Below are 57120 nucleotides of genomic sequence, written 5' to 3'. Positions count from 1 at the left end.
CAATTATGGCAGTTTCGTTGGCGTCGATCTGGTTGAAGGCCGCAATGTCGGCAGCGGACAGGAACGGCGACACCGCCGCGATATTGACGTTGAAGTTGCCAGTGACCGGCGTCGCTGCCAGTTCGTTGGCGACCCGGTTGTTGACGAATGCCAATTCCATATAGGCGGTGACATTGTCGTTGATCTCATAGTCGCCATAGGCGCCCAGCAACCAACGTTCCTGTGGCACCTGCAAATAGTTGTCGGGCGCGAAATTGAACGTATCCGGACCAGTGACGAAGTTGCGCGACGAGCTGGTCGAGCTGTCGAAGGTTGCACCCAGCGCCGAGCCATAGGTCGTACCTGCGCCGCGGTTGAGGGTGACTGCGCCCAGGCCATTGCCTGCCGCAATAGCAACCGTGCCGGGGACTGCGAAGCGGCCGGCGGGCGTGGTCGCGGAGCCACCAGTGCGGGTCAGTACACCTGCGCCATCCTGCGCCGTAAAGCGCGAGAAGCTGCGAGCGCCCTGAAGGATGGACTTGCGCTTATAATATTCGCCATAGGCTGTGATATGGCCACGACCATCGGCGAAATCGGTACCGATCGCGATATTCGTGTCCCAACGGCCGCCATCACCTTCTTCGGTGATCGAATATTGGCTGCCGACTTCAATGCCGGTCAGGTTGTTGCGCAGGCGGAAGTTCACGACGCCGGCAATTGCGTCCGAACCGTAAACTGCCGATGCGCCGCCGGTCACGACGTCCACGCCTTCGATCAGGAACTGCGGAATGGTGTTCAGATCGACGACCTGCGTGGTATCGAAGAACATCCAGCGGCGGCCATTGACCAGCACCAGGTTGCGGTTCGTGCCCAGACCGCGCAGGTTGAGCGTCGCGACGCCGCCACCGGGGTTGTTGGAGAAGGACGACGTGCCGGGTAGAACCTGGGGCAGCGTATTCAGAACCTGTTCGACGTTGACCGCGCCCGACAGCTTGAATTCTTCGGCAGACACCACGGCCAGCGGCGCGCCGGTATCAAGGTCAGGGCGCGCGATGCGCGAACCGGTGACGACGATGGCTTCGCCGGCGCTGTTGTCAGCCACCTGCGCATGACCAAGAGTCGACATCAGCGATGCGCCAAGCATCGCGGACGCCGCACCGCAGCGCAGCAGCGCCATTTTTGAGATTGTCTTCAAGTTTCCAGTCCCTTGCTCTGGAGTTTGGCAGATGGCCTGCCACGTTAGTGGCCAATATGAAGGAATATGGTGCCCGACAGCGTCCCCCCATATGGATCGCAGGAAAGTGCGCGGGCTTCAGGGCGCTGTAAAGCGGGTGAGAAGGGGCAAGGCTGCTTTTGAACCCGGCTGTATCATAAATGCAACAAGCCTCACACCGGCATTTTGCTGCAATATTGCAAGATTATTACGATGATTTGCAAAGGCTTGTAGCAATCGTACATCAATTGGGATGTGGATTGACCGATTGTGGCTCCTGCGTCGCAAATGGTCGGGCCGCCGCCATGTTCACGATCACAGGCATAATCATGGGAATGTCATTCTTTGCCGGTGCATGGTAGCAAACGACAGGTTTTTAGGAAGGACAACGACTATGCGGGCCAAGCACGGCTGGATTCTGGCGATGCTCTTGTGCTTAGTTTTGGCGCCAATGGTGCAAGCCGCACCTCGGCAGCAGCCGCGGCCGGAAATCTTCACCAACCTTCTTCAATGCAGGTCGATTTCGGACAATGCGGCGCGTCTTGCCTGTTTCGATCAGCAAGTCGGCGCAATGGATGCTGCGGCCCAGCGCGACGAGGTCGTCGTTCTCGACAAGAGCGAACTTAACAAAACGCGCAAGACGCTCTTTGGTTTTTCATTTCCAAAATTGCCGTTTCTGGGGGGCGGGGACGATGATGGCGGTAGCGCCCAGCAGGATGGCGTCAGCCATGTTGATGCCCTGATCACATCTGTGCGCAGCCTGGGCTATGGCAAATGGCAGATCGGGCTGGACGACGGCGCCCAGTGGATGACGACCGAGGTCGTCACGGGACGCGATCCCAAAGTCGGTCTCAAGATCGAGATAAAACGCGCCGCGATGGGTAGTTTCCTGGGCAAGGTGGAGGGCGGTCGTGCCGTCCGGATGAAGCGGGTGAGCTAAAGCTTACAGTCCGTTCGGCATCGGCCCGGCGATCAGCATCGGGTCGATCCGCGCCTCGTTCCACTTCATGCCCCAGTGCAGATGCGGTCCGGTCGCGCGTCCCGTTGCGCCGATCGCGCCGATCCGTTGCCCCTGGGCCACATGATCGCCGAGCTTCACGTCGATCCGCGACAGATGAAGGAAGGCGCTGTTGAGGCCATGACCATGGTCGATCATCAACAAATGCCCCTCCAGCGTGAAGGGCTTGTCCGTCGCTGCCAAGATGACCACCCCGTCGGCGGGGGCCACCACCGGCAGGCCGGTCGTGCCGGCCACATCGACGCCGCCATGATAGGCGCCCGGCGTCCCCTGATAGATGCGCTGCGATCCGAACTGGCCGGAAATCCGGCCGACCCGCGGCCAGATGAAGCTCTGTCGCCAACCCTGCGCATCGGTCACCGTCGCGCGCGCGGCGGCAATCGCCGCCAGTTCAGGCTTGCGCAGCGTCAGAAAGGCCTCACTGCTTTTGGTCGGGTGCATCGGCGCGTCGATCCGCTCGATCCGCCAGTCACGGGACGCGACGGTCAGCGGGCGATCGATTGTCCGCCCATCCGGCAAGCGTGCAGTCAGGCGCGCAGTCGGCCCGGCATCGCGGTCGAACGCGATCAGGAAGCGCCCGTCGGCGTCCACCGGCACCAGCTGATCGTCCAGTTGCAACGCCACCGTCCCCGCTGGCGCGATACCGGTCAGCATCCCGCCCTGCGTCGCCGTGCCGGTCAGCTGGAAATCGGCGCGGTTCGCCATGGACGCTGCGCGGGTGACGGGCTGCGCGACGGCCGAGCCAGCACAAGCCAGCAGTAGCGCCAGGCCGATCCCCTTCATCGCGCGCCGCGCGCCTGCAACTCCGCCTGCACCGACGCATCGGCGCTGGCATAGGGTTCCTGCCGCGCGATGCTCCAGTAGCGCAGATCCTCCAGCGCGATCTTCCGCCCGGTCACGGCGCAGACGACATGGTCGCCCGCCTGCAACACGCGAAAACTGTAGGGCATATAATGGAGCCGGGCGATCCGGTCCCGATTGGACATCAACATCGGTTCAGGCCTCTTTGCCCGCGATCAGGAAAACAGATCCTGCTGCGGCGTTTCGTCGATCGCACGCACCTTTCGCGCGGGCCGGGATGGGGAAGATATAGCGACCAGCGTGGCCTTCTCAAGCGGGGGCGGCGCATCGCCGATGGCGGCGTCCACCGTGCCGTCCTTGAAATGCAGCGTCACATGCCCTGCCGCCTGCGCCGCCGCGACCGACTGCACCAGTCGCCCCTGCGCCATCACGCGCGTATAGCCCTTTTGCAGCGGCCGGTCGGGATCGAGCGAACCGAAATGGCGCGACACCCGGTCGAAAGCAACGGTGCGTTCCGACAGGGCGCGTTGCAGATAGTCGGGGCGCAGCTTCAACCGGTCGAGCCGCTCGCCTGCACGCATCACATGCTGGCGCAACAGCGCGGGCCGCAGCGCGCCGCCCGCCTGACCCAGATGCCCGCGCGCCTCGGCGAGCCGGTGGCGCAATCCGCTCACCAATCCATCGGACAGCTGGTCCAGCCGCTGCCGTTGGGGGCTGAGCAGCATATCGGGCGTGGGCATCAGCCGCGCCTGCATCTCCAGTCGTTCGCGCGCCTGCCCCGCGCCGCGCCGCACGGCCCGTCCGGCGCGCAGACCCATCTCGCTCAACCCCGCCAGCAATTCGGCCCGTACCGGCACCGCCATTTCGGCAGCGGCCGTGGGCGTCGGTGCGCGCCGGTCGGCGGCGTAATCGCACAGGGTCGTGTCCGTCTCATGCCCCACCGCCGATATGATCGGTATGGTGCAGTCGGCGACCGCGCGCACCACGATCTCCTCGTTGAAGCTCCACAGATCCTCGATCGACCCGCCCCCGCGCGCCACGATCACCAGGTCGGGCCGGGGCACGGAGCCGCTCCCGTCCATGGCGGAAAAGCCCCGCACCGCGCGCGCGACCTGTTCGGCCGCGCCCTGACCCTGCACCAGAACCGGCCAGACCAGCACGTTGGTCGGGCAGCGATCGGCCAGACGATGCAATATGTCCCGGATCACCGCGCCGGTCGGCGACGTCACGACCCCGATCGTGCGTGGCAGGAAGGGCAGGGGCTTCTTCCGCTCCACCGCGAACAGCCCTTCGCCCGCCAATTTGGCTTTCAGTTTCTCCAGCAGCGCCATCAGCGCGCCTTCGCCGGCCAGTTCCATCTTCTCGATGACGATCTGATATTTGGACCGCCCCGGATAGGTGGTCAGCTTGCCGGTCGCGATCACCTCCACCCCGTCCTGCGGGGCAAAGGCCAGCCGCTGCGCGCCGCCTTTCCACATCACCCCGTCCAGCACGGCGTTCTCGTCCTTCAGCGCCAGATAGAGATGGCCCGACGCCGCCCGCTTGAAGCCCGAAATCTCGCCGCGCAACCGGACATGGCCGAACCGGTCCTCGACCGTGCGCTTGAGCAGGCCCGACAATTCGCTGATGGACAGCGGCGGCGCGTTGTCCCCCAGGCGTTCCTCCGCTAACAGGCGGCCCGAACTGTCATAGGCATCAAATTCCGGGGACATGGGCGACATGAACATCCTTCTGCTGGGCGGCGGCGGCCGCGAACATGCGCTGGCGTGGAAGCTGGCGCAATCGCCTGCGCTCAAGGCCCTCTATGCCGCGCCGGGCAATCCGGGGATAGCCCAGCATGCGCAATTGGTCGACCTCGACGCCACGGATCATCGCACCGTGCTGGATTTCTGCACCCGCCATTCGATCGGGCTGGTGGTGATCGGGCCGGAAGCGCCGCTGGTCGATGGCCTCGCCGACAATCTGCGCACCATGGGCGTGCCGGTCTTCGGCCCCAGCAAGAAGGCCGCGCAGCTGGAAGGGTCGAAGGGTTTTACCAAGGATCTGTGCCAGCGCGCGAACATCCCCACCGCCGCCTATGTGCGCGTCACCAGCAAGGATGGCGCGCTCGCCGCGCTCGACGATTTCGCGCTGCCGGTCGTCATCAAGGCTGATGGCTTGGCCGCAGGGAAAGGCGTCATCATCGCGCAAACCCGTGAGGAAGCAATCGAGGCGCTCGACACCATGTTTTCCGGCGCGTTCGGCGCGGCGGGCGAGGAAGTGGTGCTGGAGGAATTCATGACCGGCGAGGAAGCGAGCTTCTTCGCACTGACCGACGGCGTCGCCATCCTGCCCTTCGGCTCGGCCCAAGATCATAAGCGCGTCGGCGATGGCGACACCGGTCCCAACACCGGCGGCATGGGCGCCTATAGCCCCGCCCGCGTGCTGACGCCCGAACTGGAGGCACAGGTGATCGAAACGATCATCCGGCCGACCGTCGAAACCATGGCAGCCGAAGGCATGCCCTATTCGGGCGTCCTCTATGCCGGCCTGATGCTGACCGCCGAAGGCCCCAAGCTGATCGAATATAATGCCCGCTTCGGCGATCCGGAATGCCAGGTGCTGATGACCCGTTTCGACGGCGATCTGGTCGACCTGCTGCTTGCCGTCGCGCAAGGCAGCCTTGCCGATCAGGGGCCGGTGGAACTGGCGGATCGTACGGCGCTCACCATCGTCATGGCGGCGAACGGCTATCCTGGCACACCGGACAAGGGCGGCGCGATCGGCGGCATCGCCGCGGCGGAGCAGGGCGGGGCCAAGATTTTTCATGCCGGAACCGCGGAAAAAGACGGCGTTCTGGTCGCCCATGGCGGGCGCGTCCTCAATGTCACGGCCACCGGCGATACGGTCGGCGCGGCGCAGGCGGCCGCCTATGCCGCGGTGGATGCCATCGACTTCCCGACCGGTTTCTGCCGCCGCGACATCGGCTGGCGCGAAGTTGCGCGCGAGGAGCAATAGCGCGCGGCTCTTGCAGCGCGCCGGAAACCATCCTTAAATAGCGTCAGGATAGTGAAGGGGAGACTGGGCGATGCAGGAATTTTTCATGGACTATGGCTTGTGGCTGCTGGTCGGGTTGCTGGTGGTCATCGCGCTCGTCTTCCTGTTGTCGGGCAAGCGCAAGGCCGATGAGCCGATAGAACCGTCCGTCGCGCCCACGCCCGTTCAGCCTGCGCCTATCGAGCCGGTCCCCGCGCCGACGCCCTTCGTCGATCCGATCATTGCCGCGCCCGTAACGCCAGCCCCGATCGTGGTGGAGCCGGTCGCGCCTGTAGCCCCGCCCGCGCCCATCCCTCAGCCCGCCCCCATCGCGCCGGAACCCGAGCCGATGCCTGCGCCCGCCACCGCCGCGTCTCCCGCCCCCGCCACAGACGAAAGCGACGACCTGCTGCGCCTCAAAGGGGTCGGTCCCAAGCTGAAGGCGCTTCTGACCGATCTGGGCGTCACCCGCTTCGCCCAGATCGCCGACTGGAGCGACGCAGACATCGCGGCGATCGATACCAGGCTCGGCACGTTCAAGGGCCGCCCGGTGCGCGACCAGTGGGTCGATCAGGCGAAATATCTGGCCGCTGGCGACATTGCCGGCTTCGAAGCGAAATATGGCAAGCTATAGACGCTGACGCGCGTCAGGCCGGTTGCACACCCGCGTCCGGTATCGGCGCCATGCCGTTCTCGCGCCGCGCCGGTGCGCTGCCCAGCAGGCGGCGGATCGAGGCGCGGGGCGCGAACAGGTGGCTGGCTGCCATCAGAATGGCGACTGACAGCGCCAGGGTTGCCGCCATATTGGCTCCGATCGCCAACAATATGTCCATCACCAGCGGATGCCATAGATAGAAGAACAGGCTGTCCCGCCCGATCCGATTGAGCGGCGCGAACGACAGGCGCAGCGCAGCCAATCGCGGCAGCAACGCGATCAGGCCCAAGCACATCATCAGCCGCGCCGGGACAAGGGCCGGGGTGTTGCCACTACCCCGCAATCCCGACCACCAGAGCAGGCCCAGCGCCATCACCAGCATGGCGATGCCCAGATGGCGGGTCGGCAGTCCCTTTTCCGCCATCAGCGCGCCGAAGAAGAAATAGACCGGATAGCGTAGATAGCGGCTGTCGGGGGATAACAGGGTAGCGCCGATCGGCGCATGATCCAGGCCGAACCCATACATGATCGCCAGGCTGAACGGCGTGCCGATCGCCAGCAGCAGCAACGGCGAAAAAGGGAGCAGCCGGGCAGAGACGATCAGGCAGAAAAGGACGGGAATATACCAGAGATGATAGGGCGGTTGCAGCAACAGCTGCAACGGCGTGGTCCAGGACAGCGGCCAACCAGTGATCACCACATAGACGATCAGCGCCACCAGCCAGGGCAGCAGCATCCGCTCGCCATAGTGGCCCAGCAGCACAGCCATTCGCTCGTGCCGGGTACGGGCGATATTGAGCAGATAGCCCGATATGCCGATCATCAGGGGCATGCGGAAACCCGCGCCGATCCACAGCAATGGATGCTGTTGCCCGGCAATCTCCATGGCGTGACCCACCATCACCAGCAGGATCAGAACCCCCTTGATGAGGTCGATCGACGGATTTTTACCCATATGCAAACCCCTGGACCTATGGTGACGTAAATCCATGGTGCTTGCAGACCCTTAAAAAAAATTGGTGAATGGCTGGTATATCGGGTCAGAATGGATATTTTCCGACCCTAAAGCCGCCCTCACGCCCATCCTTGAAAGGCCGCTCCCATGCGCAGCATCGATGCATCACCCCTGGCCAAGCTGCTCGTGGCGCTGCTCGTCTTCGCGGTCATCATCGTGGGCTGGCGCGTCTATGGCCGGTATCGCGAATCGCAGGCAGTGTTGCCCGAAAGCGGCATGGCCACGGGCGATTGCGCGCTTTGGTTCGTGGGCAGTTCCTCGATCCATCGCTGGATCAGCCTGCAACGGGACATGGCCCCCTGGAAGACCGAAAATCGCGGTATCAATGGCGCGGTGCTGACCGACATCCTGCCACGCTTCGCGAATATCAAGGCTAGGGAGGGGCGGCCGCGCGCACTCATCCTCTATGTCGGCGAAAATGATATCGCCGGTGGCGTTCCGGTGCGCACGGTGATGCGCCAGTTGGCCGGCCTGTTCGACCTGCGCGATCGTCTGCTGCCCGACGTGCCGGTGCTGCTGCTGTCGGCCAAGCCCAGCCCGGGCCGCGCATCCTTTATGGGCGAGCAGCGCCTGTTCAATGCCGCCGCCCGGAATTTCCTGCCCCATATGCGCGCGGCCTATTATGGCGACATCACGACGCCGCTGATGGTCGATGGCAAGCTGGGCGACAATTACCAGCCTGACGGCGTGCACATGAATGCGCGCGGCTATCGCATCTGGGCGGATGTCGTGCGCCAGCGGCTGGTCGACATATTGCCGCCCGACGTGACGCGACGCTGCGCGCCCTAAGCGGTGCTCATCCGATTGCGTCCACCAGCGCGCGCGGCACGCGCAGCAGCGATCCGTGGCGCGCGCCTGCGGGCATGGTCAATCGATCGCTGACATCCTGCCACGCCGCCATGTCGCGCGTCATCGCCGCGCCCCATCGCCCTTCCTTGTAGACGTCATAATAGCAGATGAGCGCATCCCCGATCCGCGTCGTCATCGGCCCCTCGACCCAGGCGGGCGAGAAGGACGGCGACAGTGGGCCGAAAGGCCCGGTGGGGCTGTCCGCTTTGGCGACCTGTAACCATTTACGCGGCGGCGCGACCGTCTCGTCCTTCACGATCAGATAGAGACCCCCATCGGGGCCATCGGCAAAGCTGCCGTCGATGACGCTGAAACCAGGATCGTACAGCGGCTCGGCCTTGGAGAAGTGCTTGAAATCAGCTGTCTCGCACCGCCACAGCCGGTGATTATAGCCGGATTCCGACGCGCCCGCCGTTTCGGTGAAGCGTCCCTCCACTGTGCTCGACCAGACAATGACATAGCGCCCAGTGCGCGGGTCGCGGATCGCTTCGGGCGCCCAGCAATTGCGCGTGCCGGGTACGTCCCGCATCACCGGGATCGCCTGTTGCGCCGACCAGTGAATCAGGTCGGCGCTGGTCGCATGGCCGATCGTCACCCCTTCCCAGGCAGTGGTCCACAACAGATGATAGACTTGTCCGTCATGAAAGAGGAACGGATCGCGCAGCAGCGCTTTCTCGCCCACCGACGGCACCAGCACGCTGCGCCCGCCCGCCAGCGTGCGAAATGCAAAGCCGTCCTCGCTGACCGCCAGCTTCAGGCCATCCGCTTCGCCCGCCTTGCCGGTGGTGAAATAGGCGAAGACCAGCACATCGTCCGACTGCCCCGTCTGTCCCGTCGTACAGGCCGCCAGCGTCAGCGCGCCAAGCCCCAGCACAAAATCCCGCCGTCTCATCATCGATAGGCCTTCGCCATCTCGCCATAGAGGTCGAGCAGCGGATTGGCGACATAGTCGCCGCCATGGCCCATTGGCCCTGCGGCTTGCGGCTTGGGCGCGGGTTGCTGCCCCGCCAGGCCGCCCGGTGCCTCTGCGCTGTTCAACCCCTGCGAAATCAGGTCCGGCTTGGCCCCTTCACCGGCATTATGGCCGTTCCGGTCGAAAACCGCCTCCTGATGGCGCGTCGGTTCCCAGATGAACGCGCCCCAGCCATGTTTGCCCGGCATGGCATGGACCAGATCGTTGATATAGCGTTTGCGGCTGGAATATTCGGCGACCAGCAGCCCCTTGTCGGGATAGCGCTTCACGAATTGCGCAAAGCTCGTCGCCCAGTCGCCCTGCGCACGTTGCTGGTAGCAGGAAAAGCCGATGACGTCGAAATCCACCTTCCGCGCGATCAGCGCGTCGGTCCATTCGCGCACGATCGGCCAATGGCGGCCCAGATGATTGTGCAGCTGTATCTGCACATCGGGTTCGGCCCGTCGCGCGCCTGCGATCCCGGCGCGCAGCAATTGCGCGAAACCATCGAAGCCGCCGACCGCGCCCACCCTGGCATGATTGGCGTCGGTGACGGGATTGCCGGTGGACGTGGACAGCTTCACCCGGCCATGGGGCCACAGCATGCCGAACGTGGTTTCGTTGCCGATCACCGCCATATCGACCGGCGCGCCGCCCGCCCGCATCGCGACCAGCGTATCGTGCGTATGCGCCTCGACCGCCTTGGCGAGTGCGGGAAGATCATAGCCCGTCCAAGCGGCCGGGACGCCCTGATGCTCCGGATCGGCCCAGCTGTCGCTATAATGAAAGCTCAGCACCAGATAGAGACCCGCGTCGCGAATTCGCTTGCCGAGTTTGATCGTCTGGTCGAGGCCCGCCCAGGCCTTGTCCGGCTCGCGCCTGGCATAGCCCTTGGCCGGATCGACGAAGATACGGAGCCGGATCGCGTTGAACCCGGCGTCGCGCAGCAACAGGATCGGGTCTTTCTGCACATCGCCCACGAAATAGCGCGCGCCCGCCGCCTCATCCTCGGGAATCCAGCTGATGTCCGCGCCGATCAGATAGGGTCCCGGCCGCGCGCCGCTTTTTTTCGGCGCGGCGAGCGTAGGGCAGGCCAGACCCGTCATGGCAAAGCCGACCGTGGTCAGCGCGGCGCGCCGGGTGAATGCGGTCATCGATCCTCCTCTTCCTGTGGGTTGGGGGGAGGGTTAGTCCCTCTCTGGATTGCCCGTCCGAACCGAGTCCTTGATCGCTTGGGCGTCGCCTAGCGCGCGAGCCACCCGCCATCCACCGCGAGGGTATGGCCGTGGATATAGCCTGCCGCGCTCGACGACAGGAACACCGCCGCCCCGCCGATGTCCGACGCCTCGCCCCAGCGGCCCGCCGGGATGCGCTCCTGGATCTGGCGGTTGCGCGTCTCGTCGGCCTGTAGCGCGGCGGTGTTGTTCGTCGCGATATAGCCCGGCGCGATCGCGTTGACGTTCACGCCCTTGGCCGCCCACTCGTTCGCCAGCAGCTTGGTAAGCCCCGCGACCCCGCTCTTGGACGCGGTGTAGCTGGGCACGCGAATGCCGCCCTGGAAGGACAGCAGGGACGCGATGTTGACGATCTTGCCACTGCCTTGCGCGATCATGTGCCGCCCCGCCGCCTGGCAGAGGAAGAACAGGACCTTGAGGTTGGTGTCGATCACCGCGTCCCAGTCCGCCTCGGTAAAGTCCACGCTGTCGGCGCGGCGGATGATCCCGGCATTGTTGACCAATATGTCGAGGCCGCCTAGCGCCGCGACCGTCTCGTCCACCACCTGTTGCACGGGTGCGATGCTGGACAGGTCGGCCGACACGATCACCGCCTGGCGGCCCAGCGCGCGGACCTTCTCCACCGTCTCCTGCGCCGGCGTGCGGCCCACCGCCGCGATATCCGCGCCCGCAGCGGCCAGCGACAGCGCGATCGCCTGACCGATGCCAGTATTGGCCCCGGTGACGATCGCCACCTTGCCCGTCAAATCGAAGACATTCATCCCATCGTCACCTTCTGCCGCACTTATGCCAGCTGACAGATATCCAGCACGTTCATGTCGGTATAATCCTGGTTCTCGCCCGCCATCGCCCAGATGAAGGCATAGGCCTTGGTCCCCGACCCCATATGGATCGACCAGGGCGGGGAGATCACCGCTTCCTCATTGGCCATGACGATGTGGCGCATCGCATCGCCCTCGCCCATATAGTGGAAGACGCGGTCGGCCGGGCCGTCCAGCTCGAAATAGAAATAGATCTCGCTGCGGCGTTCGTGGATGTGCGGGGGCATGGTGTTCCACACCGAACCGGGCTTGAGCACGGTCAGGCCCATGACCAGCTGCGCGCTGTCGCAGATGCCGGGAATGACCAGCTGGAAGATGGTCCGCTCGTTCGATTCCTCCAGGCTGCCACGCTCCAGCGCATTGGCGTCGGCGATGCCCAGCTTACGGGTCGTGAACGCCTTGTGCGCCGGGCAGGAGGCGAGATAGTAGCGCGCACCGGCGCCCGCGAAAGTCACGTCCGCCGCGCCCATGGTGACGTAGAGGCAATCCTTGTTGCCCAGCGTGAAGACCTCGCCATCGACGGTCACGGTGCCTTCGACACCGCTCACATTGACGATCGCCAGTTCGCGCCGCTCAAGAAAGGGATGGCCCGCCGCCGACGCGGGTTCGCTCTGCGCGGGCAGCTTCACGGGCGCATCGACCACCGCCACGCCGCCGATCACGAAGCGTTCGGCATGGGTATAGTTCAGCACGCACTCGCCATCGCGGAACAGCCCGCCGATCAGATAGCGATCCCGCAATTCCTCGTTCGATACGCACTCCATCATATCCGGATGCGTCGCGTAATAGGTCTTGTCGAACATGCAGGTCTCCTTGGAAGGCTTAGCCTGCTTATAGCGTTCGGTGTCGGGAAAGTAAGTATTTATTCCCTTAATGTGGAATGATGGTCCGACATGCGGTCATTTCTGACGCAGCAGGATTACATGCAGGAAGCGCGGACCATGCGCACCGCGGACATAGGTGCCCTCGATATCGGTCGTACCCGACACACCGGTGATCCAATAATGGGCGCGAGGCTGCGCACCGGCCAGCGGCGCCTCTTCCAGATAAGCGAAGATGTCCCTGACCGACAACAGCACGATGTGATGCAGCGCCAGGAAATTGGGCAGCATCGGCGCGGTCGGCGACGTTTCGAAGATCAGCGATCCGGTCTCGGCAATGCCCTTGCGCGCCATCGCCAGGGCCGCGCTTTCGTCCGGCGCGGCATCGTCGTGCAGGGTAAAACCGCCCCAATCACAGTCTGAAAGCCGGGGGTCGGGCGGCAGGCACAGGCTGCGCGGCGCGCCCTGTTCGTCCAGATAGCGGGCGACGGCGGCGGGTAAATCGGCGATGTCGCCGATCGCATCATGGCTGGCGTTGACGCTGGGCAGCGCCAACCGCGCCAGAAACTCGGCCTCCAGCGCGCTTTCATCCACGACCGGACGCTCGGGTGCGACCAGCATCGCGTCGGCCGCCGCCTTGTCCGGCATCGCGCCTTTCAGCTTGGCGAGGATCGTATCCCGGGCGCTCATTTGCGCTGCGCCTTGCGATACTGTGCCATGAAAGTCTGTGGCGCAGGCTTGGGCATGTCGCGATGGCGGGTCCAACCCCCGGCCAATGGCAGCGCGCCGATCCAGCCCCTTTTCCCCAGCATCTGCATCGCCCGCACGGCAAAGCCCGTCCCCAGCCGATAGAGGCGTGGACGGGTCGCGACCCACGCCCATATCCCCAGGCCCCAGCGCATCGATGTCGGCTCCAGCCCCTCACGCCAGCTTTTCTCGCGCCAGCCCTTCAGCAGCGTGGGCAGCGGAATACGCACCGGGCATACTTCCTGGCATTTGCCGTTCAACGTGCAGGCATGCGCCAGGTCACGGCTCTGTGGCAATCCGTCCAACACCGGCGTCAGTACCGCGCCCATCGGTCCCGGATAGGTGCCGCCATAGGCATGGCCGCCGATCTGGCGAAACACGACGCAATGGTTCATGCACGCGCCGCAGCGGATGCAGCGCAACATTTCCGCCAGTCCCTCTTCGCGCATCTTCGTGCGGCCATTGTCGACCAGCACGATGTGCATCTCCTCCGGTCCGTCGCGGTCGCCCGCACGCTTCGGCCCGGTATAGAAGGTCGTATATTGCGTCAGCGCCGCCCCGGTCGCCGACCGCGCCAGCATGCGCAGCATGTGGATCGCATGCGGCATGGACGGCACGATCTTCTCGATCCCCGCCGTCACGATATGGACGCGCGGCGGCACCAGCGACAATTCGGCATTGCCTTCATTGGTCACGGTACAGACCGCGCCGGTATCCGCGATCAGGAAATTCGCGCCCGATATGCCGACATCCGCGCCCAGCATCTGCGTTCGCAGCTCCCGCCGCGCGCTTTCGGCCATGGCGGCGATCGTCTCTTCCTGATGGGGTAAACGATGCTTCGCCTTGAACAGCGCCGACACCTGCTCGCGTGTCTTGTGCATGGCGGGCCAGATGATGTGCGACGGGCGCTCGTCGGCCAGCTGGATGATATGTTCGGCTAGGTCCGTTTCGACCCGCCCGATTCCCGCCTCCGCCAGCGCATGGGGCAGCCCGATCTCCTCGCCCAGCATCGATTTCGACCGCGCGACGCTCCTGGCGCCCGTCGCCTTGCAGATGTCGATGACGATCCGGCACGCTTCGTCGGCGGTGCTGGCCCAGTGGACCTTGGCCCCCGCTGCGATCGCCTGCGCCTCGAACTGCTCCAAATAGGCGCCCAGATGCGCGATCACATGATCCTTGATCGCAGCAGCGCGCGTCCGCGCGGCCTCGAAATTCGGGAAAGCGGCGACAGCGATACCGCGCTTGGCCTCCGCCGTCCCCGCCGTCCGCTCGACCGCGATCTTCAATATCGGGTCGGCCAGCGCCGCATCGGCGCGTTCCTTGAAACTGGCGGTAAAAGCGCTCATCCCTCTTCCCCGATCGCCGGGCCATCGCCCATGCCCGCGATCAGTTCGATCGCATGATAGGCGCGCACCTTGCTGCCCTTGCGATGCAGCTTGCCCGCCATGTTCATCAGGCACCCCAGATCGCCCGCCAGCAACAGATCCGCCCCGGTCGCATCGATCGCATCGGCCTTCTCACCGACGATGGCGTTGGAGATGGCGGGATATTTGACGCAGAATGTCCCGCCGAACCCGCAACATGTCTCCTCGCCTTCCATCGGTGTGAAACGCAGCCCGTCGATGCCCCTGAGCAACCGGCGCGGCTGCGCCTTGATCCCCAGTTCGCGCAGGCCCGAACAGCTGTCATGATAGGTCGCCTTGGCCTCGACGGTCACGCCCTGCGGCTTCCAGCCCCGGACCTGATCCAGATAGGCCATGATTTCCCAGGTCTTGTCCGCCACCGCCTGCGCGCGCGGCAGCCACGCCGCATCGCCCGCGAAAATCTCGGGATAATGGCAACGGATCGTTCCCGCGCACGACCCTGAAGGTACCACCACAGCGTCATAAGGCTCCAGCGCCGCGATCGTCTGCTTCGCCAGCGCCACCGCATGCGCCCGGTCGCCGCTGTTCAGCGCCGGCTGGCCGCAACAGGTCTGCCCTTCTGGCACGACCACGTCGCATCCCGCCGCCTCCAGCGCGCGGATCGCGGCGAACCCGATGCGCGGGCGCATCAGATCGACCAGGCAGGTCACGAACAGCGCCACTTCCTGGGTCACAGGCCGTGACGCCGGGCAAAGGACAGGAAGAGGTCGGGCCATGGCGCGGGCGCGGCCGGCGGCGCGGACAGGCCAAAGCCATGATTGCCGTTTTCGAACAGATGGCATTCGACGGGTATTTTTTTCGCCCGCAACGCGGCCAGCATCGCTAGGCTGTTTTCCGGCGGCACAGCGACATCGTTCAGCGCATGGGCCAGGAATATGGGCGGCGTCTGCGCGCTGACATCCTGATCCAGCGAATAGGCGCGCAACCGTTCCGCCGTGGGGTTCGCGCCCAGCAACTGCATGCGCGACCCGGCATGGACGAACGGCCCCTCCATCTGGATCACCGGATACATATAGGCGGCGATCGCGGCCTTGATCGGTTCGCGGTCGCTCGCATCCACCGGGGCATAGCTTTCCTGCGGCGTCCGGCTGGTCAGCCAGGCGGCCAGGTGCCCGCCCGCCGAAAAACCCATGACGCCGACACGCTCCGCATCGAATTTTTCGCGCTTGCCCAGCGCCTGGACGATGCGCAGCGCGCGCTGCGCATCCTGCAACGGCGCTTCGGCCCCTGCCGTCCATCCGTCGGCGGGCAGGCGATAGACCAGCGCAAAGCAGGTATAGCCAGCCTGCGCGAAGCGCCGCGCGATCGCATAGCCCTCCTTGCCGATCGCGACGCGGGTATAGCCGCCGCCGGGGATCAGCAACATCGCCGCGCCATTGGGCTTAACACCCAGCGTTTCGGGGCGCAGCAGGGTCAGCGTCGGCGTCGTTACATGGGAAAAGGCGGTGTCGTCCGATTGGCTGTCGGGCTGGCGCAGCGTTTCCTGCTCTTGCACCGTAACGCGCTCACCGCCCGGCGCCTTGCCCGGCCAGATCGGAAACCGCTCGAAGCCGGATGGCAGCGGAAATGTCTGCGTGACGGCCCGAGTGCCGGTCTTCGCCCCCGTCTGCGCCAGGGCAGGGGACGTCAGCGCCGCGCCCGCAAGAGTGCCGGCCAGCAACGTGCGGCGATCGATCGGGGTCATTGGCAATCCGTCCTTCCAAGCGGCGTCGTGCGGGTCAGCGCCGGGCGCTGCGACAGCACCTTGGCCGAAACGGGCAGGTTCAACGCCTTCAACCCGTCCGCCACCAGATCGGCCACCTGGCGTCCGCCGATTTCGCTGAAATGGGTGTCGTCCGTCACGCCTTTGGGAAAAGCGGCGACATGATCTTCGACCCGATAATGGAGATAATAGGCCTTGGCCGCTTCTGGCCCTGCCCGGTCGAGCCAGACGCGCGACCGGGCTTCCAGGTCGATGAGCGGCACATGCAGATCGGTCGCCAACGTCCGCATCACGCCGGAATAGGCAGGATAATCAGCCACCGCCTTGCCATGTACGCCAAAGTTGCGCCGCGCGACCGGCGTCACCAGCACCGGCACGCCGCCCGCCGTCCGCACGTCCCAGATGAAGCGCATCAGATTGTCGCGATAGTCGGTCGCGGCGGGTGCCCAGCGTTCCAGCTTGTTTCGCGCCTGGTCGTTATGGCCGAACTGGATCAGCACCGTGTCGCCCGGCATCACCTCCGCCATCAACCGCGCCCAACGGCCTTCCGCCAGGAAGGTGCGGGTCGATCGGCCGCCCATCGCATGGTTGCTGACCCGCACGTCGGGGGCCAGCCCGCATGACAGCATCTGTCCCCATCCGACTTGCGGGTAGCGATCGGCCTTGTAGGTCGCCGCCGTCGAATCGCTGGCGATCAGGATCGTATCGCCTGGCCGCGTGGCCTGGGCGACTTGTGTGGCGAACAGAGCGGCAAAAACTGCTACAATGGCCAATGCGGTTCTCATGGGCATATTCCCGTTTTTCACGCTGTCCTCTCTCCGTTCGCTGAGCCTGTCGAAGCTCATTTCTTCTGAAAAACATCTTGCTGACAGAAGCAGGCCGACGGGAAGAGGTCGAGCGCGTCGGTGCTTACTGCAAATTCACATACATGCCGCCATCTACCAACAGCGCCGCGCCGGTCACATAGGCGGCCATGTCCGACGCCAGAAACACGATCGGCCCGGCCAGATCTTCCGGCTGGCCCAGCCGCCCCAACGGCGTGCGCGCTTCCATATATTCGCGCTTCTCGACATCGGCCAGATCGTCCTTGTTGATCTCGGTCAGGATCGTGCCGGGCAGCACGCTGTTGCACCGAATGCCATGCTTGCCCAGCGCGATCGCGGTGGACTGCATCAGCGAATGCACGCCCGCCTTGGTCGGGGTGTAATGCGTCTGATACTCGCCGCCCACCAAGGCGGAGATGGAGGATACCGCGACGATCGATCCACCATGGCCCTGTTTCACCATCTGCTGCGCGGCGGCCTGCACCATGAAATAGGCGCCATGCAGGTTCACCTTGAACGTCCGCTCCACCACATCGACCGGCATGTCCAGAAAAGCGTGGAACGGACAGATGCCCGCATTGCTCACCATCACATCGACCTTGCCGAAGGCCTCGACCGCTTTGGCCACGAAATCCTGCGCGGTCTGCGGGTCGGCGACGTCGCCCTTCACCGCGATGGCGCGTTGGCCCAGCGCCTCGATCTCCGCCACGCAGCTGGCGGCGGGACCATCGCTGTTGGCGTAATTGATGGCGACATCGGCGCCATGCTGGGCCGCGCCGATGGCGGCGGCGCGGCCGATGCCGGTCGATGCGCCGGTGACGAGGACGATCTTGCCTTCAAGCAGCTTCATGCGAATGGGTCCTTGGATTAGCGCCGCGCGGGGCGGCGGGGTGGTTTGACGCCGGGGGTCCAGCCCAGGTCGGCGCTGACTTTCTGTGCAGCGGCGCGCACATCGTCGCTCAGCGCCGCCATCCGCTCATCGTCCATATATTGGGCGGCGCTCGAAAGGCTGATCGCAGCGACGATCGCGCCGGACGCATCGCGGATCGGGGCCGCGACGCAGCGAATCTGGTCTTCATTCTCCTCCAGGTCGAAGGCGCGCCCTGCCGCGACATAGCCGCGCATGCGCGTCAGCCAGGCGTCCGGATCGGCATCATGGGTGCCGGTCGTCCGTTCGCTTTCCAGCAAGCGGGTCCAGCTCGATTCGGCATCATCGATCAGCAACGCCTTGCCAAGGCCGGTGGATGTCAGCGGATGGCGGTCGCCGATCCGGCTGCTGATCTCCACCCGCCTGCGCCCGGGAATCTTGTCCAGATACAGCGCCTGATCCCCGTCCAATCGCCCCAGATGGACCACATCCTCGCTCGCGGCGGCCAGCGCCTCCAGATGCGGCCGGGCGATCTGCACCACGTCGGTCTGGCTTTGCGCCAGAAAGCCCAGCTGCAACAGCTTCGGCCCCAATTGATAGCCCTCGCGCGGCAGAAAGGTCAGGAAACCCCGCTCCACCATCGCATTGGCCAACCGGTGGGTGGTCGACCGGGTCAGCCCCATGCGTGTCGACAGGTCGGCCAGCTTGATCGGTCCGTCGATCACCTGGTCGAGCAGGTCCAGGCCACGCTGCAAGGTCTGCGACCCCGAAGCCTTGGACGGCTCCGTTTTCGACTTTTCCTCTCGCACGCCTGATTCTGGGTTTGACGTTTTCTGTCTCATCTAATAACACTCTATCCCACAAAATGAGAAAAACAAGGGCGAAGGAGAGGGTGGGCTGAGTGTTTCGATCACGCCACCATCTGCACTGCCCGAACTTTATCGGCATTTTGGCCATATATTGCAGGTTTCTGCCGTCCGATCCTGTGGGGCGACGGCTTGGGTTCAGGGAGTGAGTGCGTGCCGATCGTGACCTTGCCGAAGATCAAACATGTTCGGGCTTTCACCGTGCGTGGTGGCGGTGCCGACTATCATGACCAGGGCGCGGGCCACTGGATCGACGACCATATCGCGACCCCGATGTCGAAATATCCCGAATATCGCCAGTCGCGGCAGAGCTTCGGCATCAACGTGCTGGGCACGCTGGTCGTGGAAATCGAAGCGGAGGACGGCACCGTCGGCTTCGCGGTGACGACCGGCGGCGAACCGGCCGCCTATATCGTGGAAAAGCATCTCGCCCGCTTCCTCGAAGGGCGCGCGCCCACGGACTATGAAAAAATCTGGGACCAGATGTATTTCTCGACCCAATATTATGGCCGCAAGGGCCTGGTCGTGAACGCGATTTCCGGCGTCGATCTTGCGCTGTGGGACTTGCTGGGCAAGTTGCGGCAGGAACCGGTCTATCATCTGCTGGGCGGCGCGGTGCGCGACGAACTGCAATTCTACGCGACTGGCGCGCGGCCCGACAAGGCGAAGGAATTCGGCTTCATCGGCGGCAAGATGGCGCTGCATCATGGCCCGGCCGAAGGCGTCGAGGGCCTGAAGAAGAATATCGCCGAACTGGCCGACATGCGGTCCAAGGTGGGTGAGGATTTCTGGCTGATGTGGGACTGCTGGATGGCGCTTGACGTCGACTATGCGACCCGCCTCGCCATCGCCGCCCACGAACTCGGCCTCAAATGGATCGAGGAGGCAATCAGTCCCGACGATTATTGGGGCTATCAACAGCTCAAGCGCAACGTGCCCAAGGGCATGCTGGTCACCACCGGCGAGCATGAAGCGACCCGCTGGGGCTTCCGCATGCTGCTGGAAATGGATTGCTGCGACATCATCCAGCCCGATGTCGGCTGGTGCGGCGGCGTGACCGAACTGCTCAAGATCAGCGCGCTGGCCGACGCCCATGGCAAGATGGTCGTGCCGCATGGCTCGTCCGTCTACAGCTATCATTTCGTCATCACCCGCCACAATTCGCCCTTCGCCGAATTCCTGATGATGCATCCGGGGCCGACGGAGGTGGTGCCGATGTTCCATCCCCAGCTGCTGGGCGAACCGGTCCCCGAAAATGGCCGCATGAAGGTGACCGCGCTCGACAAGCCCGGCTTCGGCGTGGACCTCAACCCTGACATCGCGATGCACCGTCCCTATACCCACTGATCGTTTGAAGAGAGACTGACCCATGAAATTCGTTCGTTTCGGCCAGCGTGGCCAGGAAAAGCCCGGCGTCATCGACAGCGACGGCAACATCCGCGACCTGTCGGCCGTGGTGCCTGAACTGACCGTCGCCACCCTCGCCACCGCGCAGGCGGCCGATATCGCCTCGCTCCCGGTCGTCGAAGGCGAACCGCGCTACGGCGTGCCGGTCAAGGGCATCGGCAAGATTGTCGCGATCGGCCTCAACTATGAGGATCATGCGATCGAATCGAACCTGCCGATCCCGACCGAGCCGATGATGTTCATGAAGGCGCTGTCGTCGCTGAACGGTCCCAATGACGAAGTCGTGCTGCCGAAGAATTCGACCCATGGCGACTGGGAAGTCGAACTGGGCGTCATCATCGGGCAAACCTGCCGCTTCGTTTCCGAAGAAGAGGCGTTGTCGAAGGTCGCAGGCTACACCCTGGTCAACGACGTGTCGGAACGCTTCAACCAGAAGCAGCGCGGCACCCAGTGGTCCAAGGGCAAGGGCCACGACACATTCTGCCCGGTCGGCCCCTGGCTGGTGACGCCGGACGAAGTCGGCGACGTGCAGAATCTCGACATGTATCTCGACGTGAACGGCCAGCGGATGCAGACCGGCAACACGAAGACGATGATCTTCAACGTCGCCCAGCTCATCTCCTATGTCAGCGAATATATCACCCTCTATCCGGGCGACCTCATGATCACCGGCACGCCCCCGGGCGTGGGCGAAGGCAAGAAGCCGACTGCCGTTTATCTCAAGGCCGGTGACGTCATGGAACTGGGCATAGAAAAGCTTGGGCAGCAGAAGCAGGCCGTGTCGGAATGGCGTCACCTCGGCGACGTGGTGCTCGGATGAGCGTCTACGCGGGCCGTTTTGCGGGCCGAAACGCGATCATCACCGGCGGCGCGTCGGGCCTGGGCAAGCAGGTCGCCGCGCGCATCGTCGCCGAAGGCGGCCAGGTCGCGCTGTGGGATCTCAATCCCGATGCGCTCGCCGCCACCCGCGATGAAATCGGCGCGGCCCATGTGGTCGCGCTCGACGTCAGCGATCATGCCGCCGTCGCCGCTGCCGCCAAGGAAACCGCCGCCGCTCTGGGCAAGGTCGATATCCTGATCTGCTCGGCCGGGATCACCGGCGCGACCGCGACCGTGTGGGATTACCCCGTCGACAGCTTCCAGCGGGTGATCGACATCAACTTGAATGGCCTTTTCTACTGCAACCGCGAAGTTGTGCCTTTCCTGCTCGAAAACGGCTATGGCCGGATCGTCAACCTGGCCTCCGTCGCGGGCAAGGAGGGCAATCCCAACGCATCGGCCTATTCGGCGAGCAAGGCAGGCGTCATCGGCTTCACCAAGAGCCTTGGCAAGGAACTGGCGGGCAAGGGCGTCATCGCCAACGCGCTGACCCCCGCCACCTTCGAAAGCCCGATCCTGGCCCAGCTGCCCCAGAGCCAGGTCGATTACATGCGTTCGAAAATCCCGATGGGCCGCCTCGGCCTGATCGAGGAATCGGCCGCGATGGTCTGCTTCATGGCGAGCGAGGAGTGCAGCTTCACCACCGCGTCGACCTTCGACACGTCGGGTGGCCGCACCACCTTCTAAAAACAAAGTCGCGCGGCGCGACCGGCCACCCAAGAGTCCGGCGCGCCGCTTGTAAAGCGAGCTTCAAACAACGACCGTTCGGGCTGAGCCTGTCGAAGCCCTGTTCTTTTGTTCAACACGTGAAGCCCTTCGACAGGCTCAGGGCGAACGGGGATCAGAGTCATCCCGATTGAACGGCTGTCGTTGCGGACCAAGGAAGAGGAAGCATGATCCCCTTTGTCGATGCCCATATCCATCTGTGGGATCTCAACCATATCCGCTACGACTGGCTGAGCGCGCCCTTCTCCGAAGATGGCCCGAACGGCAGCGTCGAACCGATCGCCCATGACTATGGCGTCGCCCAATATCGCGCTGACTTGGCCCGCTGGAACGTCGTCGGTGCAGTCCATGTCGACGCAGGTGCAGCGGCGGACAGCGCCTTGCGCGAAACCCAGTGGCTAGACGGCCTCGCGCAAGTCGAAGGCCTGCCGACCGGCCTCGTCGCCTTTGCAGCCCTCAACGATCCCGATGTCGATGCCCTGCTGGCCGCGCAGGCCGCGCATCCCCGCGTCAAGGGCATCCGCCACATCGTCAACTGGCATCCCGACCCGCAGCGCACCTATGGCCCCACCGACCTGACAGCAGATCTCCAATGGCAGGCGGGCTATGCGCTGCTCGCCAACCATGGCCTGTCGTTCGACCTGCAATGCTATCCGGGCCAGATGCCGGGCCTTGTTCCCCTGATCGAACGCCATCCCGACATCCCCGTCATCATCAACCATATGGGCATGCCGGTCCTGACCGACGCGGACGGTCTTGGGGATTGGCGCGCCGGCATGAAGGCGCTTGCCGCGCTGCCCCATGTTGCGGTCAAGCTGTCGGGCATGGGGTTCATCCGCCGCGACTGGACACAGGAAACAATCGCACCGCTGGTCCGCGAAACGATCGACCTGTTCGGGGTCGGGCGCTGCGCCTTTGCCAGCGACACGCCCACCGACAAGCTGTTCGGCCCGATCGACCGTTACATGGAAGCCTATCACGCCATCGTCGCGGACTTCCCTGAAAGCGACCGCCGCGCGCTCTTCGGTGGCAACGCCAACCGCCTCTATCGTCTGGGACTCGACCTATGATCGGAAATCCACTGCTCGGCGTCCTCTTCCACTGGCTGGGCGGTCTCGCTTCGGCCAGCTTCTACGTCCCCTATCGCGGGGTGAAGCGCTGGAACTGGGAAATCTTCTGGCTGACCGGGGGCATCTTCTCCTGGGTGATCGCCCCCTGGTTCTTCGCCTCGATCCAGACCAACGACCTGATGGGCGTGATGCGCCAGGTGCCCGGTTCCGTCGTCGGCTGGTGCGTCTTCTTCGGCTTCCTCTGGGGGTTCGGCGGCCTCACCTACGGCCTCACCATGCGCTATCTCGGCCTCTCGCTCGGCATGGCCGTAGTGCTGGGCCTCTGTACCGTCTTCGGCACATTGATCCCGCCGATCGTCGACGGCAGCTTCATGACGGAGATTGCGGGCACGCTGCACGGCCAGATCGTCCTGCTGGGCCTTGCTGTCACGGTGCTGGGCATTATCGTCGTTGCCATGGCCGGCGCGCGCAAGGATGCGGCGCTGTCGGCCGATCAGAAGGCCGCCGCCGTCGCCGAATTCGATTTCAGGAAGGGCATCGCCGTTGCCATCTTCTCGGGCATCATGTCCAGCTGCTTCGCCTTCGGGCTGGCGGCGGGCCAGCCGGTCAACGCACTCAGCCGCGCCGCAGGCACCGGGCCGCTCTGGGTCGGCCTGCCGACGCTGTGCCTCGTCATGTTCGGCGGCCTCGTCCCCAACGCGCTCTGGTGCGCCTGGCTGATCGTCAAGAACAGGTCGGCCGGTCAGTGGATCGGCGCGGCGGACGCATCGGGTCGCCGCCCCGCGCTGCTCCCCAACTTCCTGCTGTGCGCTCTCGCGGGCACCGCCTGGTATTTCCAGTTCTTCTTCTACACGATGGGTGAAAGCCAGATGGGCCGCTTCGGCTTCTCCAGTTGGACGCTGCACATGGCCTCCATCATCATCTTCGGCACCTGCTGGGGCTTCGCCTTCAACGAATGGAAGGACGCCGCGCCTTCTGTCCGCCGGATGGTCTGGAGCGGCGTCGGCCTGCTCATCTTCGCAACGCTGATCATCGGCTACGGCAACCGGCTGGCGACCTGATGCTGGCGGCTGATCTGGTCTGGCCCCTGCGCGATGCAGATGCGGGGGCCTTCACCCTGGAGGATGACACGGCGGCCCCCGAACAGACGGTCGTCACCGCCGTCGACCGGCCGGTCCTGCTCGGCTATGCGCCGCAAGCGTCCAATGGTCGCGCCATGCTGATATTGGGCGGCGGGGGCTATACGGCGCTGATGGCCGGGCGGGAGGGCGTCCAGGTCGCGCGCTGGCTGACCGCGCTCGGCTATCACGCCTTCGTCCTCGTCCATCGCTTTCCCCATGCCGGGACCGGCCCGTCGGCCCCTCTGGACGATGCGCGCGACGCCATGCGGATGATCCGCGCCAGCTGCCTCGCGCCCCTGGGGCTGGGCGTGGTCGGCCTCTCCTCGGGCGGCCATCTCGCCGCCTGCCTGCTCGCCGCCTATCCCGCTGCCTGGGGTGCGACGGACACGCAACGCCCGGACGTGCTGGTGGTGGGCTATGCCCCCCTCTCCACCAATGCGAAGGGGCGCACCATCATCCCCGACAAGCCGCCTCTGCCGCCGGTGGAAAAGCAGGCGCTTTACGACGCGCTCCAGCCCGATGCGCAGATGCTGGCCGATCCACCGCCGACCTTCATCGTCTATGCTGCCAACGATCCCGTCGTGCCGGTGATCAATGCCCATCGCCTGCACGACGCCTTGATGGCGGCGGGCGGCAGCGCGGAACTCCACATCTTCGCCGACGCGCCCCATGGCTTTGCGCTCGACACGCCGGACCTGCCGGTGTCGCTCTGGCCCCGCCTGTGCGAAGCCTGGCTGCGGCAGGTCGGCTTCTTGTAAAGGATCAATGCCGCGCGGGCACCGCATCGGACTGGCGGCGGATCAACTGATAGTCCAGCTTCACCTTGCCGATGATCCCGTCCGCCCCCTCGTCCTGCGTGCGGAACCGCATCGCCAGCAGGCCGATCGCCTCCCGGCTCATGTCGCGGATCGGCTGGCGGATCGTGGTCAGCGCGGGCCAGATCGCGCTCGCCAGCGGCGTATCGTCGAACCCGCAAATGCTGATTTCGGCGGGTACGTTGATCTTGCGCTGATGCGCCACGGTGATCGCGGCGGCGGCCATATCGTCGTTGCAGGCGAAGATCGCCGTCGGCCGCGCGTCCAGCGCCATCAGCCTTTCGGCCGCATCCAGCCCGGACCGATAGCTGAAATCCCCCGGCACGATCAGCGCCTCGTCCAGGTCCAGCCCGTGCCGCAGCAAAGCGTCGCGAAACCCCTGCAACCGCCGCGCGCTTGACCGGTGGCGGGGATTGCCCTCGATGAAGCCGATGCGCTGATGCCCCAATTCGATCAGATGCCGGGTCAGGTCGTAGGCGGCATGGCGATCGTCGGTGCCCACGCTCAGCATCTCGGGATCATCCTCGTCGGTGGCGATCGCGACGATCGCGATGTCGCGCGCGCGCAACCCTTCGACCAGATCCGCCCAGTCGCACAGCGGCGGCGGCAGGATCACGCCCGCAACATGGGCATGGGCGACCTGTTCGACGATCTCGTCGGCAAAGGCGCCCGGCGCACATTGTTCGACCACCAGATGCAGATGCCGCTGCTGCGCCTCGGGCAGCGCCCCCAGCAGCAATTCGCCCAGATAGGCCGATGTTGTGGTGCTGCTGTGGAGCAGCGCCACGCGCCGGTCGGCGCTCCCGGCCAGCGCCCGCGCCGACGCGTTGGGGACATAGCCCAATGCCTTGACCGCCTGATCGACCGCCCGCTTCGCCTTGACGCTGACCAGCGCCTTCCCGTTCACCGCGCGGGACGCGGTCATGACCGATACGCCCGCATGGGCGGCAACTTCCTTGATCGTGGGCGCTTTCCTGCGCGGCGGGCTTTTGTCCATCTAACCGTCCTAGCCGCTTTTGCAGTTAAGGAAAATCGCCGCGATCACCCGCGTTTCAGCGCGTCAGGCGAACCTGCACCGGCGCGTCGCGATCGACGCTGATGATGCCATCCTTTTCCTGCAATTCGGCGATTTGCAACACGCTGCGGCGCTTCCAGTCGGGATTGGCCTTCGCCGCATCCTCGCCATCCTGATGGACGAAATAGAGGATATAGGCACGCTCGCCCGCCACGATGATATCGGGATGCTGCCCCTTCGCGCGATCGGTCGCATGCTTACCCGGCTGGCTCAGAATATGCCCCGGCTGCGTCGTCCACCGCGCGCCATCGTCGGACCGCATGACCAGCAACCCCTTCCACGCGTCGGAAATCAGCCAGTATCGCCCCTTCCACCGAAAAGCCTTCGGCCCTTCGCCCGGCGTGTCTGTCAGCCGATCGCCGACCGTCCAGTGGATCAGGTCGTCGCTATCGGCGGTGCGGATCGCCTTGTTCATCCGCTCGTCGTTGAAGAACAGCCGGTATCGGCCTTTGGGAAGCGCCAGTACGCTGGCGTCGATCACCCGGTCCGAACCCAGGTCCAACCGCTCGCCACAGGTCCAGGCCTTCAGGTCCGGGCTGGTCAGATGGACGATGAAGCGCGGCGCGTTCCAGTCGCGAAACACGCCTGGCACGACCGTCACCCACATATGCCACTGCCCCGCCAGCCATTGCACCTCGGGCGCCCACAACGTCTCACCGGTGCAAGCCTTGGGGATGGCCGCCGTCCCGCCATAGGTCCAGCGCGCGCCATCCTTGGATCGCGCGACACCGATCGCCGTGCCGTGGACCCAGCGCACATCTTTGGCGTCGTCTTGGCGCAGGTCGGCGCGACGATTGGTGTAGAACATCACCCATTCGCCGCTCTGGCGATCCCGCACCGTGGACGCGTCGGCCGCGCCGTCATGCACCGGGTCGCGAAACAGCGGCTTGGGCGCGACCGTCCCGCCCGCCGTCGCGGCCATCATCAACAGCGCGGTGATCACCGCAGCAGCGTCAGATCGACCGCGTCGGCCATGACGCGAAAGCCCGCATCATTGGGGTGCAGCGCATCCCCCACATCATAGGGCTTGGCCATGCGCGCGGGATCGGCCGGATCGGCGATCGCCTTGGCCAGATCGACAAAGCCGTCCGCTTGCTTGTTCGTACGAATCCAGTCGTTGACCGCGATCCGCACCGCCTCGCCCTGCGCGCTCCAATAGCCCGCGCCCTTATAGGGCAGGATGGTCGCCAGCACGACCTTCACCCCGCGATCATGCGCGCGGGCGATCATCTGGCGATAGGCGCCGATCAGGTCGTCGCTGGTCGGGATCGCCCTTTTCTGCGCGAAGGCGGACCCGATATCGTTCACGCCTTCCAATATCACCACATGGGTGACGCCGGGCACCGCCAGCACGTCGCGGTCGAACCGCGCCAGCGCATTATAGCCATCGCCCTCGCTCAGCAGCCGGTTGGCGCTGATCCCCGCATTGGCGACCCCCACCGATGTCCGCCCCGCCTTCTGCAACCGCTCGGCCAGCAGATCGGGCCAGCGCCGGTTGCTGTCGGGCGTGGCGCGCACGCCGTCGGTGATCGAATTGCCCAGCGTCACGATAGTCGTGCCGGGCTTCCGGTTCTCCACCTCGACGCCCGAAATGATGACCCGTGGTCCCAGCGTCGCCGCGTCAGACAGGCTGGCCGCCGCCGTCTGGTCCCCCGGCGCATTCCAGCCGGTCGCGGCCGAATAGCTGTGCACCGTCGCATCCGGCGCACCCTGCGGCAGGTGGATGCTGATCGTCAGGCGCGTCAGCGGCTTGACCGCCATGGCGATCGCATCGCTCAGCAGCGGCGCGCGCGCGGGGATCGTTGCGCCCTGCGCGCCGTTGAAGGTCACGACCCGGTCTGACCCGGGCAGGATCGCCCCATTCTCGCCCGCCAATGCGACATGCACCGCGCCCAGCAGCAGCGGCTGCGTCGACATTTCGTTGGACAGGCGCAACCGGATGCGCTGGCCGCCGCTGCTGATCCGCACCACTTGTCGCAATGTCCGGTTGTTGAGGTCCGGGCGCTTTTCGGGCGGCGCTTTCGACACAAGCGGCGCGGCCATCCAGCTGCGCGACCAGTTTTGCGCCTGCACCGGCGCCGTCGACAGCACAAACGCCAGCGCCGCGCCCAGAACCATGGTCCGCATCCTATTCTCTCCCCTACTGCGCCGCTTGTCGGGCCACCGGGTTATTGCCCCATAGCTCGTCGTAGCGCCAGCCCGACAGATCCTCCACCACCATGCCCGCCGCAGGGGAGGTCGGGGTGCGCCCACCGGCGCGCAGATGCTCGATCTCGCGCATCAATATGTCATGGGTCGCGGGGCTGAGGCGGAAGCGGGTGGACACCCATATCCCGCCCGCCAGGCAACCCACCGTACCCACGCCCAGCAGCAGCGCCATGGTCAGGATCGCGCCCGGACTTTGCGCCTGCGCACCCGACACGAAACCGCCCGCCTGCATGATGAAGCCCACGCCCGCCACGGCGGCGGCCTGCGTCGCCTTGCGCACGAAGGTCATGACGCCGGCAAAGCTGCCCTCGCGCCGCTGGCCGGTCACGATTTCATCCACATCGGCCATATAATTATATGTCGCCCAGGGGATGTAATTCAGCGCCCCGCGGCCCAGCCCGGCCAGGATGATCGGCAGCCAGATCCACGGGGACGTGGCGGGCACACCCAGCAGCCACAGCGCGATCAGCGCCAGCACGCCGACCGCGAAATCGGCGGCGGCGACCTGATAGGCTCTGGCGGGCGACGCGCGCAGCGCCAGGTTGATGGCGATGATCACCGCGACGAACTGAACGATATACATGGTGCCCAGCAATCCCGACGCGATCGCCATCGATCCCGACAGCGCGAAGATCACGAAGAAGGTGAAGGCCGCGTTGAAGATATCTTGGCTGATATAACCGCCCAGATACATGCCCAGATGCAGGCGGAACGCGCGGATGCGCATGGTCGAAAACAGGTTGCGGTACAGCGCCTTCAACGCCTGCCCAGCGCCGCCGGATGCGGGCCGCGGCGAAGGCAGTGCCACGCCGCCCGGCATATGCCGTTCCCAGCTGAACAGATAGAGCAGCCCCGCCGTCACCATGAACAGGGCGGCAAAGATCAGCCCCATATAGAAGAAGGTGTCGGCGCTGTCCCGCCCCAGCGCGTTGATCAGCCATAGCGGCAGGAAGCCCGCCAGGATCGCCGACGCCTGCCCGAACAGGATGCGCGATCCCGCGAATTTCGCCTTGGTGCGATAGTCGGTGGACATCTCCGCCGCCAGCGTCTCGAACGGGATGATCTCCATCGCATAGACCAGCTCGAACAGCACATAACTGACCAGATAATAGCAGAAGCCTTGGCCGGGCAGCCACATCAGCGCAAAGCTGGGTAGCAGCGGGATCGCCGCCAGGATGAAGAAGCGCCGCCGCCCGAACGTCCGCCCCAGCCAGGTCGACCCGAAATGGTCGGAGATATAGCCGATCATCGGCGAAGCGAAGGCGTCCAATATGCGCGCCACGGCGAAGATGGTCGCCGCCTGTCCCGCCGTCAGTCCGCAAAACTGGGTGTAGAAAATCAGCACCCATCCCGAAATGACCGCCATCGATCCCGCGCCCAGCACGTCGTTGGAGCCATAGGCGAGATAATTTTGCAAGCGGACGGGTCGGGTCGTTTCAGCCACTGTCACTGTCATCCTCACCTGCCATGCGCATCCGTCATCGCGCGTCAATCTTATGCTCTGGCGTGGGCATATAATGCCACATAGTGGAAGTCTATCACGCCATATGAAATCAATGCAAGACGCGATCATCCTCCATGGCAATGAAACGGACCGCTTCGATCATCACGCCTGCGTCGCGCGCGTCGACCGTCAGGCTATGCCTGCCCCCGGCCAGTTCGCCCTGCACCGTCAGGCTCAGCCGGTTGTCCAGCACCCCATCGGCCCAGTCGCGGCTTCCCGTCTCGCGGGCTACTTCCAACCCATGCTGCGCGCCATCGATGCCCAATGTCAGCCGCAACGGATCGCCATCCCGGTCGGCATAGGTCGGCAGCAGATCGACCAGCATGCGCCAGCGTCCGGCGGGTAGGATGACGTTGGCCGTCGCCACCCCGCCCATGCCGGTCGCGCCCAGCACAAGGCCCTGTCGTCCCAGTCCTTCGACCCGTCGCCATCCCGGTCCCGCGACAAAGGCGCGGGGCGAAAATACTGTCCAACTCGCTGTCTCTTTTGCCGCTGGTACAGGCTCCTTGTGGGGCAGGACGACGTCGGATTGCGGCAGGATCGGCGGGATCGCGCGATAGCTGCGCCACTGCCCGTCGGCTGGCTCCACTGCCATCATGCCCCGCCATTTGCCGCCTGCAATCTCGCGATTGTACCGTCGTGTCAGCGCCCCGATCGCCACATCCGCCTCCCGCGCAACGGCCCCGCGTCGCATCGCTTCCGCCAGGTCGCCGTCACGCAGCCGGTCATGCGCCTCGGCTGCGAAGAAGCGCCGATTGGCGGCGGCCGACGCCTGCACCGGATAGCCCACCAGTTCAAAAAACGCATCGCGCCGCTCCGTCGGCACCAGCGGCTCGATCCGCCCGACCGCATCCTCCATCGCGGCAAAGTCGGCCAGCCGTGCGTCCGCTTGCGCGATCGTCAGCGGGCTTTGCCGCGCCTTCTCGCCCGGCAGATAATATTGCAGATGTTCGGGCCGCCGCTCGAAATTCAGCCGGTGATAGGTGCGCAACACCGCTGCGATCCGGGGAGCCTGCGCCGCATCAATCGTCTCCGCCGCGAAGTCCGCCACGACATCGTCGATCGGCCGCCGCCGTGTCCCCTCGACATCCCAGGCCAGCTTGAGGAAATAATCTGTGCCCAGTTCGGCGGGCTTGAGGTCGCCGACATTCACCACCCACATCCTGCGCGCGCCCCGGTCCCAGGCCCGGCCCATCTCCTGCCGGATCAGCGCGGGCGGCGTGGTCGACAGCCAGAGGTAGGAGAGCGGCGCGCCGAGATAGGAGAGGTGATAATAGACGCCCGACCCGCCCTTGCGCGCGCGTTCGGCGGCATCGGGGAAATGGCGGATATAGCCGAAATTATCGTCCGGCCATATCAACGTCACATCGTCCGGCACCTTGAGGCCCGCGCGATAGACGTCCAGCACTTCCTTGTACGGCGTAAAGACTTGCGGCGCGTCCCCGATCCCGGCCTTGTCCAGCATCGCGCGCTGGTCGGCGAAGATCCGCTCCAGCGCCGCGCGCCGTTCCGCGATCGTCTTGGGTCCCACCATGCCGCTGTCATGGATGCCGCGCATCCCCAGCGTCCATATGCTCTCATAGCGCGCATGGGACGCCACCCGCGCGTCCCAGTAGCGCCTCACGCCATCCGGGTTCTTGAGATAATCGAAATCCGCCGCCGGCGCGTCCCACTCGCCCACATTGTTGCGCAGCATCGGTTCGGCATGGCTCGATCCCATGACGATGGCATAGCGGTCCGCCAGCGCCGCATTTGCGGGATCGGCATTGAACGGCCGCGTCACCTTGTGCATCGCGGGCCACAGCAGATTGGCCTTCAACCGCAGCATCAGTTCGAACAGCCTGGCGTAGGTCTTCGGTCCCAGCGGCGTCTCGCCCGGCGCATGGCTGCCCGCCGCCCAGGGGATCAGTCCCCAATCCTCGTCGTTCAGGAACAGCCCGCGATAACGCACCGATGGCGGCCCGAAGCGCTTCACCCCGCGCGCGACATAGAGCGCATCGCGATGCAGCGGCGTCGCATCCGCCCACCAGTGCCATGGCGACACGCCGATCGCGCGCGACAGTTCATAGGCGCCATAGGCGGTGCCCCGCCGGTCGCTGCCCACAATCACCAGCGCGCGCGCCACGCCCGGTACGGGCTTGTTGACGGCGACGATCAGGAAACTTTCCCAAGCGCCCTTCAGCTTTGCGACATCGATCCGCCCCGTCGCCGCCAACCGGTCGATCGCGGCGTTGCGCCCCAGCGTGCCGATCCAGACCTGCGCCCCGCCGCCTGCGCGCTCGCCCGTCACCACGCCGATGTCTCTGCGCAGATCATCGGCGGCGATCCGCACCACATCATGGTCGGCGGGATCGGTGACGATGGTCGCGGCCACGCCAGCCGCCGCCAGCGGGAAATCCCCCGGCCTTGCCGTAGCCCGCACCCAGTCCTCGGCCGATGCAGGCGCGATGCCCAAAAGAAATGCCGCCAGCCCGATCAGGCCGACGGCACCCCTGGACAAAAGGCGAGAGAGATACAGTCCTTCCACAGCCGCTCCCTCCCGTCCCGTCATGTCAGATATAGGTGCGCAGAAACTCACCCAGCGCGCAGATCGCCAGGCTCTGGCCATAGGGCATGGAGGTGAGCGCGATATCCTTGTAGAATTGCTCGCTATCGCCCATCGCCGTGCCGAAGCTGACCTGCTGCAATTCGCCAGCGTCATCGATGTTCGCCAGCACGCCGCGCACCGCCTTGATGCCGACCGCCTCATAATGGCGCGGCAGATAGCCCTTCCGCACCGCCTTCAATATGCCATAGGCAAAGCCCGCAGTGGCCGACGCTTCCAGATAGCTGGTCGGATCGACGATCAGCGTGTGCCAAAGCCCCGTTTCCGCGTCCTGCGTTTCGCTCAGCGTCTTCACTTGTGCTGCAAGGGTGTCGATCAGGAAGGTGCGGAAGAAATCGCCCTGCGGCAGGTCGAGAATCTCGATGATTTCCGGAATGGCGATCGTCACCCAGCAATTGCCCCGCGCCCACAGCGCCCGCGCGAAATTATGCCGGTCGTTGAAATCCCAGCCATGGAACCACAGGCCGGTCTTCGTATCGAACAGATATTTGATATGCACCAGGAACTGGCGCTTGGCTTCCTCGATATAGGCGGGACGGTTCAGCAGCAGGCCGATCTTGGCCAGCGGCAGCACCGACATCATCAGCGTGTCGTCCCACATCTCGCCCGGATTCACGTCATTATAGACGATGTGCTGGAACCCGCCCTCTTCGGTCTTGGGCAGGCCATCGTCCGCCATCAGCCATTCGGCCCAGGTGTCGAGATAGGGGATGTAGCGCGGATCGGGTTCGAACTCGTACAGATAGGCCAGCGTGATGAACGGGGCCATCGTGTTGATATTCTTGGTCGGCGTGCCTTCGGCGAAGCGATCCTCGAACCACTGCTTGATGATATCCAGCGCCTTATAGTCGCCGGTCTGCTCGAAATAGCGCCACATGCCGAACAGGCCGACGCCATGGGTCCATTCCCAACCGGCCCAACCCTTGGTGTCGATGATGCGGCCATCATCCAGATGGAGCAGGAACTCGCCTGTCTCATCCTTGATGTTGACCAGATTGTCCATCAACCGGTCGATGGAATCGATGACCTGACTGCGCGGGACATCATGATGGATAGCGGCCACTTATTGGGTCTCCTTAAGGTCTGAAGGTGCGTTTGGCGCGGCAACCATCTGCACTGGCAGACCGCCTTTCACGGTATGAAGGGTAACGAGGCGCACGCTTTCCAGCGCGTCGCCCGGCTGGCCATCGGATGTGACGGCCAGCGCAATATGGTTCTTGCCCCGATGGTTGAGGATGCCCTCGGGTATGGGGAAGGTGCGCTGCGGCCCGACATGGGCGATGAACTGCCCCATGTTCCAGCCATTGACGAAGATCAGCACGCGATAGCGCACCGGCGAACGCGGCGTCGTCGCGTCGCCGAAGCTGAGGCCGATGGTCGCATCCTGCCCCTTGGGCACGTTCAGCGCGAAGCTGGTGCGATACCAATTGGTCCCGGCGTCGGCCTGCGCGACAGGTACGCTTGCTTTCGCCCACGCCCCATCATTGAAGCCGGGCAGGTGCCATCCCATGCGCTCGCCATATTGGCCGCCATTGTTCGCCGGGCCGCGCGCGACGTCAGGCAGGTCTTCGCCACCCTTTTTGCCCTGGATCTTCCACGCGATCGGCACGCCGAAGCTGCGGCCACCCGGCGCTTCGAGGGAGGCCGAGATCAGGCCGCGCGCTTCCTTGTGGAAATCATCGCTGTCCAGATCCCAATTATGGCCGTTGTTGCGCACCATGACGGACAGGACATGCTCCCCGACTGGGCAGCGGCGGGCAGGGCGAAGCGCGCCGTGCCGGTGGTGATCGGCCGGGGCAGGCCGCCGGGCGTTTCCGCCTCGCCCAGAAACTGTCCGTCGACAAAGGCCTGCACCAGCCCCGAACCGCCCGCGCCATAATAAAGCGATAGCGTCTTCGCGTCCGGGGTGCCGGTGAAGCGGCCGCGATACCAGACATCGCCATCATGAAAGCCATAGGCGTCCATGCTCATATTGGGCTGGCCGTCGGGTCGCGCGGTGATGCTGGCATAGGACCGCTTGTCGATCGCCTGCCATGCGCTGTCGTCGAAGGCCGGATCGGTTTCCGGCGACCCCTTCGCCATGCGCCAGTCGGTCAAGGCGGGCAGGGCGATGGCGGCCGGACCAGCCAGCGGTTGCACGGCGGCCAGGCTCCCAACGGCAGTCGCCTTGGTCGCGACCTTCGCCCCGTTCCACGTCACCGAACGCACGGCGTTGGGCGCCCAGATTTCCAGCGGGGTCTGTTCCGCGGTGTCGCCGGTCAATGCCAGCACGCCGCCCCTGATGATCGCCGACCGTATCAGCGCAGGGCCACGGACCAGCGCATCGCCTGCGCGCCAATAGCGCGCGCCTTCCGCCTCGTCGGCCAGGATCAGCGTCAGGGACGGCCGCCCGCCGCCCTCGATCCGCACCACGGCACGACCCCGATGGGCGTAGCTCAGCTTGAGATCGCCCTTGGCTGCGTCGAACGCGCTGCTCGCCTGCCCCTCCAGCATCGTCACCTGGGGCGCGGATGCATAGCGCAGCACCGTCTCGCCGGTTTCGCCTGCGCGACCATAGAGCAGCATCACGCCATCTTGCGACGATTGCAGCTCCGACGTCGAATAGACGAGCCGCTGCCCGTTCAGCGTCACACCCGCGACCAGCCACTTCGCGTCGAAGCCATTGAGCTGCATCGGCACTGTATATCGCCCGTCCGGCAGGTCGGCGGTGAAGCTGAAAGCGTCGTTCGTCTGCCCGTTGGACGGCTTGTGCGTCACCATCAGGAAACGCGCATCCGTCTCCGGGCTTTTATTATGATAGATCTGGATATGGGGTGAGGAAATCTCCGGCTGCCCCGCCGGGACCATCCCCGCCAAATCCGGCACGGACGCGATCAGCCCGCCCAGCTGCTTCATCTCCTGCGCCTTCTCGCGCAGGGCGCGTGGCTCGGAAATGGCCGACCCATAATCATAGCTGGTGAACACGACCGGCGCTGGCAGCCAGCCCCAGCTGGTGCCGCCATAGGTCATGTAGAAGCTTTGAATGCCGATCCCGTTCGCCAGGTTCGTGCCGTAAAAGACGCGCTGGAACCGCTTGCCGCGCTGGATCGCGTTACACTCATAACCGCCGTTCGACCCCCAATAGTCGAACCAGCCGCCGCCGAACTCCGCCAGGAAGCCCGGCGTATCGGGCGATGCGGATGCGCCCCCCTTCGCCCCGCCGGGACCATAGAAACCCCAGTCCGGCGCGGCGACGTCGCGGGTCGGCTTGCCCTCCACGGTGCAGGTGCCGCCGGGATAGCCGTCGAACGCATACATGTCATTGGGGCCGGGCACGACCTTGTCGACCTTGGACGATTCGGGCGTCCAGTATCCGTTGCGGCCCTGATCGTTATGGAACAGGGGCAGGGTGATGCCGTCGGCCCGCGCCTTGGCATAAAGATGGTCCATATAGCGCCGCTGCGCAGCTGTGGTCAGCGCCAGCTCATTTTCGATCTGGTGCAGGATGACGCCATATTTGCGTTTGGGATCGGCGTTGATCTGATGCTTCGCGATGATCGAATTGATCCGGCTCAGCCATTCGTCGGCGGCCTTGAGATAATCGGGATCGTCGGTCCGGGCGCGGGCGCGCTGGTTGACCAGCCAGCCGGGAAAGCCGCCCCGCGACAGTTCCGCATTCACATAAGGACCGGCGCGAGTGATGACGTAGAGGCCTTCCTCCTCCGCCATGGTGAGCAATCGGTCGATGTCGCGGATGCCTGAGAAGTCGTACACGCCCTGCTTGGGGCTATGATAACCCCAGTCGAAATAGAGCGCGACCGTGTTGAAGCCGCTCGCTTTCATCTTCTGGAGGATGTCGCGCCACAGGTCGGGGGAGGGCAGGCGGAACGGGTGGAACTCGCCACCCCACACGACCAGTCGCTTGCCATCGACCATCAGCGACCGCGCATCATAGGACACGCGGCCGAACGTCTTGACCGGCGCGGACAAGTTGGCGGTGGGCTTGGCGACCTGCGCCACGACCGGCGTGGCGAGAGCGGAGCCGAGCAGCAGGACGGCGATCAGCGAACGCATGACGCTCAATCCAGATGGAACAGCAGGGGGAGCGGCCATTCCTTGGGCTGGTTGCTTGGGCCAACCTCCATCAACGGGGCCATATGGTCCCACCAGCGTTGCATGATCGGATGGTCGGGCAATGCGTCGCGCCTATTATCGTCCCGCAGTTTCAGCACCGCGAACAGGCTCAGCGTCTCTTCGTCCAGGAAGATCGAATAGTCGTAAATGCCCGACTGCGACAGCAAGTTGGACAGTTCCGGCCAGATTTCGTCATGCCGCTTGCGATATTCGTCCACCACGCCGGGCTTCAGCTGCATCTTGAAGGCGTGGATCGACATAGGCTCTCCCTGATGAACCATATTGTGGAACGTTATGCCGATAATTGGTAGCACTGTCCCATATTGTCGTCAACGCCACAGCAGCGTGTTCGTCACGGAAATAGCCGACACATCGTCCAGGACGAAGGGCGGGCGCTGGTCGGGCGTCATCGTCTCCGCCGTGAAGCGATCGATCGTCAGCTGTTCCACATGCCGCGCCCATAGCGCCCATCCAGGCAGCACGCCGAACATGCTGGGTTCGGGATAGGCGTCGGGCAGTTCGGCCGGGACGCGCACCGCATCGGCCGCCGTGCCGCCGCCACGATAGGCGAGATGGATGTCGCGCAGCGTCACGTCATGGATGGGATGTGCCTTCAATCCGGCGATGGCAGCGGGGAAGCGATGGTCGATGCCGCGCGCATCCACCTCGCTGATTTCCACGCCCTGGATCGCGCCGACACCGGTCCCCTCCGGCCCGCGCCGCCGGTCGCCCAACCGCAGGAAGATCGGCGCAGTCGTAACGTCGCGCATCGTCAATCGCTGCGCGACGACATGCTCCATCACGCCCCCATCCACCGTCTCCAGCGCCAGGCCCCGGCAGCGGGTGAGGCGGCAATCCTCGATCCGCACGTTGCGATATCCGCCATTGCTCTCGGTGCCCAGCTTGATGCGGCCCGTCACCCGGTCGCGATCGGGCGCGATCGCCTGAGTAGTGCGCCTCGTGCCATCGACCAGCGACCCCATGTCGTACCCCGACACGTCGCAGTCGCGGATCAGGATATTCTCCGCAGCGATCGCCCGGCCCAGCGCATGGCTGCTCTTGACCACGATGGCGTCGTCATTGGGCGAATTGACCCGGCAGCGTTCCACCACCACGTCGCGCACGCAATCCAGGTCGATGCCATCGCGCTCGGTATCGATCGTCAGCCCGTCGATCCGCAAGTCGCGCGTGCCCGTCGCCAGGATCGCGAAATGCCCGCCCTTCAGGATGGTGAAGCCCGACAGGTGAATGTCGCGGCCATTCTTGAAGGCGATCGCCTTGTTGCCCAGGCCCTGCATCGCGGCGGCGTCCGGCTCGAGATGGCCGATGTCCGCCACGCTCATACCCTGCATCGACAAGGGCCGTTCGCCCGCTTGGCGTTTCCAGCGCGCACCGGGGCCATCGCGGGTCAGGCCAATCCCGTGGATCAGCCCGGGGCCGACGATCGCCACCTGCTCCACATCGTCGCCCCAGATCAGGCTGTTGCGCCAATGGCTATGGCCGAAATCCTGATAGAGCTGATCGATACCGGCTTCGGGCAGGTCGTATCGCCCGCCATGGCGCGCCGGATCGGCCGCCTCGATCACCGCGCCATCGGACAGCAGCATCGTGATCCGACTTTGCAACCGGATCGAAAAGCATAGATAGCGACCGCGTGGCAGGACGACGGTGCCGCCGCCCGCGCGTGCCGCCGCCTCGATCGCCGCGTTGATGGCCGGGCTGTCGATCGTCCTGCCGTCGCCCCGCGCGCCATGGTCCCGCACGTCGATGCGCCGCGCCGCATGCGCCGGGAAGGTGGGCAGCAGCAGGGCGGCACCGCCCAGCGCGACATCGCGGCGGGTGACGCGCATCAACTGCCAGCCGGCCGCTGATCGCTGCGGATCAGGCTAGGGACGATGGCGACGCTGTCGGGCGCTGGCGGCCGGGCCGGGTCGAAGGCGGGCATCGTCACATGCGGCGCCAGCGCGGGGATTCGCGTCCGTATCCGTTCCGCCACCGCGCGCGCCAGCAGCCATGCGCCAGCGTTGTTGTGATGGGTCTTGTCCCGGCCGCCATCGTTGAACAGCCCTGGCGCGCCCTCCGGTCCCAGCGCTTCGTAGATAGCCCGGCTGTCGGCGTTGAGGTCGATCAGCGGCACCTGCTCCTGCGCCGCCACGGCGCGCACCGCCGCCGGATAGGCCCCCAGCGTGTCCACGATTCTACGCCGCGCATCGAAATTGCGCCGCTCAGGCGACGTCACCAGCACCGGCTGCGCCCCGCGCCGCCGCGCTTCGGCGATATAGGCGCGCAGCCAGGCCGGATAGCTCGTCTGCGCATCGGCGTATGTTTGCGGCCATTCCGCCTTCTGGTCGTTATGGCCGAACTGGATGAACAGCCAGTCGCCCTTCTTCATCCCCGACAGCAGCTTGTCAAAGCGCAGGTCGGTCAAGAAGGATTTGAGCGTGGCGCCCGACTTGGCATGATTGGCGACCACGATCTTGCCGTCCAGCATCGCAGGCAGCATCTGCCCCCAGCTGGCGGCCGGTTCGGCATATTGATCGGTCACCGTCGAATCGCCAGCCAGGAATATCGTGGGCGCACGGACGGGTTCGATGCGGACCGACCGGACCGTCGGCTTACCCAGAAACTCCAGCGTCAGCTTCTCGTCCCAGGTGAACTCCGCCGCATCGCGCGCATCGATCCGCACGGCGTCGCCGCCCGGCGCATTGGGCGGCGGCGGCGTCAGCGCCGGGGAGCGGATATTAACCAGGAAACTGCGTTCGGTCGTTTCGCCTCGACGCGTGACGACATGGTTCAGCATCAACCGCCGCGCTTCGGCCTTTACGGTGGTGTCGCCCGGTCGGCCATCATCGCCCAGGCGCAGCGTGACGCGATAGTCCCCTTGCGGCAACGCCACCGAAAAGAGGAAGCCCTGCGGATCAGCGCCCGGCTCCATGCCGGGACCGCCCGTTTCGTAAGAGCGCTGCCGTTCCGCCGATCCGGCGCGCATGTCGAACGTCTGTGCCATCGCAGGCGACGCCGCGTTCAGCATCAGGGCAAGGGCGGCGGGCAGCGTCATGCTGGGGCATCCGATCAGGACATAAGAAAAAGGGGAGCGCCACGGAGCCGCAGCGCTCCCCCCAGATCAACCGCCCGTGCAGAGGCGTGTTGGACATAAATCCCGTTAAATAGAGTTGTTGCCCATATATCGGGACGAAATAGGAGGGTCAACAGTCTTTCGGCTGGATCGTCTCCAATGGCGATCCTGCCACGCGAGGCCCTTCTTCCATTCCAATAGGGTGAACGGTCCGCCGAACCCCTGCAACAATGATCCACATTGTGGGCATAAAATTCACATAATGATTTTTCTGGCAATTGTCGGACTGTCTAGATAGAGTGACACATCAGTTCACATAGTGGGACATTCTGGACGCCCATCAGCGATGGGGCCAGTCATAATAGGGGAGGAAATAAGATGCGTATCCGTTCCGCTTTTGCCCGCCGCAGCTCGGCGCTGGCGATCGCCGCCACGCTGCTGGTCGCCTTACCCGCGGCCGCGCAGGAACAGCCCGCCGCCGATCAGCCTGCCGCCGATGCCGGCGCCGCCGACATCGTCGTCACCGGCTTCCGCGCCTCGCTCAACAGCGCGCTGGGCATGAAACGGTCCGAAGCCGCAGCGATCGATTCGATCGTCGCCGAAGATATCGGCAAGTTCCCCGACTCCAACCTCGCCGAATCGATGCAGCGCGTACCGGGCATTGCGCTCGCCCGTGGCGACGGCGGCGAAGGCCGCAACATCTCGGTCCGTGGTCTGGGCGCCGGCTTCACCCGCGTCCGCATCAACGGGATGGAAGGCACGGCGCAGACCGGTTCGTCCGACATCTATGGCGCGGGCAACAATGGCCGCAGCTTCGACTTCAACGTCTTCCCGACCGAAATCTTTTCCGCCCTGTCGGTGCGCAAGACGACCTCCGCCGATATCGAAGAAGGGTCGCTCGGCGCCACGGTCGATCTGAGCGCGCCCAAGCCGATGGAGCAGAAGGAGGATTTCGTCCTCGCGGCCACCATGCGCGGCGTTTACAACGAACTGTCGAAGAAGGTCGATCCGCGCGCGTCCCTGCTCGTGTCCAAGAAGTTCGGCGACAGCGGCTTCGGCATCCTGGGGTCGGTCGCCTATCAGAAGCGCAACCTGCGTGAAGTGGGCTATTCGGCGGTCGATATCCTGTCGGCCAACACCAATGGCGGCTTCTGTTCGCCGCTGGGCGCGCCGATCAACACGGCGGGCCAGACGGCTGAGCAGCTCGCGTCGCGCGGTGTCACTGCGGCCAATTGCAGCACCGGCAATCCGCGCACCAGCAATGCGGCCGCCTATCAGACGATCCAGAATCTGCGCCGTGCCGACCTGCCTGGCGTCGCGGGCAGCGGCGCGTTCCTGCCTCGCCTGCCGCGCTATCTGAACAGCGAACAGAAGCAGGAACGGATCGGTGGATCGCTGACCTTCCAGTTCAACCCCGACGACGACACCGACATCTCGCTCGACCTACTCTATTCACGCTTCGAAGTGACGCGCCGCGACAATTACATCGCCGCCGTGTCCTTCGCCCGTAACGCGTCGAATCTGGGCCAGCCGATGACGTCGGTGCGCGAAATCGAATTCGACGAGAATGGCTCGCTGGTCCATGGCGTGTTCGACGGCGTCGACGTGCGGTCCGAAGGGTTGGTCGATCACTTCGTCTCGACCTTCAAGCAGGCGAACCTCAACTTCAAGCGCCAGCTCAACGACAGCCTGGAAATCAGCGGCCTCGTTGGCTTCAACCAGTCGGTTTGGGACGGCAAGAGCCGTCTCCAGACCTTCATGGACGCGATCGACACCAACGGCTTCTCGATCGACTTCCGCGACGGCGGCTCCACGCCCAAGCTGGGCTTCGGCGTCGATGTCAACAATCCTGCCAGCTTCAGCTATGCCCCGACCGTCAACGGCACGGTGCGCGGCGGCTTCAGCTTCCAGGGCAAGCCGTCGAAGAACACGACCGACAATATGACCGCCGAAACCAACCTGAAATGGACGGTCAGCGACGCTTTCACCATCAAGGCGGGCGCGCAATATCGGCGTAGCGACTTTCTCTCCACCTTCCTGCGTCCCTTCAATGCCGACACGGTCGTCCGCAATCTGCCGGCCGGGACCAGCCTTGCCAGCATCACCACCAGCATCACCGGCGTGGACAAGCTGTGGGGCAATGGCGCACCGGCCAGCTGGGCCGCGATCGATCCCGAGAAATGGGCGAGCACCTTCGGTTTCGCAGACGTGCGCTATTGCGGCATCGAATGTGGCGCCGGGCGCAGCCGCGTCGTGGAGGAAGTCTCCAGCGGTTATGTGATGACCAATTTCGACCTGGAAGACGCGCTCGGCTTTGCCGTTCGCGGCGATGCGGGTGTCCGCTACGTCAAGACCGATATGGTGGGGTCGGGCTATATCAATATCGCCAGTGCCACCTCGCCTACGGGCCTTGCGGGTCAGTATAAGGCCGTCCGCAACAGCTATGATGACTGGCTGCCTTCCGCCAACATCGTGATCGAACCGGTCGATAATCTGCTGGTCCGCTTCTCCGGCGCAAAGGTGCTGTCGCGGCCTGAACTGGGTCTGTTGACGCCGACCGTCACGATCAATCCCACGACCCGCGTCGGCAGCATCAGCAATCCGCTTCTCAGCCCGATCCGCGCCAATACGTTCGACGCCGCCATCGAATGGTATTTCCGCCCCGGCTCGCTGCTGTCCGCCGCCTTCTTCTACAAGGATATCAAAAGCTATATCCAAAATGTGAACAGCCAGATCAACTTCAACGAACTGGGTCTGCCCGACGCCCTGTTGATCGGCGGCACGGCCGTTCCGACCGATCCGTTCACCATCTCGCAGCCTTTCAACACGCCGGGCGGCAAGCTCAAGGGCATCGAAATCAACGCCCAGATCCCCTTCACCTTCCTCGACGGGTTTTTCAGCAATTTCGGTCTGCTGGCCAACTACACCCATGTCACGTCGAAGATTAACTACATCCTCAACAGCGTGAACGGCGTGCCGACCGTGACCACCACGGCCGATCTGGTCGGCCTGTCACCCAATACCGCGTCGGCGACGCTCTATTATGAGGATGACAAGTTCAGCATCCGCACCACCGGCAACTTCCGCGACCAGTTCATCCGCGGCATCCCGGCTTCGCCGGGCAGCGATCTGCAGGGTAATGCCAAGACCTTCTACATGGATGCGTCGGCCAGCTATAATGTCACCGATCGCCTGAAGCTGATCGTGGAGGCCACCAACCTGACCGATGAGCAGAACCGTCTCTACATCGACAGCCAGCGCCAGGACACGCTGTTCGAAACCCGTATCGGCCGCACCTTCACCTTCGGCGTGACCTACCGGATGTAATCGACTTACCCTTTCTCCCCAAACTCAAGGGCGCGGCCACCCTGGTGACCGCGCCCTTATTGTGTCTGCCTGTCCTACGCCGGGTCGGGCGCGCTATACTTTGTGACGGACGCCATCGATCGCAACAAAATGTCCAACTTTTGATCGGAAATTTCGAAATTGGCGGGAAATGTGGGAAGTTAAGGGCGCCGTGCCATTCAACGCGGTCCGCTATAGCCGACCGCGCTGCTGATCAGTTCGGCCGATCGCATGACCTGCTCGGCCAGCCCTGGCCGCAAGTCGTCGGTCAGATAATGGGCGGCGCTGGCGATCGATATGGCGATGCAGATCTGCCCCTTGGCGTCGCGGACCGGCACCGCGATCGACCGGACGCCATCGCCCAACTCGCTATCGTGCAGCACCTCGCCGCGCGCCTTGTGGCCGCGCATTTCCGCGACGAAGGCCTCAATCTGCGCAGGCGTGACCTTGCCGTCCTTCGCCTCGACATAAAGCCGTTCCCAGCCCGCCTCATCCTCGTCCAGCAGCAGCGCCTTGCCCAGGCCCGTTTCGGCCACCGGACGACGATCGCCCGGCGCCGTCGCGACGCGCAGCCGCTGGGTGCCGGTCACCCGGTCCAGATGGCGCGACCAGTCGCCTTCGCGCTTGCCCACGAACACGCAGAACCCGGTACGGTCCGACAACAGTTCCATGAACGGGCGCGCCACCCGCACATAGTCGATCTGCTCGGTCGCCAGCACGCCCAGTTGCAGCAGCTTGGGCCCCAGCGCGAAGCCGTCCCGCGTCACCGACAGATAATTGCGCGATTTGAGCGCCTGCACCAGTCGATGGGCCGTCGTCTTGCTCATGCCCAGTTTACGCGCCAGGTCGGCGGCGCGGATCGGCCCGTCGATCACCTCGTCCATGATGTCGAGCGCGCGCATCAGCGTCTGCGTGCCCTTCACCGTTTCCTGTCCGTCCTTCTGCCTGTCGTTGCCGTCCTGCATGATGATCCCGCCGTGCCAATCTTTAAATCCGGGGCGTCCCATATATCGGGGCGTTCCATATAGAGGAAGCATATCGGCCAGATTGGGCATCTTGTCAGCAGCTTTGTTGCGGACATGGAAAAAGCCCGCCGATCGCGGGGACCGGCGGGCTTTCAAGATTACGGCAGAGGGTGCGATCAATATTGGATAGTCACCGTCACCGCGCGGCGATTCTGCGCCCAAGATGCTTCGTCCGATCCCAGCGCGGCCGGGCGCTCCTTGCCATAGCTGACGGTGGTCAGGCGGCCCGGATCGATGCCGAGCGAGGCGAGATAGTTTTTGGCCGCATTGGCGCGGCGCTCGCCCAGTGCGATATTATAGTCGCGGGTGCCACGCTCGTCGGCATGACCCTCGATCGTGACGCGCACATTCGGGTTCTGGCGCAACCATGCGGCCTGGCTCTGCAACGCCGCCTGATCCTCCGCATCGACATCATACTGGTCCAGGCCAAAGAAGATGCGGTCCGACGATACCGACGCGACGAAGTCCGCCTGGCTGCCTTTGGTGGGGCCGGCACCCATGCCGCCGGACCCATTCTGGCTACCGGTGTAGACGCCGCCACCCGGGGCGGGGGCAACTGCGCCGGAGGCTTTTTGGAACAGGCGGCGAGGGCGATGATGGCGGTGGCCGCCAACAGGGTCCGGGACAATTTCATGAAAGGGGTCTCCTTCGAGTTTTTTCTATGCCGCCCGCTAAGACAGTCATCAGGGTCCGTGAAGTTCGTTACGCTGTCAAGACGACGAAGGTTCCGCCGCATTGACGCAGGATCATGGCAACAATGGTCCCCAGGCCGGATCGGACCCGCTGAGCGGCGTGGGAATACGACGCTCGTTCACGCCGGTCAGGTCGACCTGCCATACCTGGCTGCTGCCCTGCTTGCCGGGCGTCGTGCGGAAGAATTGCAGCACGCGGCCGTTGGGCGACCAGGTCGGCTGTTCGTCCTGCCAGCCATTGGTCAGGATACGCTCATTGTCGCCGCTCGGCGTCATGACTGCGACCTTGAAATCGCCCGACAGCTTGGTGAAGGCGATGAGGTCGCCGCGCGGCGACCATTCGGGCGTCGCATAGCGCCCGCCGCCATGGCTGATGCGTCGCTGGTTGGAGCCATCGGCGTTCATCACATAGATTTGCTGCCCACCCGACCGGTCGCTTTCGAACACGATCTGGCTCCCGTCGGGCGAATAGCTGCCGCCCACGTCGATGCCTGGCGAATTGGTCAGCCGCACCGGTGTGCCGCCATTGGCCGATACGCGATAAATGTCGGTATTGCCCGCCACCGCCATGGAAAACAGGATGGAGCGTCCGTCGGGCGACCAGCGCGGCGCGAAGGTGGGATTGTTGCTTTCGGTAACCAGCTTCTGCTGCCCCGCACCGATGTCGTAGATATAGAGGCGCACCCGGCTGCCCAGATAGCTGACATAGAGGATCGACTTGTAATCGGGCGAAAAGCGGGGGGTCAGCGCCATCGACTGGCCGTTGGTGATGAAGCGGTGGTTCGCCCCATCCGAATCCATGATGGCGAGGCGCTTGACCCGCGCGCCCTTGGGGCCGCTTTCGGCGATATAGGCGATGCGGCTGTCGAAGAAGGGGCTTTCGCCCGATAGGCGCGCATAGATGGCGTCGGCGCATTTATGCGCCGCCCGCCGCCAGTCGCGCGGCGCGACGACATAGCCCTGCCGCGTCAGTTCCTGCTTCAACGCCACGTCATAGAGGTAGCAGCCCACGGTAATGTCGGCCTCCCCCCGCTCGTGCGTACGAACCCCTGCACCAGTGCCTGATAGGCGCCCCATTTGTCATAGACGGGGTTGGTGACTTCGGGGAAGGCGACCGGCGGCATGCCGCCCGGACCCGACGGATCGAACAGGCCGGAGCCTTTGAGGTCCGACGCGATCACTTCGGCGATCTTGCGCCCCAGTTCGCTGGCGGTTCCAGCGGGCGTCGCCACGTCCTGCTGCGCGGGCAGGGACGGCACGGCGACCTTGACATTGCTGTCGACCTCGCCGGTGACGTCGACCGACAATTGCGCCATGGCGGGCGCGGACAGGATGGCGGCAAGCGCGATGCCTGCCAAACTCAGGCGGCGCAGGATGGTGGTCTTCATCGGTTCAGCCTCGCGTCAAAGCGGAGTGGCCGGAGCCATTTCCATTGGTCGTAAAATTCGGGCGGCATGTTGCGGAAGGGGGACGCCAGCTTCACCGCCTGGATCGCCCGTTCGGCATGGAGCTTCGCCTGCGGACGGTTGCTGGCGGTGACGCCCTGCTGGTCGATCACTTCGGGCGTGCCGATGACGGCCCCGTTGCGGTCGAGCCGCACCTCCAGCAGGGTAATCAACTGATCGGCGTCCGCGCCGGATGGCGGCCGCCAATGGGGCTTGAGCTGACGCCGCAATTCGGCGTCCAGCGCCGTCTTCTGCGCCGGTCCCATGGCGGCGGCGGGCGGCGGCGCGGGTTTGCGCGGCGCATCGTCACGGGTATCGATGCCCTTGAGGAAATCCTTCCCCAGCAGCGAACCCTTGGGCTTTTCCGCCTTGCCCTGACCCGAAGCGCGCGCGGCATCGGCCTTGGCTTTCGCATCGCTCTTGGCCTTGGCGTCGCTTTTCGCCTTAGCGTCGGCCTTTGCTTTCGCATCAGCCTTCGCTTTCGCGTCACTCTTGGCCTTGGCGTCGCTCTTGGACGGCGCAGCCGCCGTTGCCTTTGGCTTTTCAGGCGTCGGCTTGGGCGTGGGTTTTTCCGGCGCGGGTTTTGGCTTTGGCGCGGCCTTGGCCACCTCTTTCTTCGGCGGCGTCGGCTTGGGTTTGGCCGGGGCTTCCTTCGCGACCTCCTTGGGTGGCGTCGGCTTGGGTTTGGGTACGGGTTTCGGCTCGGCCCTGGGCGGTGGCGGCGCAGGCGTGGGTTCTGGTGCGGGTTCCGGCTCCGGCGCGGGCTTCGCATCCTCCGTCGGGCCTTCCTCCGGCGCGACGCTGGGCGGCGGGGGCTGGGTCGACACCTGCGGCGCGGTCGATTGCAGCGCGACCTCGTCCACCAGGGTCACGTCCATCGGCGGCGACTTCAGCTTCAACGGGTTAGGGGTGGCCAGGAATCCAGCCGACAGCAATCCGAACAGCAGGACATGTCCCGCCGTCGCGACGCCAAGGCCGATCTTTTCCGCGCGCTCCATATCGCTGACCTATGGTCCCTATTCTGAACCGTCGCTGGCCGACCCGGAATCCGACCCGGTGCTGACCAGCGAGACCTTGTTCAGGCCTGCGCGATTCAGTTCGCCCATCACCCGCATCACCCGGCCATAGTCCAGCGCGGTGTCGGCGCGCAGGAAAATCTGCGGCGGTTCAGGCTGGCCGGCATGGGCGGCGGCGATCTCGCTCAGGCGATCGGGCAGGTCGGCGTCGCTGATCTGTGCGTCGTCGATGAACAGGCCGCCGTCGCGATCGATCGACACGATGGTCGGCTTGGCGTCCGCATCCAGCCCCTTGGCGCGGGTTTCGGGCAGATTGACGGGAACGCCCGTCACCAGCAGCGGGGCGGTGACCATGAAGATGATCAGCAATACCAGCATGACGTCGACCAGCGGCGTGACGTTGATGTCGGCCATCGGCGCACGCCCGCGTCCGCGCCGGGATGAGGGAGGACCGGACATCGCCATCAGTACGCGCCTTCCGCAACGAAGCAGGAGCCGCTCATCGTTGAGCCTCCAGCTCGCGGCTCAGCGTCGCATAGAAGCTGTCGGCAAAACGGGTCAGCCCCGCTTCCAGCCGGTTGATGCCATGGCTGAACCGGTTGTAGGCGATCAGCGCCGGGATCGCCGCGAACAGGCCGATGGCAGTGGCGAACAGCGCCTCGGCAATGCCGGGCGCCACGACCGCGAGCGAGCTGTTCTGTTCAGCAGCGATCGAGGTGAAGGCGCGCATGATGCCCCACACCGTGCCGAACAGCCCGATGAAGGGCGCGGACGACGCCACCGTCGCCAGGATGTTCAGCCGGTCCGAGAGCCGATCAACTTCCGACGCGATCGTGCTCGACATCGACGTCCCCAGCCGGTCGCGGGTGCCGTCGCGGTCGATCACCTTCTGCGCAGTCGACCGCCGCCATTCGGTGACGCCTGCCGCCATCACCTTGGCCGCCGGGAAATCCGCCTTGCCCCGCGATTCATAGAAGCGGTCGATATCCTCGGCCTTCCAGAAATCGGCCTCGAACTTGCGGCTTTCCTTGCTCGCCTTGCGCAGCGACACGGAGAAGCTAATGATGATGGCCCAGGTCCAGATGCTGGCGAGCAGCAAGCCCAGCATCACGCCCTTCACGACGATGTCGGCTTGAAGGAAAAGGGCGAGCGGGGAAATGGTCGCGGCGTCGGTAATGGCGCCGGCAGGCAGGTTGAGCGTCATGGGTGAAGGTCTTCCCCTTGGCAAAGGCGAGTGAAAATGTCGGTCCAGGCCTTAGGCTGTCGCTGCGGACGACCCTGCGGCGTCAGCCAGGCGACAGTGATGGTGGCGTTCGTCAACTCTTCCGCGCCGCACCTGACTGACTGATGAATGACGCAGCTTGCCGCGCGGGCATCGGTCACGCGGCTGACGACCATCAGGTCGTCGTCTAGCCGCGCGGGGCGGCGATACCGGATCTGAAGGTCGGTAACCGCATAGACGCCCGCGCTGCTTTCATGGTTCGCCCGCTGGTCGATGCCAGCGATGCGCAGCATGTCGGACCGGGCGCGCTCCATATAGCGCAGATAATTGGCGTGATAGACCATCCCCGACAGGTCGGTATCCTCGAAGTACACGCGCAGCGGGAAATGATGCGCGTCGGCAAGGAAGCGTCCGGCCGTCGGCGCGGGCATCAGGTCTGAAACGGACATGACGGGCTTTTAACCATGGCGGCACCGCAGCGCAAAGCCGGAAATGGTCGGCAGCCAAGCAATCCTTCCGGCACCCGAGCACGACCCAACGCCTGTTCGATTGCAGGAGCGCCCAAGACTGGTCGTCGGCCCTGCGCTTCGCTAAGGGGTAAAAAACAATTCTTGAGGGAGAGCAAGGCATGACGGATATTCGGACGGTTGGCGTGATCGGCGCGGGGCAGATGGGTGCGGGCATCGCGCAGGTTGCGGCGCAAGCTGGCTATGCCGTCATTCTGTCCGATATCGACCTGCCCCGCGCGGAAAAGGGGCTGGCTGGCATCGCCAAATTGCTGGCAAAGGCGGTGGAGAAAGAAAAGATCACGCAGGCCGACGCCGATGCGGCGCTGGCCCGGATCACGCCCGTGGGCGACATCGCCCCACTGGCCGACGCGCAACTGGTGATCGAAGCCGCGACCGAGCGCGAGGAGGTGAAGCGCGCCATCTTCGCCAATGTCGGCAAGATCCTGGCCAAGGACGCGATCCTCGCCACCAACACATCGTCCATTCCGATCACCCGCCTGGCGCAGGCCGCGCCTGACGCGGGCCGTTTTGTCGGCGTCCATTTCTTCAATCCCGTGCCGGTGATGGTGCTGGTGGAGGTCATTCGCGGCCTCGCCACCACGCCCGAAACCGTCGCCGCGGTGGAGGGGTTCGCCTCGCGGATTGGCAAGACCACGGTCCATGCCTTCGACGCGCCGGGCTTCGTGGTGAACCGCATCCTGCTGCCGATGCTGAACGAAGCGGTGTTCGTATTGGGCGAGGGCGTGGGCAGCGTCACCGATATCGATCAGGGCTGCAAGCTTGGCCTCAACCATCCCATGGGGCCGCTGACGCTGCTCGACTTCGTCGGCTTGGATACTGCGCTGGAAATCCTCAACGTCTTCCTCAGCACCACCGGCGATCCCAAATATCGCCCCGCGCCGCTGCTGGTCAAATATGTCGAGGCAGGCTGGTATGGCCGCAAGACCGGCAAGGGCTTTTACGACTATAGCGGCGCGGAACCGGTGCCGACGCGCTGAGCTAATGCCATGCGGGGGAAGTTATTGCCCAACCTCTCCCCGTTCGCCCTGAGCTTGTCGAAGGGCTTCCCTTCTTCAATAGAAATGAGGGGCTTCGACAGGCTCAGCCCGAACGATTAAGAAGATGAGCGGTGATTACCCCGCGCTTAACCCATGTTTCTTCATGCAGTGGCGCAACTGGTCGTAGGTCAGGCCCAGCCCCTTGGCAGTGGCGCGCTGGTTGTAGCGGAACCGCTCCAGCGCCGCGCGGATGATCGCCGCCTCATGCCCGTCCACCGCCGCGCGCAGGTCGCTAATCTCCTCATAGCGCATGCCGGGCGTTGATGGCGCGGCGGGGGCCTCACACGGCGACACCTCCGCCCGCTTCATCATCGACTTGGGCTTCCATGGCGATGCGAACGGATCGAAGGTGATCCGGCTGATCGGCCGCCCCGGCTCGTCCCACCGATAGACGGCGCGTTCCACCACATTGCGCAGTTCGCGCACATTGCCCGGCCAGCCATGGCCTTCCAGCTCCGCCGCGCAGGCCGCACTGAAGCCGGGCCATTGCGGCCAGTCCCGTTCGGCTGCCATGCGCCGCCCGAAATGGTCCGCCAGCACCGTGATGTCGCCTTCGCGCGCGCGCAAAGGGGGCAGGGTGATAACCTCGAAACTCAGCCGGTCGAGCAGGTCGGGACGGAACCGACCGGCTTCGGCGGCGGCGGGCAGATCCTCGTTGGTCGCCGCAACGATGCGCACATCCACCGTCAACGGCTTCGACGCGCCGATCCGCGTGACCTCTCCATATTCGACCACGCGCAGCAATCGTTCCTGCGCCGCCATCGACAATGTGCCCAGTTCGTCCAGGAACAACGTGCCGCCATCGGCATCCTCGAACCGGCCCGGCCGCGCCTTGGTCGCGCCGGTAAAGGCGCCCTGTTCATGGCCGAACAATTCCGCTTCGATCAGCGTTTCCGGCAATGCCGCACAATTCATCGTAATCAACGGCTCGCCCCAGCGTGGGCTGAGATGGTGCAGCCGCTCGGCGATCAGTTCCTTGCCAGTGCCGCGTTCGCCGATCACCAGCACCGGCCGGTTCAGCTCGGCTGCCCGGCCTGCCTGCTCCACCGCGTCCAGAAAGACCGACGACTGCCCGATAAACTGCGTATTTTTTTCCATGCGCCAACTTATGGTGAAATTTCCCACTCCTTGGCAAGCGCCATATTGGCGCGAACTCTTTGGAACGCGAAAAACCCTGGAAAACTGCCATTTCCCAAAACTGGCACGGCATCTGCTAAGCTACAGGCAATCCGCAACAAATCGCGGAACCTACGAAGGCCAAGTTTCAGGGAGTAAGACCATGACCAAGACCAACAGCGTCCGCGAAATCAGCCAACTGATGTCGGTCGCCATGGCCGCCCTGCTGTTCGGATCGACCGTGATCCTTTCAGCGGTCGGTCCGGCCCGCGCCAGCGAAGCCCCGATCCTCGCGGCGCAGCACAGCACCGCCCCCCTACGCTATCTGGCGTAAGCGGCACCAAGTCTGCACAAGACAATAAGACCAGGAGTGACATTATAATGGGTATTTTCTCCCGCACCCGCGACATCATCGCCGCCAATGTGACCGACCTGCTCGACAAGGCGGAAGACCCCGCGAAGATGATCCGCATGATCATCCTCGAAATGGAGGAAACACTGGTCGAAGTCCGCGCGTCCGCCGCCCGTACGATCGCTGACCAGAAGGAAATGCGTCGCCACATCGCCAAGCTCAATGCCTTGCAGGACAGCTGGACCGAAAAGGCGCAGCTCGCCCTGTCGAAGGACCGCGAGGATCTGGCCAAGGCCGCTCTGGTCGAGCGCCAGAAGGCGACCGACATGGCCGAGCATCTGGGCCACGAGATCGAGACGCTCGACGAGGCGCTGAAAGCGTCGGAGGAAGACATCGCCAAGCTGCAGGGCAAGCTGCGCGAAGCCCGCGCCCGCCAGAACAGCCTGGTGACGCGGATGCAGAGCGCGGAAAACCGCCTGCGTGTCCGCGAAGCCTATGCCGGCGAAAAGGTCAACGACGCCTTCGCCCGTTTCGACATGCTCGAACGCCGCGTGGACATGGCCGAAGGCCGCGCCGACGCCGTGACGCTGGGCGGGCAGCCCAAGACCCTGGAAGAGGAGATTGCGGAATTGAAGTCGGCCGACAAGGTCGATGCCGATCTCGCCGCCTTGAAAGCCAGCATGGGTAAGGAAGGCTGATCCGATGGAAGAGGTTTTCCTGCCCGTCATCGTCTGCGGCATGTTGTTCATCGGCATGCCCTGGCTGATCTTCCACTATGTCACCAAGTGGAAGCAGGCGCCCAAGATCACCGACGAGGATGAGAAGCTGCTGGACGACCTCCACCTTCTCGCCCGCCGTCTGGAGGAAAGGCTCCAGACGGTCGAACGGATCGTCGCCGCCGACAATCCCGATTTCCGCCCCTCTCGCCCGTCGGCCGACGACGGTTACGAACTCGACCGGAGGAACTGACATGAGTGCCCGCCGTACCAAATTCTATCTCGACAAGAAAAATGGCAAATGGTCGGGTGTGTGCGCCGGCATCGCCGACTATAGCGGGATCGACGTCACCTGGGTCCGCGTCGGCGCGGTGCTTGTCACGCTGATGGGGGCCTTCCCCTGGACGCTGATCGCCTATGCCTGCGCCGTCTATTTCGCCGACAACAAGCCCATGGGCCTCTATTCGGATCGCGACGACGAAAAATTCTGGCAGGGCGTGCGGACCAACCCGACCCGCTCGACCCGCGACGTCCGGTCCAAGTTCCGCGATATCGATCGCCGCCTGGCCGACATCGAAATCTATTATACCAGCCGCAACACCCGCCTCGCCGACGAGATCGACAGCCTGCGCTGAGCGCCGCGCCGGGGCCGCATAACAGGGGAGATTGTTCATGAGCTTTAGTGGACCCTATTTCGTCCTGGCCATCATCGCGATATCGACGCTGGGCTGGATGTTCACCACCTGGGTCCGTGCGCGACACGGCTATCCGGTGGAAAATGAATGGACCGGCACCGTTGATCGAACGGACGCTGACGCTGGTCGAAAAATCGACCTTCTTTCCAACGAAAACGAAAAGTTGACGGGCCGCATCAGCCGCCTCGAAGAGCGCATCGCCGTGCTGGAGAGGATCGCCACCGATCCCGCCGCCCGCACCGCGCGCGAAATCGACACGCTGCGCTGATATTGGCCGACCAAGGGGAGTATCATCATGTTTCCATTCGAAGCTTTGGCCCCGGTCGCGGTCATCGTCGGATCGCTTGGCGTCGGCGGCTGGATCTTCACCACCTGGCTGCGCATCAAACATGGCTATCCGCTGGAAAACAGTTGGGGCAAGGCGATCTATCCGCAGAAGAACGAGGAGATGGTCGAGCGCATCAAACTGCTGAGTCAGGAAAATGCCCAGCTGCGCGCCGAGATCGGATCGATGAAGGACCGGCTGGCCGTGGTTGAGCGGATCGTTACCGACGAAAGCCACCGGTTGGCTCAGGACATCGAACGACTGCGCAGCCCGGCTAATTGAGCGCACGACTTTATCAAGGGACAAGACAGATGATCGACAATCCTTTTTCCATGGTCGTCCTTATCGTGGCGATCGTTGCAATTTCCCGGGTTTTGCAGGCCAAATATGGCGTCGTGCGCCGCGGCAAGGGCGAAGACTTCATCCAGCGTGGTCCCGATCCGGAAGCGGAACGGCTGCGCGCCGAAGTGAAGGCGCTCAAGGACCGCGTCGCCGTGCTGGAACGGCTGGCGACGGACGGCTCCACCGCGCTGGAGCGGGAATTCGAGAAACTCCGGGACCGCGACTGAGCGCGATCCGACCGGACAGGGAGGCTTATATGCAAGACCCCTATCTTTATCTGACCTTGGCGGCGACCGCGCTTGCCAGCCTTGCTATCCTGACCATAGCGGGCCTGCGCGGCTGGAACGGCTGGCTGGAATTGAAGCGCGCCGAACTGGGCCGCCATTTTGAGGAAGTCGTCCCCCCGACGGCCTCCGCCCGGATCGAGGTCGCCGACCTCAAGGAACGCATCCGCAAGCTGGAAGCGATCGCGGCGGGCGTCGATCTGTAGAGTCTTCACCCTGACGCTGTTCCCCGGCGAAGGCCGGGGTCCAGCCTAGAGCGCAGAACTGGACCCCGGCCTTCGCCGGGGAATAGCCGACTTCCAAGCAACGGATAGCCCGTCCGGTGCGCTTCCGACAGGCGCGGCCCTTCATCCCGAAGTCGGGCTTTACCCCCGCAAGCTACCGCCCAGCTTCTGCGCGGCCTTCACCACCGCGGCGCTGATCGCCTCCAGCTCTTCCTGGGAAAAACTCTTCTCGCCCGGCTGCAACGTCACTTCGATCGCGAGCGACTTGACGCCTTCCTCCACGCCCGGCCCGACGAAGACGTCAAACAGCCGCACGTCGACGATGCTCTTCTTGTCCGCGCCCTTCACGGCGCGGACCAGCGCGTCGGCCTCGACCCCGTCCGGTACCAGGAAGGCGAAGTCGCGCTTTACCGCCTGTAATGGCGGTGGCGCATAGGGCGCACGCATGAAGCCGCTCTTGCGCTTGCCCGGAATGGCGTCGAGGAAGATTTCGCCCGCGACCACAGTGCCCGACAGCCCGAACTGCCGTGCCAGAGACGGGTGCAGCACGCCATATTCCGCCAGCACCGCCTTCGGCCCCAGCCGCAGCGTGCCAGACTGGCCGGGATGATAGGCGGCCGAGGCTTCCCCGAAGCTCTGGAGGTTGCCGACCGGCGCACCGGCAGCGGCCAGCAGCGCGAGCACTTCGGCCTTGGCGTCGAAAGCATCGAAAGCCTGCGCCTTGCCCGACTGCCAGCCGCGCGGCGTCTTTTCGCCTGCCAGCACGAAGCCGACCGTTGCCCGCTCGCCCTGCTTGAAATAGCGACGGCCCAGTTCGAACAGGCGGACCGAGGTGGCGCTGCGATCGACATTGCGCTTCGTCGCGGACAACAGGCCAGGCAGCAGCGAAGGCCGCATGACTTTCAGATCTTCGGAGATCGGATTGGCCAGCGTCCAGTCGCCCCCGCCCACGGCAGCGGCTTCCTTGTCGGAAATGAAGGACCAGTTGATCGCTTCGGCGAGGCCGCGCGCGGCAGCCGTGCGGCGCACGCGGCGCTCCACCAGCTGTTCGGGCGTAGCGGTCGGTCGGGCGACGCCCGACACGCGCGGCAACGGCGTGGAGGGGACATGGTCCAGGCCGACGATACGCACCACTTCTTCCACGATGTCGGGCCAGCCATCGACGTCGCGACGCCAGGTCGGCACCGTGATCGTCCATTCGCCGCGCACGGTGACGGGCATGCCATCCTCATATTCGACGCGGCTCGTCTCGCCGCTGACGCCAAAGCCCAGGCTTTCAAGGATTCGTTTCTGCTCGTCGGCCGGCACGTCCACGCCCGCCAGCGCCAGGCACTGGTCCGGGGTGTAGGCCATAGTGCGGGGCGTGACAGGCGGCGTCCCGGCGCGGGTCGCCTCGCTCGCCGTGCCACCGCACAGGTGCGTGACCAGAAAAGTCGCGATCGACAGGCCATCATCCAGAAACGCTGGATCGACGCCTCGCTCGAACCGGCCGCGCGCGTCACTGGTCAGGTTCAGCTTCTGCCCCGTCACTGCGATCCGCTCCGGCGTGAAATAGGCGCATTCGATCAGCACATCGGTCGTTCCGGCCTGCGCGCCCGAATGTTCGCCGCCCATGATGCCCCCGATATCATGCACGGCCTCGTCGTCGGCAATGACGGTCATCGTTGCATCGACGGTGTAGCTTTTGCCGTTCAGTGCCAGCACCTGCTCGCCGGGCTGCCCCTTGCGCGCGACCAGACCGCCCTTGAGGCGCGCCATGTCGTAGACATGGAGCGGCCGACCCAGGTCGATCATGATATAATTGGTGATATCGACCAACGTGCTGATCGGCTTCTGCCCGATCGCCTTCAACTGCTTGCTCATCCACTCGGGCGATGTGCCGTTGGTCACGCCGCGCACCGTGCGCGCGAAAAAGGCGGGGCAGCCGTCCACATCGTCCGTTCGCACGTCCGGCCCCGGACCCACGCCCGCAATCTCCGGCACGATGATGGCGTTGAGCGTACCCAGCCCCGCCGCCGCCAGATCGCGCGCGATCCCACGCACACCCATGCAATCCTGCCGATTGGGCGTGATACTGACGTCGATGACCGGATCGTTCAGGCCCGCCCAATCGGCATAGACCTGGCCCACCGGTGCGTCGCCGCTCAGTTCGATGATGCCGTCATGATCGTCGCCCAGTTCCAGTTCGCGCGTGGAACACATCATGCCGTTGGATTCGACGCCGCGGATCGCGGTCTTCTTCAGCACCATGCCGTTGACCGGCACTACCGCGCCTTCGACGCCGAACACCCCGACCAGGCCCGCGCGCGCGTTGGGCGCGCCGCACACGACCTGGAGCGGCGATCCGTCGCCATGATCGACGGTCAGCACCTGCAACTTGTCGGCCTGCGGATGACGCTCCGCCGTCAGGACCCTAGCGATCTTGAACCCGGCCAGCTTTTCGGCCGGGTTCTCGACGCCCTCGACCTCCAGCCCGATGGCGTTCAGCGTCTTGAGGATGGTGGCAAGGTCCGCATCGGTCGCCAGATGCGTCTTGAGCCAGCTCAGGGTGAACTTCATGCGCCCACTCCTCCGCTCAGCGTGGGTACGTCCAGCGCCGAAAAACCATAATGTTTCAGCCAGCGCAGATCGCCGTCGAAGAAAGCGCGCAAGTCGTTCATCCCATATTTGAGCATGGCGAGGCGATCGACCCCGGTGCCGAAGGCGAAGCCCTGCCATTCGTCAGGGTCCAGCCCGCAGGCCTCGATCACCTTGCGGTTGACCATGCCGCTACCCAACACTTCCAGCCAGCCGCCACCCGCCGCATCGCCGTCCCCGCCGATGACGCGCTGGCCGTTGGTCAGCGTGTAGCCGACATCGACCTCGACCGATGGTTCGGTGAAGGGAAAATAGCTGGGGCGCAGGCGCAGGACGATGTCTTCCCGCTCGAAGAACGCCTTGAGGAACGTCTCCAGCGTCCATTTGAGGTGCCCCAGCGTAATATCCTTGTCGATGACAAGGCCTTCGATCTGGTGGAACATCGGCGTATGGGTCGCATCTGAGTCGCTGCGGTAGACGCGGCCGGGCGCGATGATTCGGATCGGCGGGGGCGTGCCATTCATCATCGTGCGGATCTGCACCGGCGACGTGTGGGTGCGCAGCAGCATCTTCTTTTGGCCTTCCTCATCGGGGAAGTAGAAGGTGTCGTGCATCGCGCGCGCCGGGTGCGTCTCCGGGATATTGAGCGCGGTGAAGTTATGCCAGTCGTCCTCGATCTCCGGCCCGGTGGCGACCGAGAAGCCGAGATCGGCAAAGATTTCCGCCAGTTCGTCCATCACTTGGGCAACCGGGTGCACCGATCCTTGCGCTCC

Annotated in this window: 53 protein-coding genes and 3 pseudogenes (2 of these 56 only partly in view); 20 read left to right on the top strand and 36 right to left on the bottom strand. The window is 64.6% G+C overall.

Going from position 1 to position 57120, the window contains the following annotated elements; genetic code table 11:
- Window positions 1-1174, bottom strand: partial view of a TonB-dependent receptor domain-containing protein gene (locus U5A82_RS20420; RefSeq protein ID WP_326292679.1) — the 5' end (the start) only. 1826 nt of this gene lie to the left of the window's left edge; 1174 of the gene's 3000 nt are visible here — the first part of the coding sequence; it begins with the start codon at window positions 1172-1174; its stop codon lies off the left edge, out of view.
- A 412-nt stretch (window positions 1175-1586) separates the two neighbouring features.
- Here U5A82_RS20420 and U5A82_RS20415 point away from each other — a divergent pair, with 412 nt between their 5' ends.
- Window positions 1587-2132, top strand: a complete 546-nt coding sequence (locus U5A82_RS20415; protein WP_442802194.1) for a hypothetical protein — start codon at window positions 1587-1589, stop codon at window positions 2130-2132.
- Between the two features lie 3 nt (window positions 2133-2135).
- Here U5A82_RS20415 and U5A82_RS20410 read toward each other — a convergent pair whose 3' ends face one another.
- The 3 genes from U5A82_RS20410 to xseA are packed head-to-tail and all read right to left on the bottom strand — an operon-like array spanning window position 2136 to window position 4723.
- Window positions 2136-2993: a M23 family metallopeptidase gene (locus U5A82_RS20410; protein WP_326292678.1), complete on the bottom strand. Its 858-nt coding sequence runs from the start codon at window positions 2991-2993 to the stop codon at window positions 2136-2138.
- Window positions 2990-3202, bottom strand: coding sequence for a DUF2093 domain-containing protein (locus U5A82_RS20405; protein WP_326292677.1), 213 nt, complete (start codon window positions 3200-3202; stop codon window positions 2990-2992). Before U5A82_RS20405 ends, U5A82_RS20410 begins: the two co-directional genes overlap by 4 nt.
- A 24-nt stretch (window positions 3203-3226) precedes the next feature.
- Window positions 3227-4723 carry an exodeoxyribonuclease VII large subunit gene (gene xseA / locus U5A82_RS20400; protein ID WP_326293011.1) on the bottom strand — a complete coding sequence of 499 codons (1497 nt, stop codon included), beginning with the start codon at window positions 4721-4723 and terminating at the stop codon, window positions 3227-3229.
- 7 nt (window positions 4724-4730) lie between these two features.
- Here xseA and purD point away from each other — a divergent pair, with 7 nt between their 5' ends.
- Both purD and U5A82_RS20390 read left to right on the top strand, forming a co-directional pair.
- A complete protein-coding gene (purD, locus tag U5A82_RS20395) occupies window positions 4731-6008 on the top strand; it encodes a phosphoribosylamine--glycine ligase (protein ID WP_326292676.1) in 1278 nt (425 codons plus the stop codon).
- A 70-nt stretch (window positions 6009-6078) separates the two neighbouring features.
- On the top strand, window positions 6079-6660 hold the full coding sequence (locus U5A82_RS20390) for a hypothetical protein (RefSeq protein WP_326292675.1): 582 nt from the start codon (window positions 6079-6081) through the stop codon (window positions 6658-6660).
- Window positions 6661-6673: 13 nt separating this feature from the next.
- Here the strand turns inward: U5A82_RS20390 and U5A82_RS20385 are convergent, their stop codons facing one another.
- Window positions 6674-7636 (bottom strand): acyltransferase, encoded by a 963-nt coding sequence (locus U5A82_RS20385; RefSeq protein ID WP_326292674.1) that lies wholly within the window; start codon window positions 7634-7636, stop codon window positions 6674-6676.
- Between the two features lie 147 nt (window positions 7637-7783).
- Here U5A82_RS20385 and U5A82_RS20380 point away from each other — a divergent pair, with 147 nt between their 5' ends.
- The gene (locus tag U5A82_RS20380; protein ID WP_326292673.1) at window positions 7784-8485 is read left to right on the top strand and encodes a GDSL-type esterase/lipase family protein; all 702 of its coding nucleotides are present in this window, start codon (window positions 7784-7786) and stop codon (window positions 8483-8485) included.
- A gap of 7 nt (window positions 8486-8492) precedes the next feature.
- Here the strand turns inward: U5A82_RS20380 and U5A82_RS20375 are convergent, their stop codons facing one another.
- The 11 genes from U5A82_RS20375 to U5A82_RS20325 all read right to left on the bottom strand — a co-directional run bounded on the left by U5A82_RS20375 (window position 8493) and on the right by U5A82_RS20325 (window position 18781).
- A complete protein-coding gene (locus U5A82_RS20375; protein ID WP_326292672.1) occupies window positions 8493-9440 on the bottom strand; it encodes a glycoside hydrolase family 43 protein in 948 nt (315 codons plus the stop codon).
- Window positions 9437-10651 (bottom strand): glycosyl hydrolase 53 family protein, encoded by a 1215-nt coding sequence (locus tag U5A82_RS20370; RefSeq protein WP_326292671.1) that lies wholly within the window; start codon window positions 10649-10651, stop codon window positions 9437-9439. Before U5A82_RS20370 ends, U5A82_RS20375 begins: the two co-directional genes overlap by 4 nt.
- An 89-nt stretch (window positions 10652-10740) precedes the next feature.
- Window positions 10741-11493: a 2-dehydro-3-deoxy-D-gluconate 5-dehydrogenase KduD gene (gene kduD, locus U5A82_RS20365; protein WP_326292670.1), complete on the bottom strand. Its 753-nt coding sequence runs from the start codon at window positions 11491-11493 to the stop codon at window positions 10741-10743.
- A gap of 23 nt (window positions 11494-11516) precedes the next feature.
- Complete coding sequence (gene kduI, locus U5A82_RS20360; protein WP_326292669.1) at window positions 11517-12356, bottom strand: 5-dehydro-4-deoxy-D-glucuronate isomerase; 840 nt, start codon at window positions 12354-12356, stop codon at window positions 11517-11519.
- 96 nt (window positions 12357-12452) lie between these two features.
- Window positions 12453-13064: a LutC/YkgG family protein gene (locus tag U5A82_RS20355; protein ID WP_326292668.1), complete on the bottom strand. Its 612-nt coding sequence runs from the start codon at window positions 13062-13064 to the stop codon at window positions 12453-12455.
- Window positions 13061-14467, bottom strand: coding sequence for a lactate utilization protein B (locus U5A82_RS20350; RefSeq protein ID WP_326292667.1), 1407 nt, complete (start codon window positions 14465-14467; stop codon window positions 13061-13063). Before U5A82_RS20350 ends, U5A82_RS20355 begins: the two co-directional genes overlap by 4 nt.
- A complete protein-coding gene (locus U5A82_RS20345; protein ID WP_326292666.1) occupies window positions 14464-15219 on the bottom strand; it encodes a (Fe-S)-binding protein in 756 nt (251 codons plus the stop codon). The genes U5A82_RS20350 and U5A82_RS20345 overlap by 4 nt, the downstream gene beginning before the upstream one ends.
- Window positions 15216-16229, bottom strand: a complete 1014-nt coding sequence (locus U5A82_RS20340) for an alpha/beta hydrolase (RefSeq protein ID WP_326292665.1) — start codon at window positions 16227-16229, stop codon at window positions 15216-15218. Before U5A82_RS20340 ends, U5A82_RS20345 begins: the two co-directional genes overlap by 4 nt.
- A complete protein-coding gene (locus U5A82_RS20335; RefSeq protein WP_326292664.1) occupies window positions 16226-17032 on the bottom strand; it encodes a rhamnogalacturonan acetylesterase in 807 nt (268 codons plus the stop codon). Before U5A82_RS20335 ends, U5A82_RS20340 begins: the two co-directional genes overlap by 4 nt.
- Before the next feature lie 124 nt (window positions 17033-17156).
- A complete protein-coding gene (locus U5A82_RS20330; RefSeq protein ID WP_326292663.1) occupies window positions 17157-17921 on the bottom strand; it encodes an L-rhamnose 1-dehydrogenase Lra1 in 765 nt (254 codons plus the stop codon).
- 17 nt (window positions 17922-17938) lie between these two features.
- On the bottom strand, window positions 17939-18781 hold the full coding sequence (locus U5A82_RS20325) for an IclR family transcriptional regulator (RefSeq protein ID WP_326292662.1): 843 nt from the start codon (window positions 18779-18781) through the stop codon (window positions 17939-17941).
- A 186-nt stretch (window positions 18782-18967) separates the two neighbouring features.
- Between U5A82_RS20325 and rhmD the strand changes: the two genes are divergently transcribed.
- From rhmD to U5A82_RS20295, 6 genes are all read left to right on the top strand, one after another.
- Entirely contained in the window at window positions 18968-20152 is a 1185-nt protein-coding gene (rhmD, locus tag U5A82_RS20320) for an L-rhamnonate dehydratase (RefSeq protein WP_326293010.1), read from the top strand.
- Window positions 20153-20174: 22 nt separating this feature from the next.
- Window positions 20175-21032, top strand: coding sequence for a 2,4-didehydro-3-deoxy-L-rhamnonate hydrolase (locus tag U5A82_RS20315; protein ID WP_326292661.1), 858 nt, complete (start codon window positions 20175-20177; stop codon window positions 21030-21032).
- Entirely contained in the window at window positions 21029-21778 is a 750-nt protein-coding gene (locus tag U5A82_RS20310; RefSeq protein WP_326292660.1) for an SDR family NAD(P)-dependent oxidoreductase, read from the top strand. Before U5A82_RS20315 ends, U5A82_RS20310 begins: the two co-directional genes overlap by 4 nt.
- 206 nt (window positions 21779-21984) lie before the next feature.
- Complete coding sequence (locus U5A82_RS20305; protein WP_326292659.1) at window positions 21985-22887, top strand: amidohydrolase family protein; 903 nt, start codon at window positions 21985-21987, stop codon at window positions 22885-22887.
- Window positions 22884-23948: an L-rhamnose/proton symporter RhaT gene (rhaT, locus tag U5A82_RS20300; RefSeq protein ID WP_326292658.1), complete on the top strand. Its 1065-nt coding sequence runs from the start codon at window positions 22884-22886 to the stop codon at window positions 23946-23948. The genes U5A82_RS20305 and rhaT overlap by 4 nt, the downstream gene beginning before the upstream one ends.
- A complete protein-coding gene (locus tag U5A82_RS20295) occupies window positions 23948-24766 on the top strand; it encodes an alpha/beta hydrolase (RefSeq protein ID WP_326292657.1) in 819 nt (272 codons plus the stop codon). The genes rhaT and U5A82_RS20295 overlap by 1 nt, the downstream gene beginning before the upstream one ends.
- 4 nt (window positions 24767-24770) lie before the next feature.
- Here the strand turns inward: U5A82_RS20295 and U5A82_RS20290 are convergent, their stop codons facing one another.
- The 10 genes and pseudogenes from U5A82_RS20290 to U5A82_RS20245 all read right to left on the bottom strand — a co-directional run bounded on the left by U5A82_RS20290 (window position 24771) and on the right by U5A82_RS20245 (window position 39386).
- The gene (locus tag U5A82_RS20290; protein ID WP_326292655.1) at window positions 24771-25820 is read right to left on the bottom strand and encodes a LacI family DNA-binding transcriptional regulator; all 1050 of its coding nucleotides are present in this window, start codon (window positions 25818-25820) and stop codon (window positions 24771-24773) included.
- Between the two features lie 55 nt (window positions 25821-25875).
- Window positions 25876-26841 (bottom strand): glycoside hydrolase family protein, encoded by a 966-nt coding sequence (locus tag U5A82_RS20285; protein ID WP_326292653.1) that lies wholly within the window; start codon window positions 26839-26841, stop codon window positions 25876-25878.
- Complete coding sequence (locus U5A82_RS20280) at window positions 26838-28025, bottom strand: SGNH/GDSL hydrolase family protein (RefSeq protein ID WP_326292652.1); 1188 nt, start codon at window positions 28023-28025, stop codon at window positions 26838-26840. Before U5A82_RS20280 ends, U5A82_RS20285 begins: the two co-directional genes overlap by 4 nt.
- 13 nt (window positions 28026-28038) lie before the next feature.
- Entirely contained in the window at window positions 28039-29562 is a 1524-nt protein-coding gene (locus U5A82_RS20275) for an MFS transporter (protein ID WP_442802193.1), read from the bottom strand.
- 97 nt (window positions 29563-29659) lie between these two features.
- Window positions 29660-32137 (bottom strand): glycosyl hydrolase 115 family protein, encoded by a 2478-nt coding sequence (locus tag U5A82_RS20270; RefSeq protein ID WP_326292650.1) that lies wholly within the window; start codon window positions 32135-32137, stop codon window positions 29660-29662.
- A 25-nt stretch (window positions 32138-32162) separates the two neighbouring features.
- Window positions 32163-33278, bottom strand: a complete 1116-nt coding sequence (gene bglB / locus U5A82_RS20265; protein ID WP_326292649.1) for a beta-galactosidase BglB — start codon at window positions 33276-33278, stop codon at window positions 32163-32165.
- Window positions 33279-36268 (bottom strand): annotated as a pseudogene (locus U5A82_RS20260) (glycoside hydrolase family 35 protein). It lies immediately after the preceding gene.
- Between the two features lie 5 nt (window positions 36269-36273).
- Entirely contained in the window at window positions 36274-36588 is a 315-nt protein-coding gene (locus U5A82_RS20255; RefSeq protein ID WP_326292648.1) for an L-rhamnose mutarotase, read from the bottom strand.
- A gap of 69 nt (window positions 36589-36657) precedes the next feature.
- Window positions 36658-38178 carry a rhamnogalacturonidase gene (locus U5A82_RS20250; protein WP_326292647.1) on the bottom strand — a complete coding sequence of 507 codons (1521 nt, stop codon included), beginning with the start codon at window positions 38176-38178 and terminating at the stop codon, window positions 36658-36660.
- Window positions 38178-39386 (bottom strand): rhamnogalacturonan acetylesterase, encoded by a 1209-nt coding sequence (locus U5A82_RS20245; protein WP_326292646.1) that lies wholly within the window; start codon window positions 39384-39386, stop codon window positions 38178-38180. Before U5A82_RS20245 ends, U5A82_RS20250 begins: the two co-directional genes overlap by 1 nt.
- Before the next feature lie 396 nt (window positions 39387-39782).
- Between U5A82_RS20245 and U5A82_RS20240 the strand changes: the two genes are divergently transcribed.
- Window positions 39783-42731, top strand: a complete 2949-nt coding sequence (locus tag U5A82_RS20240; protein ID WP_326292645.1) for a TonB-dependent receptor — start codon at window positions 39783-39785, stop codon at window positions 42729-42731.
- 197 nt (window positions 42732-42928) lie between these two features.
- Here U5A82_RS20240 and U5A82_RS20235 read toward each other — a convergent pair whose 3' ends face one another.
- The 7 genes and pseudogenes from U5A82_RS20235 to U5A82_RS20205 form a co-directional block, all read right to left on the bottom strand.
- Complete coding sequence (locus U5A82_RS20235) at window positions 42929-43714, bottom strand: IclR family transcriptional regulator (protein ID WP_326292644.1); 786 nt, start codon at window positions 43712-43714, stop codon at window positions 42929-42931.
- A gap of 176 nt (window positions 43715-43890) precedes the next feature.
- A pseudogene (gene pal / locus U5A82_RS20230) lies at window positions 43891-44408 on the bottom strand (peptidoglycan-associated lipoprotein Pal).
- Window positions 44409-44520: 112 nt separating this feature from the next.
- Window positions 44521-45854, bottom strand: a pseudogene (gene tolB, locus U5A82_RS20225) (Tol-Pal system beta propeller repeat protein TolB).
- Window positions 45851-46909, bottom strand: a complete 1059-nt coding sequence (gene tolA, locus U5A82_RS20220; protein WP_326292643.1) for a cell envelope integrity protein TolA — start codon at window positions 46907-46909, stop codon at window positions 45851-45853. The pseudogene tolB and the gene tolA overlap by 4 nt, the downstream one beginning before the upstream one ends.
- Before the next feature lie 18 nt (window positions 46910-46927).
- Window positions 46928-47392 carry an ExbD/TolR family protein gene (locus U5A82_RS20215; RefSeq protein ID WP_326292642.1) on the bottom strand — a complete coding sequence of 155 codons (465 nt, stop codon included), beginning with the start codon at window positions 47390-47392 and terminating at the stop codon, window positions 46928-46930.
- 34 nt (window positions 47393-47426) lie between these two features.
- The gene (tolQ, locus tag U5A82_RS20210) at window positions 47427-48131 is read right to left on the bottom strand and encodes a protein TolQ (protein WP_326292641.1); all 705 of its coding nucleotides are present in this window, start codon (window positions 48129-48131) and stop codon (window positions 47427-47429) included.
- Window positions 48128-48598 carry a YbgC/FadM family acyl-CoA thioesterase gene (locus U5A82_RS20205; RefSeq protein WP_326292639.1) on the bottom strand — a complete coding sequence of 157 codons (471 nt, stop codon included), beginning with the start codon at window positions 48596-48598 and terminating at the stop codon, window positions 48128-48130. The genes tolQ and U5A82_RS20205 overlap by 4 nt, the downstream gene beginning before the upstream one ends.
- A 179-nt stretch (window positions 48599-48777) precedes the next feature.
- On the opposite strand from U5A82_RS20205, the gene U5A82_RS20200 reads away from it, so the two are divergent.
- Entirely contained in the window at window positions 48778-49656 is an 879-nt protein-coding gene (locus U5A82_RS20200; RefSeq protein ID WP_326292637.1) for a 3-hydroxybutyryl-CoA dehydrogenase, read from the top strand.
- Between the two features lie 135 nt (window positions 49657-49791).
- Here U5A82_RS20200 and pspF read toward each other — a convergent pair whose 3' ends face one another.
- On the bottom strand, window positions 49792-50814 hold the full coding sequence (gene pspF, locus U5A82_RS20195) for a phage shock protein operon transcriptional activator (RefSeq protein WP_326292636.1): 1023 nt from the start codon (window positions 50812-50814) through the stop codon (window positions 49792-49794).
- Between the two features lie 181 nt (window positions 50815-50995).
- On the opposite strand from pspF, the gene U5A82_RS20190 reads away from it, so the two are divergent.
- The 8 genes from U5A82_RS20190 to U5A82_RS20155 are packed head-to-tail and all read left to right on the top strand — an operon-like array spanning window position 50996 to window position 53752.
- Complete coding sequence (locus U5A82_RS20190) at window positions 50996-51166, top strand: hypothetical protein (protein WP_326292635.1); 171 nt, start codon at window positions 50996-50998, stop codon at window positions 51164-51166.
- A gap of 47 nt (window positions 51167-51213) precedes the next feature.
- Window positions 51214-51882, top strand: coding sequence for a phage shock protein PspA (gene pspA, locus U5A82_RS20185; RefSeq protein WP_326292634.1), 669 nt, complete (start codon window positions 51214-51216; stop codon window positions 51880-51882).
- A gap of 4 nt (window positions 51883-51886) precedes the next feature.
- Window positions 51887-52153 (top strand): envelope stress response membrane protein PspB, encoded by a 267-nt coding sequence (gene pspB, locus U5A82_RS20180; protein WP_088184885.1) that lies wholly within the window; start codon window positions 51887-51889, stop codon window positions 52151-52153.
- A 1-nt stretch (window position 52154) separates the two neighbouring features.
- Window positions 52155-52535, top strand: a complete 381-nt coding sequence (pspC, locus tag U5A82_RS20175; RefSeq protein ID WP_326292633.1) for an envelope stress response membrane protein PspC — start codon at window positions 52155-52157, stop codon at window positions 52533-52535.
- A 37-nt stretch (window positions 52536-52572) separates the two neighbouring features.
- Window positions 52573-52863 (top strand): hypothetical protein, encoded by a 291-nt coding sequence (locus U5A82_RS20170; protein WP_326292632.1) that lies wholly within the window; start codon window positions 52573-52575, stop codon window positions 52861-52863.
- Window positions 52864-52890: 27 nt separating this feature from the next.
- On the top strand, window positions 52891-53202 hold the full coding sequence (locus tag U5A82_RS20165) for a hypothetical protein (RefSeq protein ID WP_326292631.1): 312 nt from the start codon (window positions 52891-52893) through the stop codon (window positions 53200-53202).
- A 29-nt stretch (window positions 53203-53231) separates the two neighbouring features.
- Window positions 53232-53489, top strand: a complete 258-nt coding sequence (locus tag U5A82_RS20160; protein WP_326292630.1) for a hypothetical protein — start codon at window positions 53232-53234, stop codon at window positions 53487-53489.
- A gap of 29 nt (window positions 53490-53518) precedes the next feature.
- Window positions 53519-53752 carry a hypothetical protein gene (locus tag U5A82_RS20155; protein WP_326292629.1) on the top strand — a complete coding sequence of 78 codons (234 nt, stop codon included), beginning with the start codon at window positions 53519-53521 and terminating at the stop codon, window positions 53750-53752.
- A gap of 159 nt (window positions 53753-53911) precedes the next feature.
- Here the strand turns inward: U5A82_RS20155 and pheT are convergent, their stop codons facing one another.
- Both pheT and pheS read right to left on the bottom strand, forming a co-directional pair.
- Window positions 53912-56329 (bottom strand): phenylalanine--tRNA ligase subunit beta, encoded by a 2418-nt coding sequence (gene pheT, locus U5A82_RS20150; RefSeq protein WP_326292628.1) that lies wholly within the window; start codon window positions 56327-56329, stop codon window positions 53912-53914.
- Window positions 56326-57120: the 3' portion of a phenylalanine--tRNA ligase subunit alpha gene (gene pheS, locus U5A82_RS20145; RefSeq protein ID WP_326292627.1), read on the bottom strand. The gene runs 300 nt beyond the window's last position; 795 of the gene's 1095 nt are visible here — the last part of the coding sequence; its start codon lies off the right edge, out of view — the gene reads right to left on this strand; its stop codon occupies window positions 56326-56328. The genes pheT and pheS overlap by 4 nt, the downstream gene beginning before the upstream one ends.

It is taken from the genome of Sphingobium sp. CR2-8 (genome assembly GCF_035818615.1).
Lineage (GTDB): Bacteria > Pseudomonadota > Alphaproteobacteria > Sphingomonadales > Sphingomonadaceae > Sphingobium.
Note: the sequence above shows the minus strand (reverse complement) of the source record. Positions and strands in the feature narration are given on the sequence as shown.

Coding starts and splice junctions, on each gene's coding strand:
- U5A82_RS20415 (WP_442802194.1), top strand. CDS start 1,587: ATGCGGGCCAAGCACGGCTGGATTCTGGCGATGCTCTTGTGCTTAGTT.
- U5A82_RS20410 (WP_326292678.1), bottom strand. CDS start 2,993: ATGAAGGGGATCGGCCTGGCGCTACTGCTGGCTTGTGCTGGCTCGGCC.
- U5A82_RS20405 (WP_326292677.1), bottom strand. CDS start 3,202: ATGTTGATGTCCAATCGGGACCGGATCGCCCGGCTCCATTATATGCCC.
- xseA (WP_326293011.1), bottom strand. CDS start 4,723: ATGTCCCCGGAATTTGATGCCTATGACAGTTCGGGCCGCCTGTTAGCG.
- purD (WP_326292676.1), top strand. CDS start 4,731: ATGAACATCCTTCTGCTGGGCGGCGGCGGCCGCGAACATGCGCTGGCG.
- U5A82_RS20390 (WP_326292675.1), top strand. CDS start 6,079: ATGCAGGAATTTTTCATGGACTATGGCTTGTGGCTGCTGGTCGGGTTG.
- U5A82_RS20385 (WP_326292674.1), bottom strand. CDS start 7,636: ATGGGTAAAAATCCGTCGATCGACCTCATCAAGGGGGTTCTGATCCTG.
- U5A82_RS20380 (WP_326292673.1), top strand. CDS start 7,784: ATGCGCAGCATCGATGCATCACCCCTGGCCAAGCTGCTCGTGGCGCTG.
- U5A82_RS20375 (WP_326292672.1), bottom strand. CDS start 9,440: ATGATGAGACGGCGGGATTTTGTGCTGGGGCTTGGCGCGCTGACGCTG.
- U5A82_RS20370 (WP_326292671.1), bottom strand. CDS start 10,651: ATGACCGCATTCACCCGGCGCGCCGCGCTGACCACGGTCGGCTTTGCC.
- kduD (WP_326292670.1), bottom strand. CDS start 11,493: ATGAATGTCTTCGATTTGACGGGCAAGGTGGCGATCGTCACCGGGGCC.
- kduI (WP_326292669.1), bottom strand. CDS start 12,356: ATGTTCGACAAGACCTATTACGCGACGCATCCGGATATGATGGAGTGC.
- U5A82_RS20355 (WP_326292668.1), bottom strand. CDS start 13,064: ATGAGCGCCCGGGATACGATCCTCGCCAAGCTGAAAGGCGCGATGCCG.
- U5A82_RS20350 (WP_326292667.1), bottom strand. CDS start 14,467: ATGAGCGCTTTTACCGCCAGTTTCAAGGAACGCGCCGATGCGGCGCTG.
- U5A82_RS20340 (WP_326292665.1), bottom strand. CDS start 16,229: ATGACCCCGATCGATCGCCGCACGTTGCTGGCCGGCACTCTTGCGGGC.
- U5A82_RS20335 (WP_326292664.1), bottom strand. CDS start 17,032: ATGAGAACCGCATTGGCCATTGTAGCAGTTTTTGCCGCTCTGTTCGCC.
- U5A82_RS20330 (WP_326292663.1), bottom strand. CDS start 17,921: ATGAAGCTGCTTGAAGGCAAGATCGTCCTCGTCACCGGCGCATCGACC.
- U5A82_RS20325 (WP_326292662.1), bottom strand. CDS start 18,781: ATGAGACAGAAAACGTCAAACCCAGAATCAGGCGTGCGAGAGGAAAAG.
- U5A82_RS20315 (WP_326292661.1), top strand. CDS start 20,175: ATGAAATTCGTTCGTTTCGGCCAGCGTGGCCAGGAAAAGCCCGGCGTC.
- U5A82_RS20310 (WP_326292660.1), top strand. CDS start 21,029: ATGAGCGTCTACGCGGGCCGTTTTGCGGGCCGAAACGCGATCATCACC.
- U5A82_RS20305 (WP_326292659.1), top strand. CDS start 21,985: ATGATCCCCTTTGTCGATGCCCATATCCATCTGTGGGATCTCAACCAT.
- rhaT (WP_326292658.1), top strand. CDS start 22,884: ATGATCGGAAATCCACTGCTCGGCGTCCTCTTCCACTGGCTGGGCGGT.
- U5A82_RS20295 (WP_326292657.1), top strand. CDS start 23,948: ATGCTGGCGGCTGATCTGGTCTGGCCCCTGCGCGATGCAGATGCGGGG.
- U5A82_RS20290 (WP_326292655.1), bottom strand. CDS start 25,820: ATGGACAAAAGCCCGCCGCGCAGGAAAGCGCCCACGATCAAGGAAGTT.
- U5A82_RS20280 (WP_326292652.1), bottom strand. CDS start 28,025: ATGCGGACCATGGTTCTGGGCGCGGCGCTGGCGTTTGTGCTGTCGACG.
- U5A82_RS20275 (WP_442802193.1), bottom strand. CDS start 29,562: ATGACAGTGACAGTGGCTGAAACGACCCGACCCGTCCGCTTGCAAAAT.
- U5A82_RS20255 (WP_326292648.1), bottom strand. CDS start 36,588: ATGTCGATCCACGCCTTCAAGATGCAGCTGAAGCCCGGCGTGGTGGAC.
- U5A82_RS20250 (WP_326292647.1), bottom strand. CDS start 38,178: ATGCGCGTCACCCGCCGCGATGTCGCGCTGGGCGGTGCCGCCCTGCTG.
- U5A82_RS20245 (WP_326292646.1), bottom strand. CDS start 39,386: ATGACGCTGCCCGCCGCCCTTGCCCTGATGCTGAACGCGGCGTCGCCT.
- U5A82_RS20240 (WP_326292645.1), top strand. CDS start 39,783: ATGCGTATCCGTTCCGCTTTTGCCCGCCGCAGCTCGGCGCTGGCGATC.
- U5A82_RS20235 (WP_326292644.1), bottom strand. CDS start 43,714: ATGCAGGACGGCAACGACAGGCAGAAGGACGGACAGGAAACGGTGAAG.
- tolA (WP_326292643.1), bottom strand. CDS start 46,909: ATGGAGCGCGCGGAAAAGATCGGCCTTGGCGTCGCGACGGCGGGACAT.
- U5A82_RS20215 (WP_326292642.1), bottom strand. CDS start 47,392: ATGGCGATGTCCGGTCCTCCCTCATCCCGGCGCGGACGCGGGCGTGCG.
- tolQ (WP_326292641.1), bottom strand. CDS start 48,131: ATGACGCTCAACCTGCCTGCCGGCGCCATTACCGACGCCGCGACCATT.
- U5A82_RS20205 (WP_326292639.1), bottom strand. CDS start 48,598: ATGTCCGTTTCAGACCTGATGCCCGCGCCGACGGCCGGACGCTTCCTT.
- U5A82_RS20200 (WP_326292637.1), top strand. CDS start 48,778: ATGACGGATATTCGGACGGTTGGCGTGATCGGCGCGGGGCAGATGGGT.
- pspF (WP_326292636.1), bottom strand. CDS start 50,814: ATGGAAAAAAATACGCAGTTTATCGGGCAGTCGTCGGTCTTTCTGGAC.
- U5A82_RS20190 (WP_326292635.1), top strand. CDS start 50,996: ATGACCAAGACCAACAGCGTCCGCGAAATCAGCCAACTGATGTCGGTC.
- pspA (WP_326292634.1), top strand. CDS start 51,214: ATGGGTATTTTCTCCCGCACCCGCGACATCATCGCCGCCAATGTGACC.
- pspB (WP_088184885.1), top strand. CDS start 51,887: ATGGAAGAGGTTTTCCTGCCCGTCATCGTCTGCGGCATGTTGTTCATC.
- pspC (WP_326292633.1), top strand. CDS start 52,155: ATGAGTGCCCGCCGTACCAAATTCTATCTCGACAAGAAAAATGGCAAA.
- U5A82_RS20170 (WP_326292632.1), top strand. CDS start 52,573: ATGAGCTTTAGTGGACCCTATTTCGTCCTGGCCATCATCGCGATATCG.
- U5A82_RS20165 (WP_326292631.1), top strand. CDS start 52,891: ATGTTTCCATTCGAAGCTTTGGCCCCGGTCGCGGTCATCGTCGGATCG.
- U5A82_RS20160 (WP_326292630.1), top strand. CDS start 53,232: ATGATCGACAATCCTTTTTCCATGGTCGTCCTTATCGTGGCGATCGTT.
- U5A82_RS20155 (WP_326292629.1), top strand. CDS start 53,519: ATGCAAGACCCCTATCTTTATCTGACCTTGGCGGCGACCGCGCTTGCC.
- pheT (WP_326292628.1), bottom strand. CDS start 56,329: ATGAAGTTCACCCTGAGCTGGCTCAAGACGCATCTGGCGACCGATGCG.